General features: G+C 46.6%; 47 protein-coding genes, 1 pseudogene and 1 riboswitch (1 of these 49 cut by a window edge). Of the genes and pseudogenes, 37 read left to right on the forward strand and 11 right to left on the reverse strand.

Annotated features, from left to right (window positions below; all coding sequences use genetic code 11):
* The 3 genes from EBO34_RS00525 to EBO34_RS00535 form a co-directional block, all read left to right on the forward strand.
* Positions 1-128: the 3' portion of an ABC transporter substrate-binding protein gene (locus EBO34_RS00525; protein ID WP_122896019.1), read on the forward strand. Its footprint begins 1126 nt before the window's first position; only the last 128 of its 1254 coding nucleotides appear in the window; its start codon lies beyond the left edge, outside the window; its stop codon occupies positions 126-128.
* A gap of 90 nt (positions 129-218) precedes the next feature.
* Positions 219-1121 (forward strand): carbohydrate ABC transporter permease, encoded by a 903-nt coding sequence (locus EBO34_RS00530; protein ID WP_122896020.1) that lies wholly within the window; start codon positions 219-221, stop codon positions 1119-1121.
* Between the two features lie 212 nt (positions 1122-1333).
* On the forward strand, positions 1334-2161 hold the full coding sequence (locus EBO34_RS00535) for a carbohydrate ABC transporter permease (protein ID WP_122896021.1): 828 nt from the start codon (positions 1334-1336) through the stop codon (positions 2159-2161).
* A 351-nt stretch (positions 2162-2512) separates the two neighbouring features.
* Here the strand turns inward: EBO34_RS00535 and EBO34_RS00540 are convergent, their stop codons facing one another.
* On the reverse strand, positions 2513-2911 hold the full coding sequence (locus tag EBO34_RS00540; RefSeq protein ID WP_122896022.1) for a response regulator transcription factor: 399 nt from the start codon (positions 2909-2911) through the stop codon (positions 2513-2515).
* A gap of 480 nt (positions 2912-3391) precedes the next feature.
* On the opposite strand from EBO34_RS00540, the gene EBO34_RS00550 reads away from it, so the two are divergent.
* From EBO34_RS00550 to EBO34_RS00580, 7 genes are all read left to right on the forward strand, one after another.
* On the forward strand, positions 3392-4477 hold the full coding sequence (locus EBO34_RS00550; RefSeq protein ID WP_122896024.1) for a BMP family lipoprotein: 1086 nt from the start codon (positions 3392-3394) through the stop codon (positions 4475-4477).
* 139 nt (positions 4478-4616) lie between these two features.
* Positions 4617-6140 (forward strand): ABC transporter ATP-binding protein, encoded by a 1524-nt coding sequence (locus tag EBO34_RS00555; RefSeq protein ID WP_122896025.1) that lies wholly within the window; start codon positions 4617-4619, stop codon positions 6138-6140.
* Positions 6140-7207 carry an ABC transporter permease gene (locus EBO34_RS00560; RefSeq protein ID WP_419466050.1) on the forward strand — a complete coding sequence of 356 codons (1068 nt, stop codon included), beginning with the start codon at positions 6140-6142 and terminating at the stop codon, positions 7205-7207. Before EBO34_RS00555 ends, EBO34_RS00560 begins: the two co-directional genes overlap by 1 nt.
* The gene (locus EBO34_RS00565) at positions 7208-8170 is read left to right on the forward strand and encodes an ABC transporter permease (protein ID WP_122896026.1); all 963 of its coding nucleotides are present in this window, start codon (positions 7208-7210) and stop codon (positions 8168-8170) included.
* 197 nt (positions 8171-8367) lie between these two features.
* Entirely contained in the window at positions 8368-8832 is a 465-nt protein-coding gene (locus EBO34_RS00570) for a chemotaxis protein CheX (protein WP_122898412.1), read from the forward strand.
* Positions 8833-9060: 228 nt separating this feature from the next.
* The gene (locus EBO34_RS00575; RefSeq protein ID WP_122896027.1) at positions 9061-10596 is read left to right on the forward strand and encodes a bifunctional GNAT family N-acetyltransferase/carbon-nitrogen hydrolase family protein; all 1536 of its coding nucleotides are present in this window, start codon (positions 9061-9063) and stop codon (positions 10594-10596) included.
* Between the two features lie 151 nt (positions 10597-10747).
* Positions 10748-11245, forward strand: a complete 498-nt coding sequence (locus EBO34_RS00580) for a hypothetical protein (protein ID WP_122896028.1) — start codon at positions 10748-10750, stop codon at positions 11243-11245.
* Between the two features lie 150 nt (positions 11246-11395).
* On the opposite strand, the gene EBO34_RS00585 is transcribed toward EBO34_RS00580, so the two are convergent.
* Positions 11396-12319, reverse strand: coding sequence for an AraC family transcriptional regulator (locus EBO34_RS00585; RefSeq protein WP_122896029.1), 924 nt, complete (start codon positions 12317-12319; stop codon positions 11396-11398).
* A 300-nt stretch (positions 12320-12619) separates the two neighbouring features.
* On the opposite strand from EBO34_RS00585, the gene EBO34_RS00590 reads away from it, so the two are divergent.
* From EBO34_RS00590 to EBO34_RS00685, 18 genes are all read left to right on the forward strand, one after another.
* A complete protein-coding gene (locus EBO34_RS00590) occupies positions 12620-14209 on the forward strand; it encodes a solute:sodium symporter family transporter (RefSeq protein ID WP_122896030.1) in 1590 nt (529 codons plus the stop codon).
* Positions 14210-14594: 385 nt separating this feature from the next.
* A complete protein-coding gene (locus EBO34_RS00595; protein WP_122896031.1) occupies positions 14595-16817 on the forward strand; it encodes an alpha-galactosidase in 2223 nt (740 codons plus the stop codon).
* Between the two features lie 16 nt (positions 16818-16833).
* Positions 16834-18906, forward strand: a complete 2073-nt coding sequence (locus tag EBO34_RS00600) for a beta-galactosidase (RefSeq protein ID WP_122896032.1) — start codon at positions 16834-16836, stop codon at positions 18904-18906.
* A 524-nt stretch (positions 18907-19430) separates the two neighbouring features.
* Complete coding sequence (locus EBO34_RS00605) at positions 19431-20621, forward strand: galactokinase (protein WP_122896033.1); 1191 nt, start codon at positions 19431-19433, stop codon at positions 20619-20621.
* Positions 20621-21613, forward strand: coding sequence for a UDP-glucose 4-epimerase GalE (gene galE / locus EBO34_RS00610; protein ID WP_122896034.1), 993 nt, complete (start codon positions 20621-20623; stop codon positions 21611-21613). Before EBO34_RS00605 ends, galE begins: the two co-directional genes overlap by 1 nt.
* A gap of 33 nt (positions 21614-21646) precedes the next feature.
* On the forward strand, positions 21647-23179 hold the full coding sequence (gene galT, locus EBO34_RS00615; protein WP_122896035.1) for a UDP-glucose--hexose-1-phosphate uridylyltransferase: 1533 nt from the start codon (positions 21647-21649) through the stop codon (positions 23177-23179).
* Positions 23180-23657: 478 nt separating this feature from the next.
* Positions 23658-24875 carry an ROK family transcriptional regulator gene (locus tag EBO34_RS00620; RefSeq protein WP_122896036.1) on the forward strand — a complete coding sequence of 406 codons (1218 nt, stop codon included), beginning with the start codon at positions 23658-23660 and terminating at the stop codon, positions 24873-24875.
* 149 nt (positions 24876-25024) lie between these two features.
* Positions 25025-26350 (forward strand): ABC transporter substrate-binding protein, encoded by a 1326-nt coding sequence (locus EBO34_RS00625; RefSeq protein ID WP_249413961.1) that lies wholly within the window; start codon positions 25025-25027, stop codon positions 26348-26350.
* Between the two features lie 130 nt (positions 26351-26480).
* The gene (locus EBO34_RS00630) at positions 26481-27578 is read left to right on the forward strand and encodes a M24 family metallopeptidase (RefSeq protein WP_122896037.1); all 1098 of its coding nucleotides are present in this window, start codon (positions 26481-26483) and stop codon (positions 27576-27578) included.
* A gap of 27 nt (positions 27579-27605) precedes the next feature.
* Positions 27606-28499, forward strand: coding sequence for a carbohydrate ABC transporter permease (locus EBO34_RS00635; protein ID WP_122896038.1), 894 nt, complete (start codon positions 27606-27608; stop codon positions 28497-28499).
* Complete coding sequence (locus tag EBO34_RS00640) at positions 28499-29335, forward strand: carbohydrate ABC transporter permease (RefSeq protein ID WP_429699409.1); 837 nt, start codon at positions 28499-28501, stop codon at positions 29333-29335. The genes EBO34_RS00635 and EBO34_RS00640 overlap by 1 nt, the downstream gene beginning before the upstream one ends.
* A 558-nt stretch (positions 29336-29893) precedes the next feature.
* Positions 29894-31903, forward strand: a complete 2010-nt coding sequence (locus tag EBO34_RS00655; protein WP_122896042.1) for a beta-galactosidase — start codon at positions 29894-29896, stop codon at positions 31901-31903.
* 211 nt (positions 31904-32114) lie between these two features.
* Entirely contained in the window at positions 32115-32675 is a 561-nt protein-coding gene (locus EBO34_RS00660; protein ID WP_122896043.1) for a glycerol-3-phosphate responsive antiterminator, read from the forward strand.
* Between the two features lie 18 nt (positions 32676-32693).
* Positions 32694-34190 carry a glycerol kinase GlpK gene (gene glpK, locus EBO34_RS00665; RefSeq protein ID WP_122896044.1) on the forward strand — a complete coding sequence of 499 codons (1497 nt, stop codon included), beginning with the start codon at positions 32694-32696 and terminating at the stop codon, positions 34188-34190.
* A gap of 225 nt (positions 34191-34415) precedes the next feature.
* Positions 34416-36089, forward strand: a complete 1674-nt coding sequence (locus EBO34_RS00670; RefSeq protein ID WP_122896045.1) for a glycerol-3-phosphate dehydrogenase/oxidase — start codon at positions 34416-34418, stop codon at positions 36087-36089.
* A gap of 186 nt (positions 36090-36275) precedes the next feature.
* Positions 36276-38012 carry a phospho-sugar mutase gene (locus EBO34_RS00675; protein ID WP_122896046.1) on the forward strand — a complete coding sequence of 579 codons (1737 nt, stop codon included), beginning with the start codon at positions 36276-36278 and terminating at the stop codon, positions 38010-38012.
* Positions 38013-38154: 142 nt separating this feature from the next.
* The gene (locus EBO34_RS00680; protein WP_122896047.1) at positions 38155-38346 is read left to right on the forward strand and encodes an aspartyl-phosphate phosphatase Spo0E family protein; all 192 of its coding nucleotides are present in this window, start codon (positions 38155-38157) and stop codon (positions 38344-38346) included.
* Between the two features lie 84 nt (positions 38347-38430).
* Positions 38431-39018, forward strand: a complete 588-nt coding sequence (locus EBO34_RS00685; RefSeq protein WP_122896048.1) for a pentapeptide repeat-containing protein — start codon at positions 38431-38433, stop codon at positions 39016-39018.
* Positions 39019-39062: 44 nt separating this feature from the next.
* Here the strand turns inward: EBO34_RS00685 and EBO34_RS00690 are convergent, their stop codons facing one another.
* The 4 genes from EBO34_RS00690 to EBO34_RS00705 form a co-directional block, all read right to left on the reverse strand.
* The gene (locus tag EBO34_RS00690) at positions 39063-39761 is read right to left on the reverse strand and encodes a P-II family nitrogen regulator (RefSeq protein ID WP_122896049.1); all 699 of its coding nucleotides are present in this window, start codon (positions 39759-39761) and stop codon (positions 39063-39065) included.
* A complete protein-coding gene (locus EBO34_RS00695) occupies positions 39758-40489 on the reverse strand; it encodes a DUF1538 domain-containing protein (RefSeq protein ID WP_122896050.1) in 732 nt (243 codons plus the stop codon). The genes EBO34_RS00690 and EBO34_RS00695 overlap by 4 nt, the downstream gene beginning before the upstream one ends.
* A complete protein-coding gene (locus EBO34_RS00700; RefSeq protein ID WP_122896051.1) occupies positions 40486-41181 on the reverse strand; it encodes a DUF1538 domain-containing protein in 696 nt (231 codons plus the stop codon). The genes EBO34_RS00695 and EBO34_RS00700 overlap by 4 nt, the downstream gene beginning before the upstream one ends.
* 641 nt (positions 41182-41822) lie before the next feature.
* Positions 41823-43367 (reverse strand): peptide chain release factor 3, encoded by a 1545-nt coding sequence (locus EBO34_RS00705; RefSeq protein WP_122896052.1) that lies wholly within the window; start codon positions 43365-43367, stop codon positions 41823-41825.
* Between the two features lie 149 nt (positions 43368-43516).
* Here EBO34_RS00705 and EBO34_RS00710 point away from each other — a divergent pair, with 149 nt between their 5' ends.
* The gene (locus tag EBO34_RS00710) at positions 43517-43774 is read left to right on the forward strand and encodes a hypothetical protein (RefSeq protein WP_122896053.1); all 258 of its coding nucleotides are present in this window, start codon (positions 43517-43519) and stop codon (positions 43772-43774) included.
* A gap of 23 nt (positions 43775-43797) precedes the next feature.
* Positions 43798-44049, forward strand: coding sequence for a hypothetical protein (locus EBO34_RS00715; RefSeq protein WP_122896054.1), 252 nt, complete (start codon positions 43798-43800; stop codon positions 44047-44049).
* A 98-nt stretch (positions 44050-44147) separates the two neighbouring features.
* Here the strand turns inward: EBO34_RS00715 and EBO34_RS00720 are convergent, their stop codons facing one another.
* The 3 genes from EBO34_RS00720 to EBO34_RS00730 all read right to left on the reverse strand — a co-directional run bounded on the left by EBO34_RS00720 (position 44148) and on the right by EBO34_RS00730 (position 47209).
* The gene (locus tag EBO34_RS00720) at positions 44148-45419 is read right to left on the reverse strand and encodes an ammonium transporter (RefSeq protein WP_122896055.1); all 1272 of its coding nucleotides are present in this window, start codon (positions 45417-45419) and stop codon (positions 44148-44150) included.
* Between the two features lie 476 nt (positions 45420-45895).
* A complete protein-coding gene (gene pfkA / locus EBO34_RS00725) occupies positions 45896-46840 on the reverse strand; it encodes a 6-phosphofructokinase (protein ID WP_122898416.1) in 945 nt (314 codons plus the stop codon).
* A gap of 111 nt (positions 46841-46951) precedes the next feature.
* Positions 46952-47209, reverse strand: a complete 258-nt coding sequence (locus EBO34_RS00730; RefSeq protein WP_122896056.1) for a hypothetical protein — start codon at positions 47207-47209, stop codon at positions 46952-46954.
* Between the two features lie 398 nt (positions 47210-47607).
* Here EBO34_RS00730 and EBO34_RS00735 point away from each other — a divergent pair, with 398 nt between their 5' ends.
* Positions 47608-48687 carry a M42 family metallopeptidase gene (locus tag EBO34_RS00735; RefSeq protein WP_122896057.1) on the forward strand — a complete coding sequence of 360 codons (1080 nt, stop codon included), beginning with the start codon at positions 47608-47610 and terminating at the stop codon, positions 48685-48687.
* Between the two features lie 102 nt (positions 48688-48789).
* Here EBO34_RS00735 and mgtE read toward each other — a convergent pair whose 3' ends face one another.
* Positions 48790-50151, reverse strand: a complete 1362-nt coding sequence (gene mgtE, locus EBO34_RS00740) for a magnesium transporter (protein ID WP_122896058.1) — start codon at positions 50149-50151, stop codon at positions 48790-48792.
* A 233-nt stretch (positions 50152-50384) separates the two neighbouring features.
* A riboswitch (M-box (ykoK) riboswitch) is annotated at positions 50385-50552 on the reverse strand.
* Between the two features lie 142 nt (positions 50553-50694).
* On the opposite strand from mgtE, the gene EBO34_RS00745 reads away from it, so the two are divergent.
* The 5 genes from EBO34_RS00745 (at position 50695) to EBO34_RS00765 (ending at position 55036) form a co-directional block, all read left to right on the forward strand.
* Positions 50695-53169, forward strand: coding sequence for a penicillin acylase family protein (locus EBO34_RS00745; RefSeq protein WP_183163649.1), 2475 nt, complete (start codon positions 50695-50697; stop codon positions 53167-53169).
* Positions 53170-53303: 134 nt separating this feature from the next.
* Complete coding sequence (locus EBO34_RS00750) at positions 53304-53534, forward strand: hypothetical protein (protein ID WP_122896060.1); 231 nt, start codon at positions 53304-53306, stop codon at positions 53532-53534.
* Positions 53535-53607: 73 nt separating this feature from the next.
* The gene (locus EBO34_RS00755; protein ID WP_122896061.1) at positions 53608-54012 is read left to right on the forward strand and encodes a fluoride efflux transporter FluC; all 405 of its coding nucleotides are present in this window, start codon (positions 53608-53610) and stop codon (positions 54010-54012) included.
* Positions 54005-54385 carry a fluoride efflux transporter CrcB gene (gene crcB, locus EBO34_RS00760; protein ID WP_122896062.1) on the forward strand — a complete coding sequence of 127 codons (381 nt, stop codon included), beginning with the start codon at positions 54005-54007 and terminating at the stop codon, positions 54383-54385. Before EBO34_RS00755 ends, crcB begins: the two co-directional genes overlap by 8 nt.
* A gap of 180 nt (positions 54386-54565) precedes the next feature.
* Positions 54566-55036 (forward strand): hypothetical protein, encoded by a 471-nt coding sequence (locus EBO34_RS00765; RefSeq protein WP_122896063.1) that lies wholly within the window; start codon positions 54566-54568, stop codon positions 55034-55036.
* A gap of 38 nt (positions 55037-55074) precedes the next feature.
* Here EBO34_RS00765 and EBO34_RS00770 read toward each other — a convergent pair whose 3' ends face one another.
* Positions 55075-56613: a hypothetical protein gene (locus tag EBO34_RS00770; protein ID WP_122896064.1), complete on the reverse strand. Its 1539-nt coding sequence runs from the start codon at positions 56611-56613 to the stop codon at positions 55075-55077.
* A 233-nt stretch (positions 56614-56846) separates the two neighbouring features.
* On the opposite strand from EBO34_RS00770, the pseudogene EBO34_RS00775 reads away from it, so the two are divergent.
* A pseudogene (locus EBO34_RS00775) lies at positions 56847-57656 on the forward strand (SpoVR family protein); the annotation flags it as partial.
* Between the last annotated feature and the right edge of the window lie 15 nt (positions 57657-57671).

Below are 57671 nucleotides of genomic sequence, written 5' to 3' on the forward strand. Positions count from 1 at the left end.
ACACGAACCTGCCGATCATCAATTCAAACTTTGAAAACCAGTTCTCCAGTGCGTTTTTAGGTAACCGCAGTCTTCAGGAAGCACTGGAAGAAGCAGAGCGTGTAGCAAACAACGAAATTCAGGACTAACAGATGAGGGTCTGTCATCCGGGAGTCTTTATACTCCCGGGGACATCCCTTTTCCTATATACACGCCTATTGAAGGAGGTTACGAAAACCATGGCTAAACGGAAATACACAAAAAGCCAGCTTAGAGAGGCCGGTCAAGGTTACGTATTTTTATCTCCGACCATTCTCACGCTTCTTGTGTTTCTGATCGGACCGATTATCTTTGCATTATTTCTGGCTTTTACGAGAGTGCAGCTCCTTGGGGATACAAGTTTTACTTTCGTAGGATTTGATAACTTTACGAGAATGGTCGATGACACAAGAGCGCTGATCGCCCTTCGAAATACAGCCTTTTACGTAGTCGTCGTTGTACCTGTCCAAACGATCCTGGCTCTCGTTTTGGCAGCAACTCTTAATGCAGGACTAAAAGGGGAAAAGTTCTTTAGAATTATCTATTTCCTTCCAACACTTACATCTTCCGCGGTACTCGTAATGATTTTCATGTGGATGTATCGTCCGGACGGGTTTATTAACTCCATTCTTGGAGGCGTCGGGCTCCCGACATACAACTGGATCAATGATCCCAACATTGCCCTTATTTCGATTATGATTATGAACATTTGGGCCACAGCCCCGTTCTTTATGGTTATCTACTTAGCTGCACTGCAGGACATTCCTGATTCCCTTTACGAAGCGGCTGATCTTGATGGTGCCAATGCCGTTCAGAAGTTCTGGCATGTCACGGTTCCCCTGCTCCGTCCGGTTACAGGCTTTGCGGTCATTATGGGGATTATTGGAACGTTCCAGCTCTTTGACCAGTCGTACATGTTCTCAGGGGGATCCGGCGGACCGGATAACTCCACATTAACGGTCGTTCTGTTGATTTATCAGTATGCCTTCGCCGCCTACGATCAGATGGGCTATGCCGCTTCCCTTGCTGTCGCCCTTGCGATTGTCATTTTAGCAGCGACGCTCATTCAGCGTAAGCTTCAAAAAGACGAAGAAGTCTACTAGATAAAGGAAGGCACTGAAAAAGTCGGGCTTTAACTTTTTCTATGCCTTGCTAAGCAATGAGCGGAACGGTTGCATGTTTTAAGAGCCAGTTACGTGTGGGTTTCTCGTAACAGGCGCGCAACCGAGTGGAGCCATTGCCATTCTAATAAAGACACTGAAAAAGTTGAGCTTTTACTTTTTCAGTGGTTTCAAAAGGAGAGGAGGATACGACCATGAAAAGTCAAATGAACATTGCAAAACTGCTGCTTTATGCGATCCTCACAAGCTATGCCATCGTAACGCTGATTCCGTTCATCTGGGCATTGAGTGCATCGTTTAAACCCTTAAATGAAATTCTCGCCGGGGGACTGAACTTCATCCCCCAGGAATTTACGTTCAATAACTATATTACGATTTTTACAGAACAGGCTCTTTTTCCCCGCTGGTTGTTTAACAGTGTGTTTGTTGCCGTAATCGGAACGGCTTTGAATCTCGTATTCAACTCCATGGCAGGGTACGCTCTTGCCAGGCTTACCTTTCCGGGTAAAAAGACGCTCTTTATTACGATCCTGGCTGTACTGATGATTCCGGCACAGGTAACGATGATTCCAAACTTCCTGATTTTAAAAGAGCTTGGCTGGCTGAACAGCTACCAGGGCTTGATTATCCCCGGTATGGTCAATGCGACGTTTATCTTCATGATGAGACAGTTCTTCGTGAACTTCCCCCGGGAAGTAGAAGAGGCAGCAGCGATTGACGGCCTGGGACGTTTCGGAACGTTTTTCAGAATCGTCATGCCAATGGCTAAACCGGCTCTTGCAGCCCAGGCGATCTTCGTCTTTATGTCGTTCTGGAACAACTTCATGGCGCCGCTCATCATCATGACTGACGCGTCCATGTACACACTTCCGGTCGGTCTGAACGCATTCCAGTCCGACTACGCCACCTACTGGAACTACATCATGGCCGCATCCATGGTATTCACATTACCTGTACTTGTAATTTACATTTTCTTTAACCGTTTCTTCCTGAGAGGATTGTCTTTCAGAGGGGACAAATAGAAAGATGGAAAAGAGAGGGGCGGTCCTCTCTTTTTTTCGTTTTTGTTAGGAGGGGGAGGGGGCTAAGTGTAAAAAAGTCTGCCCTAAGTGTAGAAAGAAGAGGAGTAAGTGTAGAAAAAGCTCTTCTAACTGTAAAAAAGGAAGAGCTAACCGTTAAATAACCTCTAAGCGTAAAATGAGAAGATTTAACTGTAAAATAAACCAATCTAACCGTAAAAACCCCACCCAAAACCCAACCTGTCAGCAGAAAAGTATTACCGCATTGAAGAAATCTTTCTCCTTTCCGGCAAAACCGCCTGCAGATCCAGCTGAAAAACCGCCACACGGATGCGATCCGGATGGCGGTTTTTCTTACACTTTATTTTGTACACCTTTCAATTCGTATACAGCACGCTCTACGAGGTCGCGAATGACAAAATCGCTGATTGGTTTTTGGATGGTGGCGAATGCACCGAGCATAATGGTCTTTTTTAAGTGGCTGTTTGTTCCGGCGGAGGAGGCCATTATGATTTTAACATTTGAATCAACACGTACAATTTCCTTCAGGGCCTGAACACCATCTTTTACCGGCATGATAATATCCATAATGATTAAGTCAGGACGGTGACTGCGGTGCTTTTCCAAGGCTTCTGCACCATTGGTCGCTTCGTAAATATCTGAAGCGCCAAGGAGTTCAACGGTTTCCCTCAAATGGTTTCTAACCATTTGTGAATCGTCACAGATGAGGATTGAAAACTGTTCTTCTGCCATTCTTGTACCTCCTGTTAAATCAGCTGACGGGAAGGATGAAAAATAAAACTGATTCTGTCATTCTGGTTAAAAACAGTTTAACACATATGTCAGAAAATATAGACATTTCGGTGAAATTTATTGAAAATAAGACGTTTTTATGGCAGATTACGGATAAAGCCTTCCTTTGCTTTACTATTAAATGGGAAGATAAAAAAATGTAAAAAAATATGTCCTTTTTGTAATAAAACTATTTATTACATTGAATAAAGATGATATATTAAATTCGATTCATGTAACTTATTACGGTTTAATGTAGTATCACATCTAGTTGTCAGACATCGAACGTTTTTTTATCAGTCAATGAAACCGCTTTACAAGAAGGTGAGACTCGGACTGTGTCATACTATTGAAGCCGGTTTCACGGTGGATGATGATTGGACATGCTGCATAAGTTGCATTTTCACAATTTTTTCAACATTAATCGAGGGGGATTAACAAATGAAAAAGAAGTTTTCATTTCTTTTAACAACTGTTCTCGCAGCGGGGACATTGCTTGCAGCCTGCGGAGGCGGGGGTAACGGAGACGAAGAACAAGGTGCCGATGGTGCTGAAGGGGATGTATTTTCAGCGAAGATGGTAACAGATACAGGCGGGGTTGACGACCGTTCATTTAACGAATCAGCATGGGCCGGTCTTCAGGCATTTGAAGATGATTTTGATGTAGAAGTTGACTATCTTCAATCAGGAGATGCGAGTGACTACGCGCCAAACTTAAACCGTCTGGCTCGTGAAGGCACTGACCTTACTTTCGCAATCGGGTTCCTTATGGAAGATGATATCCGGTCAGTAGCAGAGCAAAATGCAGATCAGCAGTTTGCGATTGTTGATACAGTTGTAGCTAACGATGACGGCGATACTTACGAGAACATTGCCAACATCACATTTGCCGAGCATCAGGGATCTTTCCTTGTAGGTGTTGTGGCCGGTCTTCAAACAGAGACTGACCAGGTTGGCTTTATCGGCGGGGTAGAAAGCCCGCTTATTTCAAAGTTTGAAAATGGATTTAAAGCAGGCGTCCTTGCAGTAAATCCGGATGCTGAGATTACTGTTCAGTATGCACAGGACTTTAATGATGCTTCAAGAGGACAAGGAATTGCCGACACCATGTACGGTGGTGGAGTTGACATCATTTACCACGCTGCCGGCGGTACAGGTAACGGGGTATTTACTGAAGCAATTGACCGTGCCCGTAACGGAGAAAACGTATGGGTAATCGGGGTTGACCAGGATCAGCACGCGCAGGGTGACTATGACGGCGGAAACGTAACGCTTACTTCTATGATTAAGCGCGTAGACGAAGCGGTTTACCAGGTTTCTGAACAGACAATGAACGGTGAATACCCAGGTGGGGAAATCATTGAATTCGGTCTTGAAGACAACGGGGTAGGAATTGCTGAAACACAGGATAACGTATCTGAAGAAGCTCTTCAGGCAGTTGAAGAGTATAAGCAGATGATTCTTGACGGTGAAATCGACGTTCCTCATAATGACGATGAATTCGAAGAGTACGAAAGCAGCCTTTAATAAGTAAAACAGAAGGTGTCCCATAGACAAGATACCCGGATCCTCCGATTTTTTGTGAAGCGGAGGTGTCCAGCTTGCCGATATGGGACACCTTTTTCTAACAATACGCCGGTTTTCACGGTGGGGAGAGGGTTAGCGGATGGAACATGTAATTGAAATGAACAACATTCGTAAAGAGTTTCCCGGTATCGTTGCGAATGACAACATCACATTGCAGGTCAAACAAGGCGAAATTCATGCGCTTCTGGGTGAAAACGGAGCAGGTAAATCTACGTTGATGAACGTCTTGTTCGGCTTGTACCAGCCTGAAAAAGGTGAAATTAAAGTACGGGGCGAAAAAGTAGCCATTACAAACCCGAATGTAGCAAATGATTTGGGAATCGGAATGGTTCACCAGCACTTTATGCTCGTCCAGAAGTTTACAGTAACAGAAAACATTATCCTTGGCAGTGAACCTACAAAAGGAATGAATATCAATATCCGCAAAGCGGAAAAAGACGTAGCAGCTATTTCCGAGCAGTACGGGCTTAGAGTAGACCCGAGGGCTAAAATTGAAGACATTTCAGTAGGAATGCAGCAACGTGTGGAGATCTTGAAAACACTCTACCGCGGAGCTGACATTCTGATCTTTGACGAGCCTACGGCTGCCCTTACGCCTCAGGAAATCAAAGAGCTGATTCAGATCATGAAAAACCTGATCAAAGAAGGAAAGTCCATCATCCTAATTACTCATAAACTGAAAGAAATTATGAGTGTCTGTGACCGCTGTACGGTTATCCGCCGGGGAAAAGGCATTGGTACAGTAAATGTTTCCGACACGGATGAAAACAAGCTTGCGGCGATGATGGTCGGCCGGGAAGTAAGCTTCTCTGTTGAAAAGGAGCCAGCACAGCCTAAAGAGCCGGTTCTTTCCATTAAAGGTCTGGCAGTAGAAGATTCGAGAGGGGTTAAGGCAGTAAACAACCTTAATCTTGAAGTACGCTCCGGGGAAATCCTCGGTGTTGCCGGGGTTGATGGAAACGGTCAGACAGAACTGATTGAAGCCATTGCCGGGCTCCGTAAAGTATCTGCAGGAACGATTTCATTAAGCGGTAAGGACATTACCGGGTTAAAACCGAGAAAAGTAACGGAATCCGGTGTGGGACATATCCCACAGGACCGTCATAAGCATGGGCTTGTTCTGGACTTTACAATCGGAGAAAACATTCTTCTTCAGACGTATTACCAGAAACCCTATTCGTCCAACACCGTTCTCAATTATACAAAAATGTATGAAAAAGCGCGGAGCCTGATTGAAGAGTATGATGTGCGCACGCCGAATGAGCGGACCCCTGCAAGAGCCTTGTCAGGCGGTAATCAGCAAAAAGCGATTATCGCAAGAGAAGTGGATCGTTCACCGGACCTTCTGATTGCCGCACAGCCGACACGTGGTCTGGATGTTGGTGCGATTGAGTTTATTCATAAAAAGCTCATTGAAGAACGGGATATGGGTAAAGCAGTCCTTCTCGTGTCACTCGAGCTTGATGAAGTACTGAATGTAAGTGACCGTATTGCGGTTATTTACGAAGGGCAGATCGTTGACATCGTGGATGCTGACAAAACGAATGAACGTGAACTCGGTCTTCTTATGGCCGGAGGAAAGCGAAAGGAAGGTGAGTCCTGATGATGAAACGAATCTTAGTTGGAGCAAGAGGGAAGTCATTCGGGCTCATCGTTCCTCTTATCGCCATCGCATTTGGTTTTCTTGCAGGCGGACTGATTATGCTTGTGAGTGGTAATAATCCGATTCTCGGATACGCGGCTCTCTTTCAGGGCGTGTTCGGGGATATGTATTACTTCGGTGAAACACTCCGGATGATGACGCCGCTCATATTGTCCGGACTCGCCGTGGCTTTTGCCTTCCGTACCGGTTTGTTGAACATCGGTGTTGAAGGACAGCTCATCGTCGGGTGGCTGGCGGCGGTTGTAGTAGGGATTTACGTTGACGGACCGATGGCTTTTGTACTTGCTATTGCAGCTGGTGCTGTAGCCGGGGGGCTTTGGGGATTTGTCCCGGGTTTTTTGAAAGCCAGATATGAGGTTCACGAAGTTATCGTCACGATTATGATGAACTACATTGCCCTTCATGTGAGCAATCATTTTATCCGTAATTATTTACTTGCAAGCGGGCAACGTACGGAGTTTGTAAACCAGTCAGCGTCCATATCCTCCCCGTTTCTTGAGAGTCTGACGGACTTCTCGAGACTTCACTGGGGATTTGCCATAGCAATTGGAGCCTGTGTTGTCATGTGGTTTATCCTTTGGAAAACAAACAAAGGATATGAGCTTCGTGCGGTAGGTTACAACAAAAATGCCTCTTCATACGCAGGTATGAATGTTAAAACAAACATTGTTCTTTCCATGGTCATCTCAGGCGGGTTTGCCGGTGTCGGTGGAGCGATGGAAGGGCTTGGAACGTATGGTTACGCTCAGATTCTCTCAGGATTTACGAATCTCGGATTTGACGGAATCGCTGTTGCACTTCTTGGTGCAAGCACATCTGTCGGGATCTTCCTTGCTGCATTTTTGTTCGGGGGACTGAAAATTGGTGCCTCAAACATGCAGTCAGCTGCAGGAGTTGCTCCCGAGCTTGTTGAGATTGTTATCGCCCTGATTATTTTCTTTGTAGCCTCCAGCTACTTAATTCGCTGGATTCTTGGCCGTCTTCAGCAAAATAAGGAGGAGAAATAAATGGATATCCTTCAGATTTTATATACGATAATTCCAGCGGCTTTAATTGCGGCCACTCCTCTGATTTTTACTGCTCTCGGCGGCTTGTTCAGTGAACGGTCCGGTGTTGTAAACATCGGTCTTGAAGGTCTGATGGTCATTGGAGCTTTCAGTGGTATTCTTGCAACACTCTGGTTTGAGTCTATGGGGCTTGGTTATGCATCACCGTGGATTGCTCTCCTCGTTGCTATGCTGTGCGGCGCCCTGTTTTCTCTTTTCCATGCCGTTGCATCCATCACCCTCCGTGCGGACCAGATTGTAAGTGGTGTTGCCCTTAACTTTCTGGCTGTAGGTCTTGCTGTTTTCACCGTCCGTGAAATCTTTGACCGTGGTCAGACAGATTACATCAGTGCCCGTATCTTCCGGACGAATGTACCGTTTTTAAGCGACATTCCGATTATCGGACCTATGTTTTTCAGCCGTGTTTATGCAACAACGTATATTGCCATTATCCTGGCTGTTGTTGTATGGTATGTGGTGTTCAAAACACCGTTTGGTCTTCGTCTTCGCTCGGTCGGGGAACACCCGATGGCAGCCGACACAATGGGGATTAAGGTAAACCGCATGCGTTACATCGCCGTGATGCTCAGTGGAGCCTTTGCAGGTGTCGGAGGAGCTGTATTTGCCATTACGACATCGGCTAACTTCGCCGGGAATACGATCGTAGGTCAGGGTTTCATGGCACTGGCAGCGTTGATCTTCGGTAAGTGGCATCCTTTTGGTGCTCTTGGAGCTGCTATTTTCTTCGGGCTTGCCCAGGCGTTAAGCCTGACCGGCCAGCAGATTCCTGCACTTTCACAGGTGCCTCAGGTGTATCTGCTGATTGCACCGTACGTGTTAACCATTCTGGCGCTGGCAGGCTTTGTTGGAAAAGCTCATCCGCCAAATGCGATTGGTAAACCTTATGAAAAGGGAAGCCGCTAACCGTATAGATAGGGACTATCACCCGCTGGGTCTTTTGATCCTGCGGGTGTTTTTGTATTCCAAAATCCGACAAGGTCTTTTATACTGAATATATAGTACCAGCAGGGGGTATTATGTCCTGAGATCACCAACTACAGAGAGTGGACATTTACACAGTGGTCATAAATGCAAGGGGAAACATGAAAGGAAGAAAACTCATGAAAGTTAATCATGTGAATGCCGTATGCAGGGCAGCAAAAGGAATTTTATCAAGCCATTTTGGACTGGACGTTGAATATAAAACCCCCGTGGCGGGGGCAAATGCGATTCCGTCTAATGACGTATCCGTTGTCCTTGGTGTGAATGGTGAAGTGAACGGCCAGATTGTCTGTGCAATAAATGAACAAACAGCTAAAAATATCGTCGGTATGATGATGGGCGGCATGACAATCGAAAAACTGGATGATATGTACTGGAGTGCAATCCAGGAGTTTGGAAACTGGGTGGCAGGATCGACAGCTACAGAGTTATCAAAGGAAAACTGTCTTATTGATGTAACACCGCCAATGGTAAACGACGGACAGTCGAATTACCGATCCTCGGAACAGTTTATTACTGTTCCTCTTGCAAGCTCACTAGGACTGATCGACATCCATATTTCCCTGTACCAAAAAGCCAGCTGATAACAAAGAAAGACGTCCGCCCCATTAGGCAGACGTCTTTCTTTTAGAGTCTGGTTTTGTGAACCTCTTAACTCAGGGTCTGACCCTCTGTTAATGGGTTCACATACTTGGGGGGCATTATTACCCAGGAAATGACACAGACTGACGTTATCCATTGCTTTTCGTCTGCATTCGTAATAAATTTAAGAAGACAGGCATGAGACTTGGTTTAGAGAAAGGAAGATTTGGATGTCAACTTTGGATATGTCGAAGTTTGAGAAGAAAATCATTATCAGAAACATTAAAGCGAAAGACATAGATAAAATCATTCAGCTGTCGAAAACGTGTTTCCCAAATATGGAAGCGTGGAAGCGTGAGCAGCTGAGAAGCCACATTGAACTTTTCCCGGAGGGGCAGTTTTGTGTGGAGTACGACGGTCAGATTATCGGCTCCTGCTCGAGCCTCATCATTAACTTTGATGAGTACGACGATCAGCACACGTGGGATGAGATCACAGACGAAGGATACATCACAAACCACGACCCGGAAGGCTACAACCTTTACGGAATCGAAATTATGGTTGACCCGAACTTCCGCCGCATGAAAATCGGACGCAGACTTTACGAGGCTCGTAAGGATCTGGCCCGAAAACTGAACCTGAAAAGTATCATCATCGGAGGGAGGATTCCAAACTACAACAAACACTCAGACGATATGTCTCCTAGAGAATACGTAGAAGAAGTGATTCACCACAACGTATACGATCCGGTACTTACTTTTCAGGTAATGAACGGTTTCAGCCTGAAGCGGGTAAACCGCAATTACCTGAAAGACGACAAGGCTTCCATGAAGTACGCCACTTTGATGGAGTGGAACAACGTCGACTACCAGCCGACGACGAAACGCCACTTTAAAACGGCGTTCCCGGTCAGGATCTGTGTCATACAGTACATGATGAAAAAGATCAATTCGTTCGAGGAGTTCGCCCAGCAGTGTGAGTATTACGCTGATGTAGGGGCGAGCTACAGTTCCGACTTTGTTGTATTTCCGGAGATTTTCACCACCCAGCTTCTTTCATTCATCGATGAGAAGAGCCCGAGCCGCGCAATCAGACGCCTGACAGAGTTTACAGAAGACTACATCCAGGTGTTCACTGATCTTGCTGTAAAATACAACGTAAACATCATCGGAGGCTCCCACTTTGTTGAAGAAGACGGGGACATCTACAACATTGCCTATCTGTTCAGACGTGACGGAACGATTGAAAAGCAGTACAAAATCCACATCACACCAAACGAACGTAAATTCTGGGGAATCCGCGGTGGTGACAAAATTGAAGTGTTTGACACAGACTGCGGGAAGATCGCCATTCAAATCTGTTATGACATCGAGTTCCCGGAGCTTGGCCGTATCGCAACAGAAAAAGGAGCAAACATCATCTTTACCCCGTTCTGTACAGACGAGCGTCAGGGGTATCTACGAGTAAGGTACTGTGCCCAGGCCCGTGCGGTTGAAAACCAGGTATATACGGTTATCAGTGGTACTGTCGGTAACCTGACTCACGTAGAGAACATGGACATTCAGTATGCTCAGTCCGGCATCTTCACACCGTCTGATTTCGGCTTCGCCCGGGACGGTATCGTCGGGGAGTGTCACCCGAATATTGAGACCGTCGTTGTAGGAGACGTGGACACAGAGCTGATCCGGCGGTCCCGTAAATCAGGAAACGTGACTCAGTGGAAAGACCGCAGAAAAGATTTATACGAAATCAAATCAGACTGCTGATGTGAAAAAATCCCTTCCCGAAATTATCGGGGAGGGATTTTTGTATGGTTATTTTCCCTGGACAAGTTTCATAAAAATAAGAGTAAACCGTCCATTGCTGTTTATTTATCCGAAAGTTGGACCATGATGAAAAAAGAAAGGGGAGACAATCATGAACGAGCAAACCACACCAAAACGCGATAAGCTGCCTTCATGGAAAACGCCCGCTGCCATTGCGATGATCTTTCTGTGGGTCACGACGGCTTTTTTTCTCTGGCTTCCGAGTCAACTGGATAAAGAAGAGCAGATTGCTGAGCCGGACTGGTCGGTTCAGGTTTATACAAGGGAAAACCCTCTTAGGGAAGGCGGAGATGTTACTCTGCAGGTTTTTGTGTTTGATAAAGAAACGAAAGACCCTGTAAGAGGTGCAGACATCGACGCCAGCTTTGATTTCAGGGACGATCCGATCATTCTTCACTACGTTGAAAACGGTCTTTATGAAAATGTAAGCCGGATCTCTGAAAATGAAGTATTAAGCGGTACTGTCACAATAAGAATGCAGGGGGCGGAACAAACCCGTACCTTTGAATTCCCCGTGGAGCCTTTTGCCGATGAGTGGGAGAATATATCTGCTTTTTATATGGAAAAAACAGAGGCGGTTTCTCAGTGAGGTTGATTGAGGAAGCGCTTTTTTACTTTCTCTGGGAGCGTATCTGAAATTCTTAACATTCACCCGTGAATTCCCAACAATCATCCCCTGATCCTTAACACAAATCCGAAATAACCCCACGCCTCCACTCCGACTGTGAGCCCCTAACCCCTACCGCTTTAAAACACTTCTCTCATACTCTTTCAGCAGTTCGTCAAACTGATAGGAGTCCATGCGCTTTCGAAACTCTCTAGGCGAGATTCCTGTGAGCTTCTTAAATACTTTGTTCATATAATTCGCGTTGGCGTAACCGGTTTTCCGGGCAATCTCCTCAAACGTATAGTTCGTATGCAAAACCAGATCCGCAGCTTTGTACATTCTCACAAATGTCACGTACTGAAGAGGGGTATACCCGGTAGTCTGTTTAAAAAGACGGCTGAAATGATAAGGTGACAGTCCGGCTTCCCAGGCCAGCGTATCAATCGTCAGCTCCTTGGCAAAGTGAGACTTTACATGATTAATGGCTTTCGCAACGCCCGGATGCCAGCGGGCAGACGGCTGGTCCATGGCACTTGTAAATTCCAGAAGGCTCATGGTCATTTGATAGGCTAAAGAACTGCCGATGTAAGGCGTGTCGATCCGTTTTTCATTTGCCTGTGCGTATATAGAGAGAAGGGTTTGGATCGGTCGTGATTCAGGATGGAAGCGCAGAATCGATCCGTTCGTATCCGTCAGCTTCCCCCAGCAATATTTTGCTGCATCTCCATATAGAGTGATGTAAATAAACTCCCATTCACTGCTTTCTTCGGGCAGGTAGTATTCATAGTCTCCAGGTGTGGTAACCATAAAGGCCGTGCCGGAATCGAGGGTGTAAATCTCATCCTCAATTTTAATTTTTCCGTATCCCCGCACTGTATATTGAAAGATATATTTGTCCGTATCTTTACGTTTTAATCCGTTCCATTTGTACAACTGGGAAGAATGGGTGTCCCAGCCGATTGACCAGAGCTGTATATTTTTGCTTACCTCGGACTCCTGAAACCGGTAGGCATAGGAGCCTTCATTCCGAAATTCGAAATCTTCCAAATGTCCCATAAGCCTGTCACTCCTTTATCGTCAATGAATATGAAATATTTTACTAATAGCAGGATTTCACAGGTTGATTTATTCCTGCAGTCTGCTACAACAGCCTACTAATACGAATAAAATAAGGATATACATAACTTTCCTGTAATTTAATAAAGCAATATATTACCTCTATTATTTCACAAAAACTATTGAAACCGCTACCAGAAATCGTTTACAATATGGAGAACCAAGACGATTAAAATGTAAATGAAAAAAACGGCAGTGCTCTTAAATAAACCACGATCAGCACACAAAGGAGAGTCTGCCATGAATTGGATTATTATATTATCATTCTTGTTTTTCACAGGAATGGTCGCAGTTATTTCATATCAAAAAACAAAAAAGGAGAAACTGGATACATCTGACGGATACTTTCTCGGAGGCCGTAGCTTAACTGCCTGGGTTATTGCCGGATCGTTAATGCTTACAAACCTGTCCACCGAGCAGCTCATCGGCCTGAACGCAGAAGGTTACGAGTTTAATATGAGCTCTATGGGGTGGGAAGTAGGCTCCGCGATTGCTCTTGTCATCGTAGCGTTCTTTTTCCTGCCGCGTTACTTAAAGGGCGGAATTACAACGATTCCCGACTTTCTTGAAAAACGGTATGACGCCGGGGTTAAACAGTTCGTTACAATCCTTTTCTTATTCGGGTATATTTTTAACCTGCTTCCGCCGATTCTTTACTCAGGGGCAGTGGCCCTCAGCGGAATGTTTAACGTACCCGAGATGCTCGGAGTAAGTCCGACCGTTGCTCTTTGGATTACGGTTTGGGTTATTGGCTGTATCGGCTCTCTCTACGCGATTTTCGGTGGATTGAAAGCGGTTGCCGTATCTGACACGATCAACGGGATCGGTCTTTTAATCGGGGGACTGATGGTTCCGATTCTCGGTCTCATGGTTCTTGGAGGAGGCAATCCTTTTTCAGGATTCAACGTTATCGTTGAGAACACCCCTGAAAAACTGAACGCAGTCGGAAGCAACACCGACCCTGTACCGTTTGGAACGATGTTTACAGGGATGCTCCTTGTTAACCTGTTCTACTGGGGTACAGCCCAGCACATTATGCAGCGTGCCATTGCGGCGAAAAACCTGAAAGAAGGTCAGAAGGGTCTGATTATTGCAGCATTCCTGAAATTACTCGGACCGGTATTCCTTATCCTGCCCGGTATTATCGCATTCAACCTGCTGGGTGATAACCTGAATGCCATGGATGCCTATCCGGCACTTGTAAATCACATTCTGCCGACACCATTGGTCGGGTTGTTTGCTGCTATTCTGTTTGGTGCGGTACTGTCTTCATTCAACTCAGTACTTAACTCGTCCGTTACGCTGTTTGTCTTAAACATCTACAAGCCTTACTTCAAGCCAAAAGCGCCGGATCATGTCCTTATTAAGCACGGTAAAGTCTTCGGTCTTTTCCTTGCACTGTTTGCCATGATGGTTGCACCACTCATTGCCATGGTGCCACAAGGATTCTTCCAGTACTTGCAAATGGTTAACGGGTTCTATAACGTGCCGATTCTCACGATCATTATCGTCGGTTATTTAACAAAGAAAGTACCGGCGTTTGCTGCAAAAGTATCACTGGTTGTGTTTATCTCCACGTACGGTTTCACTCAGCTTGTGTGGGACGGAGGGCTTCACTTCCTTCACATCCTTGCGATTCTGTTTGTTGTCTGTGTGACACTGATGCTGGTGATCGGCCGTATTTACCCTCGTGAGAAGGAGTTTGTACTTCAAGAGGAAAGTGCAGTAGACATGACGCCTTGGCGCATTGTGTACCCTATGGGTGCGGTAGCAACAGCTGCTATGATTCTTGTGTATCTCTTATTCTCCGTTGCGGGTATTGCCTCTTAGATGAAAGAAGAGCCGGGAAAACTTATGAACAGCGTTTTAATAACGCTCAGATGAGTCTGACCGGCTCTTTTTATGCAGATTTGCTTTTAAAAGGATAATATTGAAACTGTAGGAATACCAGAGGGGTCGGCTGTAAAAGAGCCTATTTTGTAAAGGTTTTTTCCTTTACGGAAAAAGGTAATGAAGCCGGAGTACCTGAGACTCCACTCCTGTGGCAGTGGGGGGCCAGGCAAGACCCCGCAGGGCAATAGCCGGAGGAGGCTTGCCGGCACCGCCACGGAAAGCGAAAGGCATGCAGGCTTCATATTCAGGATCCGTACTCTAAAGGAAGTGAAATAAACCTCCATTCCACTTGTAAGTAAAACTATCAAAAAGGAGCAACACTATGCCAATTCTAGTAAACACTCAACCTCTTGAATTTCATCTGCAGACTGAAAATGTGAGTTATATCTTGACCGTAATGGAAAATAACCAGCTCGGGCATTTGTATTATGGGAAAAAAGTGACGCACCGATCCAGCTTTCAGCACCTTCTCCGTACAGGGGAAAGAGGAGCTACAGCTTACGTAAATGAAGGGGATCTCAGCTTCTCTCTTGAACTTGCACAGCAGGAATTTCCGTCGTACGGGACGACGGATTTCCGGGAGCCGGCAGTTCAAACGATGCAGGAAAACGGAAGCCGTATCTCAAACTTCACGTTTGATTCCTATGAAATCAGCAAAGGAAAGCCTGCTCTTGAAGGGCTTCCGGCCACATATACCGAAGCTGAGGAAGAAGCGTTCACTTTAACGGTTATCCTCACTGACAAGGTAACCGGTGCAGAACTTACGCTTCTGTATACTATTTTTGAAAAAACGGGAGCAATTGCCCGAAGTGCACGCATTGGAAACAAAGGGGCGGAGACTCTTCGCCTTAAACGGCTGATGAGTGCCTCTGTTGATTTACCCGATGCTGAATATGAGATGGTCCAGCTTTCGGGAGCGTGGAGCCGTGAACGTCATATGGAAAACCGCAAGCTTGTACCGGGAATTCAAAGTGTATCGAGCACGAGAGGCACGAGCAGCAGTCAGCAAAATCCGTTCCTTGCCTTAAAGCGCCCTGATGCTACAGAACACGACGGAGACGTATACGGTTTTTCTTTTGTCTACAGCGGGAACTTCCTTGCCCAAGTAGAAGTGGACCACTACGATGTGGCCCGCACGATGATCGGTATTCATCCGTTTGATTTTGAATGGAAACTGGAATCCGGAGAAGCCTTCCAGACCCCGGAAGCTGTTCTCGTTTACTCCGACCAGGGATTAAACGGCATGAGTGCGATTTATCATGAACTTTACCGCAGCCGCCTTGCCCGCGGAGAGTGGCGTGACAAGGAGCGCCCGGTGTTAATCAACAACTGGGAAGCAACATACTTCAATTTTGACGAGGAAAAGATCGTTGAAATTGCAAGCTCCGCACATAATTTAGGCGTAGAGCTCTTCGTTCTTGATGACGGATGGTTTGGGAAAAGAGACGATGACACCACCTCCCTCGGTGACTGGATTGTGGACAAGCGTAAACTGCCGAATGGAATGAAGACGCTCGGCGAAAGAATCACAGACCTTGGCATGCAGTTTGGTCTCTGGTTCGAGCCTGAGATGATTTCAAAGGAAAGTGACCTTTATAAAGCCCGTCCGGACTGGCTTGTTCAAGTCCCCGGCCGGAAACTTTCTCACGGACGCCATCAGTTCGTCCTTGATTTTTCAAATGAGGAAGTAGTCGATCATATTTTCAATCAGATGGCAGCGGTTCTTGAAGACGCACCGATTTCATATGTGAAATGGGACATGAACCGAAACATTACGGAGGCCGGTTCAACAAGTCTTCCCGGCGACCGCCAGCAGGAAGTGTACCACCGCTACATTCTTGGGGTTTATGACCTTTACAACAAACTGACTACTCGTTTTCCCCACATCCTGTTTGAATCGTGTGCATCAGGCGGGGCGCGCTTCGATCCAGGCATGCTTTACTATGCCCCGCAGGCGTGGACTAGTGATGACACAGATGCTGTAGAGCGGCTGAAGATTCAGTACGGCAGTTCCCTTGTCTATCCCCTCAGTTCCATTGGAGCACACGTATCCGCTGTTCCAAACCATCAGGTAAAACGCATTACTTCTCTTAAAATGCGTGGGGATGTGGCGTTCTTCGGCATGTTCGGCTATGAGCTGGACGTGACAAAGATGAGTGAGGCGGAGCGCGAGGAGGTAAAAAAACAGATCCGTTTTTACAAAGAAAATCGTGCTCTTATTCAGAACGGACTGTTTTACCGCCTGATCAGCCCGTTTGGCTCAAACGAAACAGCCTGGAGCGTGGTGGATAAAGATCAGACAAAAGCGATCGCCGGGTTTTATCAGGTTCTCGCAGAGCCAAACCCGGGATTCAAAAAGCTCAAGCTGACGGGTCTCAATCCTGAAAAGGAATACCGGGTGAGCGGCAAAGCACGGACTTATTTCGGAGACGAGTTAATGAACTCCGGCCTTCTCTTACAGGAGCCGTACATCGGTACCGATGCAGGAGGCCTTGAAGAGAGCGGCGATTTTACATCCCAGGTTTATGTAATCGAAAAAATATAGAGTGGAGGCCGAGTAGATGACGAAATTTCCGCCGATCAGCGAAAGAGTGCCATACATGCTCCATGGTGCAGACTATAACCCGGAGCAGTGGCTGGCTTATCCGGACATCCTTGAAAAAGACATTCAGTTAATGAAAGAAGCGAAATGCAACGTCATGAGTGTGGGCATCTTTTCGTGGGTCTCCCTTGAACCGGAGGAGGGTCATTTTACCTTTGAATGGATGGATCAGGTACTCGACAGGCTTCACGAAAACGGCATCAGCGTGTTTCTTGCCACACCATCAGGAGCAAGACCTGCCTGGATGTCAAAAAAATATCCGGAAGTTCTTCGTGTAGAAGCGAACCGTGTCCGAAATCTCCACGGATTTCGCCATAACCATTGTTACACGTCTCCTGTTTACCGGGAAAAAGTACAAATGATGAACGAAAAACTTGCCGAGCGTTACGCCGATCACCCGGCAGTGATCGGCTGGCATATTTCAAATGAGTACGGCGGCGAGTGTCACTGCGACCTTTGTCAGGACAATTTCCGTGACTGGCTGAAAGAGAAATACGAAACCCTCGATAAGCTCAATCACGCCTGGTGGACCACGTTTTGGAGCCACACGTATACGGACTGGGATCAGATCGAATCACCGGCTCCCCACGGTGAACTGATGGTCCACGGCCAAAACCTGGACTGGAAACGGTTTGTGACCGACCGGACAATAGACTTTTGCCGTCACGAAATCAGCCCTTTGAAGGAAAAAGATCCGAGTATTCCTGTCACAACGAACTTTATGGGAATCTACGAAGGCCTTGATTACTGGAAGTTTGCCGGACATCTGGACGTGATTTCCTGGGACGCCTATCCGACGTGGCATGATACGCAGGATGAAAGCATGAACGCGGCGAGTGTCGGTTTTACACATGATTTGAATCGGTCTTTGAAGCAAGGACAGCCTTTTATGCTTATGGAAAGCACCCCGAGCATGACCAACTGGCAGGACGTAAGCAAGCTCAAAAAGCCTGGGATGCATCACCTTTCCTCCTTGCAGGCAGTCGCTCACGGTTCAGATACGGTACAGTACTTTCAGTGGCGGAAAAGCAGAGGATCGAGTGAGAAACTGCACGGCGCTGTACTTGATCATTACGGCAGAAGCGATAACCGCGTGTTTCAGGACGTCAAAGGCGTCGGGGAAACACTGGAAAAACTAAGCCAGGTAACCGGTACAAGTGTCCAGCCGGAAGTAGCCATCATTTTTGACTGGGAAAACCGCTGGGCCATTAACGATTCCCAAGGCCCCCGCAACATCGGTATCCACTACGAGCGCACCGTCCAGGAGCACTATCTCCCGTTCTGGGAGCGGGGCATTCCGGTGGATGTCGTGAGTATGGATGCGGACTTTAGCAAATACAAAGTCGTTGTGGCACCGATGCTTTACATGGTACGGGCCGGCGTCGGGGAAAAAATCGACCGGTTTGTGGGTGATGGCGGCACCTTTGTAACCACGTATTTGTCGGGCATTGCCGATGAAACAGACCTTGCTTTTCTAGGCGGTTTTCCCGGTCCGTTAAGAGAGACCCTCGGTATTCGCTCGGAAGAAATTGATGGTCTTCATGACGGTCAGACGAACGGAGTCGCGATTACGGAAAACAGTCTCGGCTTGCAAGGGGAGTTTGAATCCCGGGAGCTGTGTGACCTGATCCACTTGGAAGGTGCCCGTTCTCTTGCTGAGTATACCGGCGATTTTTATGAAGGAAGACCTGCGCTCACTGTTAACCACCACGGCAAAGGGAAGGCTTATTATATCGCGTCGCGAAACGACAACCAATTTCACGATCAATTCACAGAGTGCCTTGTGCGGGACGCAGGGATTGAAAGAGTGGTAGATGTTGAATTGCCAGCAGGGGTTACCGCTCAGGTAAGAACCGACGGGCAGACCGATTACGTGTTTTTGATGAACTTTACCGGCGGTGAAAAAGAGATCGACCTGAACGGCAGAGGACTGACGAGTCTCGTCGGCGATGAGTCGGGAAATTTTGCACCTTTCGAAGGTAAAGTGTATACAAGAGAAGCGAAACACGAGCATTTTTCGACGTTTCGTTAAACAGCAGATGTCCCCGGGATCACCGCAGTCGTTCCGGGGTGTTTTTTGTGGAGGGGGGGGGTGGTCATTGGAGGATATGATGAATCTTCGTGGAGATATGATGAATCCCGGTGGAGATATCATGAATTGCAGCCCACAGCAGCCATTTTCATCACCAGGATGACTTCGGGGAGCGAAAAATAGAGGTACGATTTCTGACTTTGGCTTCTCATTCCTGAAAATAAAACTTACTTCCTTAATCCACAAGGGAATTTCTTAATTTACCTCTAAGATTCCTGGAAACAACCCGCAACTCCTCAATCCCTGCAGCATCAAAACCCCGTTATCACCCCTATTCCAACATCACCTGAAAACTTTTTTAATTAAATTTATTAATTAATGTTTTCAACCGCCACCTTCTTCAGTATAATAGAGGACGAGGAAAACAGTACAATTGCCGTTTTAATTGAAATCGTTTACAAATCGTCTTGGTCGTTGTATTTGTAAACAGCATGATTAAAAGCTACAGGAAGGTGACGGCGCAAATGGAACAAAAACTTTATAACGCAATGAAAAACGCATATGGTCACAGTGAAAGTGACATACGGCTATTCTTCGCCCCAGGGCGGGTAAACTTAATTGGAGAACATATCGACTATAATGGCGGATATGTGTTTCCTTGCTCCCTGAGCATCGGCACATACATGGCCGTTACAAAAAGATCCGACAATAACATCCGCATGACCTCTCTTAATTTTCCGGAGCAGGGGACGATTGAGTTCAGCCTTGACGAACTCGTCTATAAAAAAGAAGACGATTGGGCCAACTATCCTAAAGGCGTTCTTCATGAATTTGCCAAACTCGGCAAAACGTCTGCACATGGATTCGACGCTGTCTTTTTCGGTAACATTCCGAATGGAGCGGGGCTTTCATCATCCGCATCCGTTGAGCTCGTTACGGCAGTCATGTGGGATGCCATAAACGGATTTGGTCTTCCAATGGTCGAGATGGTGAAAATCGGCCAGCGGGCGGAAAATGATTTTATCGGTGTGAGCTGCGGAATTATGGATCAGTTTGCCATTGGAATGGGTAAAGAAAAGCAGGCGATTCTTCTCGACTGCAACACGCTGGACTATTCATACAGTCCAATCGATCTCGGTGAATACACTCTCGTAATTGCAAACACCAATAAACGCCGCGGACTTGCGGATTCAAAATATAACGAGCGTCGCAGAGAATGTGACGAAGCACTGGAAGCGATTCAAACCAAAAAGCGAATCGACTTTCTGTGTGATCTCACTTCACAGGAGTTTGAGGAAGTAAAAGACGCGATTAAAAACCCGGTTGCACAAAAGCGTGCCCGTCACGCAGTCTCTGAAAACGAGCGTACGAAAACAGCAGCCGAACTTCTTAAGCAGAGAGATCTTAAAGGCTTTGGCGAACTTATGAATGCTTCTCACATTTCTCTTCGGAATGACTATGAAGTTTCAGGGAAGGAACTGGATGCTCTTGTGAAAGCGGCATGGACTGAACAGTCGGTGATCGGTGCGAGAATGACAGGAGCCGGCTTTGGCGGATGTACCGTAAACATCATCAAAAAAGAGCAGCTTGATGAAACACTGGACCGCATGAAACAGGCGTACAGTGAAGCGACCGGCCTGCAAGCTGAATTTTACATTGCAGAAGTGGGGCCGGGAGCAAAAGAAATCACAAAGGTAAAGGAAGGTGAGCGCTGATGGCAGTTCTCGTATGTGGAGGAGCGGGCTATATCGGCAGTCACGCAGTAGAAGATCTTATCCGTCAGGGTGAAAAAGTTGTTGTTGCAGACAATCTTCAAACCGGCCATATTGATGCAGTAAGCAAAGAATCAGCCCTTTATGTTGGGGATTTAAGAGATGAGCGGTTCCTGAGCCGTGTGTTTGAGGAAAACGACATAGAGTCGGTCATTCATTTTGCAGCCGATTCGCTCGTAGGGGTAAGCATGGATGAGCCTCTTCAGTACTATGATAACAACGTAAACGGAGCTATGAGCCTGTTAAAAGCGATGAGAAAATACGGTACGAAACGCATTGTTTTTTCATCCACGGCAGCAACATACGGGGAGCCGGAACGGATGCCGATCGAAGAAAGCGATCCGACAGAACCGACAAATCCATATGGTGAAACAAAGCTTGCCATCGAAAAGATGCTCAAGTGGAGCGAAAAAGCTTACGGCATTGAGCACGTTGTTCTCCGTTATTTTAACGTTGCAGGGGCTCATATGGAGCAGGATATCGGGGAAGATCACGAGCCCGAGACTCACCTCATTCCGATCGTACTTCAGGTCGCCCTCGGCCATCGTGAAAAGATTATGATGTTTGGTGATGATTACGCGACACCCGACGGCACATGCGTCCGTGACTACATTCACGTAAATGACTTAATATCTGCTCACCTTCTTGCGTTAAAACGTCTTCGCGAAAACAAAGGAAGCGGAACATATAACCTTGGAAACGGCAGCGGCTTCAGCGTAAAAGAAGTGATTGAAACCGCACGGGAAGTAACAGGAAAAGAAATTCCCGCAGAAGTTGCCCCAAGACGGGCGGGAGATCCGGCAAAGCTGGTAGCATCTTCCCAAAAAGCGATGAACGAGCTTGGATGGAAACCACGTTATGCAGATATGAAAACGATCATCGAAAGTGCATGGAAATGGCACCAGGCCCACCCCGGCGGCTATAACGATGAATAGATTAAATAGAACCTTTGCAAAGGAGAGTTCAACATGAGCAATCAACCCATTGAGCGTTCCATCGAGCGGCTTATCCAGTATGGTTTGCAAAAAGAGTTAATCACCACCTTTGATGTTGCCTACACCAGAAATCAACTCCTGAGTGTGCTAAATATAGATGATATCGATGAAACACAGCTGAAAGCCCCAGCCGAAAATCTTGATCATCCCCAGCCTGTACTCGACGAGCTATGCGACTGGGCTTTGGAAAAAGGGCTTATTGAAAACGATACGGTCACAGAGCGGGACCTGTTCGATACAAAACTGATGGGATGCTTAACGGCCCGTCCTTCCGAAGTGATCCGCTGGTTCTCTAACATTGCTGAGAGTAAGAGCATCGAAGCAGCGACTCGGTCGTTTTACGACTACAGCCAGGACGTTCACTATATCCGCAAGGACCGGATCGCAAAGAATCAGAGCTGGCTTACGGAAACCGAGTACGGCAATATGGAAATTACCATTAATTTATCCAAGCCTGAAAAAGATCCGAAAGAGATTGCAAAAGCCAAGCAGATAAAAGGGGCTGATTACCCTAAATGCCTGCTATGTAAGGAAAACGTCGGATATGCCGGACGTTTGAACCACCCTGCCCGGCAAAACCTCCGTACCATTCCGGTAAAATTGAACGATGAAGGATGGCAGATTCAATTTTCGCCGTACGTGTACTATAATGAACATGCGATTGTCTTGAACGACAATCATACACCGATGAAAATATCGAAGGATACGTTCAAACGCCTGCTTTCCTTCGTGGATCAGTACCCTCACTATTTTATCGGATCGAACGCCGATCTCCCTATTGTTGGAGGGTCAATTTTGAGTCACGATCACTTCCAGGGCGGCCATCACGAATTTCCAATGGCTGTTGCGGAAACGGAAGACGTTTATCCGTTAAAGGACTTTAACGATGTTACAGCCGGAATCGTAAAGTGGCCAATGAGCGTTGCCCGTCTGCAGGGCTCAAGAGCATCGGATGTTGTGGAAGCAGCAGACTATATTCTTGCAAAGTGGAAAGAGTACAGTGATGAAAGTGTCGGAGTTTTGGCTTACAGTGGAGAGACACCGCACCATACCATCACACCGATCGCCAGAATGAGAGACGGAAAATACGAACTTGACCTTGTTCTACGTAATAACAGAACGAGTGAGGAACACCCGATGGGGATTTTCCATCCCCACGCTGAAGTCCATCATATTAAAAAAGAAAATATCGGCTTAATTGAAGTGATGGGACTTGCCGTCCTTCCGGGAAGACTTCAGCAGGAGCTTGAAGAGCTGAAAGAAGCCATGCTTTCATCGAAGCCGGATGATGCGATTGAGAAGAACGAAAACATTGTAAAACATAAAGACTGGGCATTGACGATTCTTGACCAAAAGTCAGAGTTTAATGAGGAAAATGCCATGGATGTCCTGAGAGAAGAAGTTGGCGTTATTTTCAGCCGCATTCTTGAACATTCCGGTGTGTTTAAGCGAGATGACGAAGGAAAGGAAGCGTTCCGCCGTTTTATAAACGATATTCAATCATAAAAAATGTGAGGTTACCTGAAAGCGCCTTTGTGCTTTCAGGTCCTCCTTGTTTATAAGAAGGCTGTTTTTGCGAAGGTTGTTGCTTTTGTAAAATAAGATGACGAAGCCTTCATGCCCGTTCCCCTTCCCCGTGGAAAGTGAAGGGCATGAAGGCCTCATCGATACATTCCATTTAATTGAGAGTTGTTTAAAAGCAAAAGACTATACGAAAAAAGCCCGCAGGAAAGTATTGTGCATGCATCTTTTTTAACATAGAATGAAAAGGCTTTCAGCTGTGAGCAGGAGAAAGGCTGGGTTAGCAAGGATGGTTGCTTTGCCTGAAAAAAGAACAGAAGCAAGGACACTTCGTGTGAGGCTCACCGGCACCCCCGCGGAAAGCGAGGGGCACGCAGGCTTCAGTACATTTACTGTTACTAAAAGCAGCGATAAAAATAAATTTTATTAACTGAAAAAAAGCGTAAAGAAAGGAGGCCACCAGATGGTAGCGAGCATGACAGGCAGCTTTCAGCTCATGAAATCATTAAACCGTTCCCTGATCCTTAATATGATCCGCGTCTACGGTCCGATCTCACGGGCAGAAATTGCCAAAAAAGCAAGTTTGACCCCGCCGACCGTCACGAATATTGTTAACGAACTTTTAAAAGACGAACTGGTACTCGAGGGGAAAATGGGTGTGTCAAAAGGAGGAAGAAAACCAATCCTTCTGACCATCAATATAGAGAGTCATTTCATTTTTGGCGTTGATGTAGGTGCTCAGGAAGTCCGGATTGCCCTTACAAATCTAAATGCAGACGTGATTTGCCTTAAACGTTCTAAAATGTCCAAAGGCTTTACGAAAGAAGAGCTTCTGGCCATGATTAAGCAAAACATCCAGGAAGTCCTTGATAAAGAGCCTGTTCCTGAAAACAAAATTCTGGGAATTGGTATTGGGATGCATGGTATCGTTGATCACGAAAAAGGAATCGCCGTGTACGCACCTAACTTTGGTCTGTCTGATATCCGCCTTAAAGAAGAACTTGAAAAAACATTTCCTTTCCCTGTAAAAGTGGAGAATGACGCCCGTGCCCTTGCTCTCGGAGAGCTTTGGTTTGGACATGGACAAGAGAAGCAGAACCTCGTCTGTGTGAACGTCGGAGTCGGTATTGGTGCCGGGATTATCCTGAATGGACGTCTTTACCACGGGGAACACGGCATTGCAGGGGAAATCGGTCACACCATTATTGACCTGAACGGCCGCAGATGCTCGTGCGGCAATTACGGATGTCTTCAGACGGTAGCTGGAAGTAACAGGATCAGAGACCGTGTCATCGAAGAAATCTCCCTTGGTCGTAAAACGATCATTATCGACCTTGTTGAAGGGAATGCAGAATGGATCACAGGGGAAGTTGTCCATGAGGCAGCGAAACAAGGTGACGCCCTGGCGATTGAAGTTCTTCAGCAGACAGGTCGTTATCTCGGGATTGGATTAACTAATTTAATTAACTTTGTGAATCCAGAGAAAGTAATTATTGGCGGAGGTGTCTCCAGAGCCGGGGAATTTATTCTCGATCCCGTAAGAGAAATCGTAAAAAGCCGTGCCCTCACAGAGAGCGCCAGATCAACGGAAATAGAAGCGTCGAAGCTCGGAGAGAAAGGAACGATCACCGGAGCTGCAACCCTTATTCTGGCAGAATTATTTGACTATCAAATTTCTTAAAAAAGCTTTCAATTTAGAAAAGGTTATGGTATCTTCAAATTAGTTAATAATTTAATTTAAAAAAGTTAGACGCGATTCGATTATAAAAAAGAGTTTCGCTCTTTTTTATCCGGGTTTTGAAAGCGTATACAAGAAAAGGGGGAAAACGAATGTTTAAAAAGAACGTAATGACTGCTTTTGCAGGCGTGTTGCTGGTTGGTGGCCTTGCTGCCTGCGGCGGTGGAGATGATGAAGCAGACGGTGCAGATAACGGAGGCGGGGAAGACGGTGATGTATCCGGTGAAATTACAGTCTGGGGCTGGAACGTCGCTGCAAGCTCAATGGAACTTGCCATTGAAGGGTTTAATGAGGAGTATCCGGATGTAGAAGTGAATGTTGAGGATATCGGCCGTATTGATTTATACGACCGTCTGACAGTGGGACTTGCTGCCGGAGGATCCGGTCTTCCTGATGTAACGCTGATTGAGACAGACCGCATAGATAACTATGTATCTGAGTTTCCGGATGGATTCTTAAATCTATCAGAATACGGATTTGACGAGTATGAGAGCGAGTTTGGTGAATCCAAGATCCAGTCAACACAAAACAGTGATGGTAACTTTATTGCAGCACCATGGGATATCGGTCCGGCAGCTGTTTTCTATCGTGTAGATCTTTTTGAAGAAGCAGGCGTTGACGCTGACAGCATTGAAACGTGGGATGATTTCATTGAAGCAGGTACAGTGATCAAAGACGCTACCGGTTCTCACATGGTACCAATCGACATCTCCCAGGATGACGCATTGTACCGCATGATGCTTAACCAACAGGGAGCTTACTACTTTGATGATGAAGGTAACATTGACCTCACTTCAGAAGAATCAGTACAGGCAATGGAAAAAATCCAGGAGCTTCATGAAAACGAACTTGTGGCTAACGTTGATGGCTGGGACGGTACCGTTACAGCGACAGTAAACGGTAACGTTGCAACTGTTCCATTCGGTGTATGGTATGCTGGTACAATTATGGACCAGGCGCCTGAGCTTGAAGGTGACTGGGATGTATTCGAACTTCCGGCATTTGAAGAAGGCGGCAACCGTGCAGCAAACCTCGGTGGATCTGACCTTTCTATCATTTCCGGAACAGACAACCCAGATGCTGCTTACGCTTTTGTAGAATACTTCACAACGAATGTTGAGCCGCAGATGGCAGCACTTGAAGAATACGGTATCTTCCCATCCTTGCTTTCAGCATACGATAAAGGATACTTTGATGAAGAGTCTGCGTTCTTTAACAACAGTCCTGTGTTCCGTACGTTTGCGAATATGGTTGAAGATATTCCGGGTGCGAACTACACAAGCGACTATGCAAGAGCATTCCGTTATGCATCTGATGCACAGGCGAGCAGTCTGCTTCAAGGCCAGTCTCCAAGCGAGACACTTCAGCAGGCAGCTGACCAGCTGGCAAACGAAACTGGACGGGACGTTAATGAGTAATCGAGTCTAAAAAACTGAAAGAAGAGCTGAAAGATAGCTCTTCTTTCTTTCCATCAAGTTAGTAAATTAAATTAATAAAGCAAAAATATGACAAAATGAATGACACAATTTAAGAAAAGAGGAGTCTCCTATGGCAATTGAACAGCTTCAGAAATGGCTCGCAGAAAACAACTATGAAGCCCTTCTTCTATCTAAACGAAATAATTTCTCATGGATCACCGGCGGACAGCGAAACTACATCGTACAATCAACAGACCAGGGAGTAGCCAGCTTGCTCATTACGCTGGACCGTGTCCATCTGATTACGAATAACATGGAGGTCAAACGGATTGAGGAAGAGGAACTGGCCCACGTGACATTCCAATATGAGGTTCACACGTGCGACTGGTTTGAAGACGAAGGCGAAATCATCAGGCAATTAACAGAAGGAAAAAAAGTTGCATCTGATTCCTATTTTGATGACTTTCGGGTTGTTGATGAACAACTCGCCGCAATGAGGTCAACGCTGACTGCCAAAGACGAAGAACGGTACCGGACCCTTTGCTACGAAACAGCTCTTGCAGTTGAACGGGCTGCCAGAGGAGCAGAACCGGGAATGACAGAATACGAGGTTGCCAGTATCGTGGCTCATGAAGTGACCCGGTTTGGGGGCACAACACAGGTTGTACTTGTCGCCTCAGACGAACGGATTTATGAATACCGTCACCCGATCCCTACAGATAAAGTATTCCGTAAGCACGCCATGGTTGTGGCCTGTGTGGAGCGTGGGGGACTGGTAGCAAACGCCACAAGGTTTGTTTACGTTGGTGAGCCTCCAAATGAGCTCCTTGAGAACCGGACTCGCCTCGCAAAGATTGACGCGACGATGATTCACCATACAAGACCAGGAGCAATTGTCGGTAACATTATAAAAAAAGGAATCGAGGAGTATGCAAACGCCGGTTTTCCAGATGACTGGAAGTTCCTTCACCAGGGCGGGCCGACGGGCTATGATTCACGTGAGTATCTTGCCACTCCGAAGTCACAAGCCAAGGTTAGAGTCAATCAGCCGTTCACATGGAACCCGGCACTGCCGGGAATTAAATCAGAAGATACCATCCTTGTAAAAGAGAACGAAAATCACATCCTGACGAAAACGAATGAATGGCCGTATCTCGATGTGGAAGTGGCCGGGGTTATCTACAGCCGCCCTGACCTGTTGATTAAACAAGCAGCAAAGCAAGCGTAATTAATTTACCTGGAAAGGGGTACCTCTATGGAACAGTCGGTTAAACCGAAAAAGAAGCGCAAATTTATTACACCGAAGACAGCGCCTTATATCTTTATTGCACCAGCTGTCCTTCTGTTCGTCATCTTTACGCTGTATCCGGTTATATCTTCACTCATTCTAAGTTTTCAGCGTACAACTGGCGGCGTCACGGAATTTGCGGGACTTGCCAACTATATCCGTTTGTTTAACGACCCGTTGTTTTATAAAGCATTGTCAAATACATTCATCATCTTAATTATTCAAGTACCTATCATGCTTACACTCGCTGTTATTCTGGCTGTATTCATGAACTCTGCTTTACTCAAAATGCGTGGATTCTTCCGGGTAGCCTTCTTTATGCCCGCAATTACTGCACTAGTCGCCTATGCCATTATCTTTATGATTTTACTTGATGAAAACTACGGAATTGTGAACTATATGCTGAACCTTTTAGGGTTTGATTCTATTGCATGGCTGAACGATCCGTTCTGGGCCAAGGTTTCCCTGATTATTGCCGTAACCTGGCGCTGGACAGGCTATAACATGGTTATCTTCCTTGCGGGACTGCAGAACATTTCAAGCTCTCTATACGAGGCTGCAAGTATTGACGGCGCGGGGAAAATTCGTCAGTTCTTTTCCATCACACTGCCGCAGCTGAAGCCGATCTTTCTGTTTACTTTCGTTCTTTCAACAATCGGAACGCTCCAGCTTTTCGATGAGCCGTTCATTTTAACAGGCGGGGGGCCGAACAACTCAACGCTTACAATTTCTCTTTACCTTTACATGAACGGGTTCCGTTACTTTGACTTTAACTATGCTTCAGCCATTGCCTATGTACTCGTAATTATTATTGCGATTCTGTCCTGGCTGCAGATGAAAGTGGTAGGTGATAAAGAATGATGAAAAAGAAAAAAATTCGCGAACTGCTTAAAAAAATTGGTCTTTACTCATTCTTGCTCATCGGTGTTATCATCTCCATGTTTCCGTTTTACTGGATGTTCATCGGTGCAACAAACCCCTCAGGGCGCATTTTCAGTATCCCGCCCAACCTGACACCGGGGGATCACTTCTTTGAAAATCTGCGAAACTTAAATGACACAGTTGGCATCTGGCGGGTTATGTTTAACTCCCTTTCGATTACGCTGTTATTTACCCTGTTCAGTGTGATGATTTGTTCGGCAGCGGGCTATGCCTTTGCCAAATACCGGTTTAAAGGACGCAACGCGATTTTCTTCACGCTGCTCCTTGCGATCATGATCCCGTATCACGTAACATTAATTCCGCTTTTTAAACTGATGGCGGACCTTGAGTGGTTAAATACGTATCGCGCGGTTATTCTGCCGCACTTGTCGTATCCGTTTGCGATCTTTTTGATGAGACAGAATATGAAAGCCATTCCGGACTCTCTCCTTGAAGCAGCCCGGGTGGACGGCGCTGGCGAGTTCAGGATTTTCTTCAGGGTCGTATTGCCGACGATGAGGCCGGCACTTGCGGCTGTCGCAATTTTCTTGTTCATGTTCCAGTGGAACAACTTCCTGTGGCCGCTCGTTGTGATGAACTCCAGTGACATGTACACGCTGCCGGTTGCTTTATCCAGCCTTGTAGGAATGTCACGTATTGATTACGGCCAGATTATGCTTGGAACGACGTTATCTACATTACCGATCATGATTTTCTTCCTGATGCTGCAAAAGCAGTTCATTTCAGGAATTCTGGGCGGATCGGTGAAAGAATAGTATAGAAAGAGATAGAAAATGCAGCGGAAATGCCCTTCGCTTTCCACGGAGGTGCCGGCGAGCCTCCTCACTTCTCTCCTTGCCCCCACTTCCGCAGGAGTCTCGGTCATTTCCGCTGCATCATCTTTGGAAAAAAGCCGGAGTGCTGAGACTGCGATGGGGGCGAGGCAAGACACCGCAGAGCTTGGGGGAGCGCTGGAAAAGTCAAAGTCCGATAAGAACGTTACCACTTTAAGGTTCTTATGGCAGCACAAAATAGGTTATGATTTTTTGATTTGCTAAAGGCATTGTCGTGTTTTAAAAGGTGTGTTGATTAGAGCGAATGCGCGACACTCCTGCGGGAAAAGCGAGTTCCGGGGAGACCCCGGAAGCGCAGAGCGCTGAGGATCGAGCCGCCCGCGGAAAGTGCAATGAGCGGAAATCAACACCTAACTTTTCCGAACTAATGGACTTTTTCAGGGGCCTTGCTTCACGCGGAAAGCGTATGGCAAGCGGGCTTTATCAAATTGTACCATGATAAAAAACAACAAAGAATACGAATAAAGGTAGGTAAACAACATGTATATCGGTGTAGATTATTATCCAGAACAATGGCCAAAGACGCGCTGGTCTGAAGATGTGCGTATGATGAAAGAGTTAGGCATTAATGTTGTGCGTATTGCCGAATTCGGCTGGAGTCTGATGGAGCCGGAGGAAGGAACGTATGACTTTTCTTTATACGACGAAGCAATCGAACTTTTTGCCAAAAACGGTATTGATGTAGTCCTTGGTACACCAACGGCTACACCGCCGGCCTGGATGGTCCGGCGCTATCCTGACATTCTTCCGGTGGATGAAAACGGCATAACCATCTCCTTTGGTGCCCGCCGTCACTATACCGTAAACAGCACGACGTACCAGGAGTTTTCGAAAAAAATCGTTAATGAAATGGCAAAGCGCTACGGTCAGCACCCGGCAGTGATCGGATGGCAGACAGACAACGAATACGGTCATGAGAAATCAGACCGAAGTTACGGAGACGAGGATCGTGCCCGTTTTCAGGACTGGCTGAAAGAGCAGTACGGCACTCTTGAAAAATTAAATGAAACGTGGGGAACGGTGTTCTGGAGTCAGACATACACGGAGTGGGAGCAGATTCCTGTACCACGTAAAGTGTACCAGGAGCACAACCCGAGTCTTCTACTCGACTTTGATCGCTTTTGTGCTGAAGCGTATAACCGCTACAACCGTCTTCAGGTGGACGAGCTGAAAAAGCACATTGATGAGCGTCAGTTTATTACACACAACTTTGTTTACACAGGCCTGGCCTTGAATCAAAAAGAAATGGCGAAAGATCTCGATTTTATCTCCTTTGACAACTATCCGGTATGGGGCGGCCTTCCTGAGCCGATCACACCTGGAAACATTGCCCGCCAGCATGACCTGTGCCGCGGAACGAAGAGCGGAAAAGGCTACTGGGTGATGGAAGAGTTGTCCGGTGCGCAAGGGTGGAGCCGGATCGGCTACCTGCCGCGTCCGGGTCACCTTCAGCTTTGGACGTACCAGGCGATCAGCCGCGGTGCCGAAGCGATTGTCTATTTTCGCTGGCGTGCAGCACGTTTTGGAACAGAGGAGTTCTGTCACGGAATTCTTGATCACGACGGAAAGCCGAAGCGTAAGTTCGATGAAGTAAAGAAAGTGATTGAGAATATGAAAGTGTTCGGTGACGACTGGATTGCAGCGGACTACAAAGCAGACGTAGCCGTTTACCATGACCCTGAAAACGACTGGGCATGGCAGATCCAGCCTCAAAGTGAAATGTTTAACTATGTGAACGAGTTCCTTCGTTTCTATGAGCCTGCGTATGCAGTAAATGCAATAACGGACATCATCAGCGAAGTGGAAGAGCTCAATTCGTATAAAGTGGTCGTTGTACCGGTGTACTTCTTAACGAAGCCCGGGTTTACAGATAAGCTGAAGGCTTACGCCAATGCGGGCGGAACCGTTATTCTAACGTACCGTTCCGGTGTGAAAGACGAGCACAATGTAGTGACGGACCAGACACTGCCGGGCGATCTTGCTGAAATCGCGGGTATCGAAGTAAACGAATACGAGTCACTTCAAAGCGGTCAGGTTAACCAAGTTGAAGGTGTGCAAGGGGCGATCGAAGGCATCATGTCTGATGCGACCGTCTGGTGCGACTTGGTCGATCCGGTCACGGCAGAAGTATTGGCGGAGTACCGAAACACGTTCTACTCAGGACAGGCTGCCATTACGCGAAACCGCACAGGCAAAGGAACGGTGTATTATGTTGGAAGCGCCGTGGAGCCGGCGATGCTCCGTCCCCTATACAAAGAAGTTCTTGCTGACGCCGGAGTGGCGACAGTTGAGACGCCGGAGAATGTGGAAGTCCTTTTCCGCGGGGAGAGCGGCAGTGAGTTTATGAGCGTCCTGAACCACGACACGGATGCTGCCCATTCGTTTGAACTGCCAGAAGGAAAGTGGCAGGATCCTGTAACAGGTGAAGTGTATGAAGGAACGTTTGAGATCGGATCACTGGGAAGCATTGTTCTTAAGAAACAACAATAGATAAGTTGTCAGGGGGAGCGGGGGCTCTCTCTGACTTTTTTCCGTCCGGATGATAGGGGCCGGACGGGCTGTTTTCAGGAAAAAGATTTCGATTGAGGGATTGTGTCGGTGGGTTAAGGAATCCGGCCGCCGCCCCCTTCCATCCAACACACCTATCTTTTACACGCTCCAATAAAAAAGGTACTATGTTAAAAGATAGGAGTGAAACGCAATGAACGATTCCAAGCAGACAGTGCTGCCGGCGATCCGCCAGCTGAAAGACTTTGACTGGCTCTTAAGGAGCCCTTATGAAACCATTATTCTTCTTGAAAGCCATATCGGCCAGCTGCGGAGCATTGTGACCACAGCGAAAAGGGCCAACAAGAAAATGTTTATTCACGCAGATCTGGTCCACGGCCTGAAAAGCGATGATTACGGTGCAGACTTTCTCTGTCAGGACATTAAAGTGGACGGACTGATCTCGACGAGGAAAAATATGGTTTTAAAAGCGAAGAAGCAAGGAATTTCAGCCATTCAAAGGCTGTTTCTGCTCGACTCCCTCGCACTTGAAGCAAGCTACAAAAAAATCGAGCTCACAAAGCCCGACTACATTGAAGTCCTTCCCGGTGTCGTCCCTCATCTGATCGAGGAGATTACGGCCCGGACACAGACACCGGTAATTGCAGGCGGACTGATCAGGACGAAAGAGGACGCAGAAACAGCCCTCAAGGCAGGAGCCGCATCAGTAACTACATCAAATAAAGAACTATGGAAGCACTATATAGAGAAGTAAGCATTAGGAGGAGAAACGATGGAGCAAACGTACATTCTTTCATTAGACCAGGGAACAACGAGCTCAAGAGCAATACTTTTTGATAAGGAAGGTTCGGTAGTGGACATGGCTCAGACTGAATTCAAGCAGATCTATCCCGAGCCGGGCTGGGTGGAGCATAACGCCAACGAAATCTGGTCGTCCATTTTAGCTGTCATTGCAGAGCTTCTGAGCCGCACAGGGATTTCAGCGAAACAGATTGCAGGCATCGGCATTACGAACCAGCGGGAAACGACCGTTGTCTGGGAAAAAGAAACAGGCAGACCGATTCATAACGCGGTGGTCTGGCAATCAAGACAGACAGCAGAGATCTGTGAAAAACTTAAAAAAGCAGGTCACGAAACAACGATCCGGGAAAAAACAGGGCTCCTGGTGGATCCGTACTTTTCCGGTACAAAAGTGAAGTGGATCCTTGACCACGTGGACGGAGCGAGAGAGCGTGCTGAAAAAGGGGAGCTCCTTTTCGGTACGATTGATACATGGCTCATCTGGAAGCTGTCCGGCAGCAAGGCCCATGTGACCGATTATTCCAATGCCTCCCGTACACTTATGTACAACATTCACGAGCTGAAATGGGATGACGAACTTCTATCCATTCTTGATGTACCAAAAGCGATGCTTCCTGAAGTGAAGCCATCTTCTGAAGTTTACGGTACAACGATTGATTATCATTTCTTCGGAGAGAAAGTGCCGATTGCGGGTGCAGCAGGGGACCAGCAGGCCGCATTGTTCGGACAGGCATGCTTTGAAAAAGGAATGGCTAAAAATACTTATGGAACCGGCTGTTTTATGCTCATGAATACGGGAGAAGAAGCAGTAAAATCGGATCACGGCCTTCTTACGACGATCGCATGGGGACTGGACGGTAAAGTCGAGTACGCCCTGGAAGGAAGTATTTTCGTCGCCGGCTCTGCGATACAGTGGCTCCGTGATGGCCTTCGCATGATTAAAAGTGCCGGCGACACTGAAAAATATGCAGAAAAAGTGGCATCTACAGACGGCGTATACCTTGTACCTGCTTTCGTCGGCCTTGGAACACCGTATTGGGACTCTGATGCCCGGGGAGCGATCTTCGGTCTTACCCGCGGAACGGAAAAGGAACACTTTATCCGTGCAACACTCGAGTCACTTGCCTATCAGGCAAAGGACGTCGTGCACGCTATGGAACAAGATTCAAAGATTGATGTAAAGACCCTTCGCGTGGACGGAGGTGCTGTGGCAAATAACCTCTTAATGCAGTTTCAGAGCGACATTATTGATGCCCCGGTTGAACGGCCGGTTGTTCAGGAAACGACAGCCCTCGGAGCGGCCTATCTGGCAGGACTGGCTACCGGATTCTGGTCCAGCAGGGAAGAGATTGCTGCGCAGTGGGATGTTGATAAGACATTTGAAGCACAGATGCCGGCCGATCAGCGCGATAATTTGTATAAAGGGTGGAAGAAGGCAATCGAAGCAACGGTGGCTTACAAAGTATAAATCCAAATCGTCCGCTCTTTACCCTTTCAAAAACCCGGCAATTGTAGTATACTGCAGATAAGTTCATAACAGGTCGGAGATTAGGAGAAAGACCACAACACTCCAATTCCCTGGGCGTAATATACGCTTTTAAGGGGAAAAGGAGATGTTGTGGTCTTTTCTTTTTGCCGGACCTGAAAGATAAATCAAAAATAATGTTTCCTATAAAAGAAAGGATGTTTGTAAATGGTCAAGCCATTTTCAGCAATTCAAAGAAATACGTACCTTGAAGAAATGGAAAATAACGAACTCGATCTGCTAGTAATCGGGGGCGGAATTACAGGAGCGGGGATTGCTCTGGATGCTTCTGTGCGGGGTCTTTCAACGGGCCTCATTGAAATGCAGGATTTTGCAGCGGGAACCTCCAGCCGTTCTACGAAACTTGTACACGGGGGACTGCGCTATTTAAAACAGTTTGAGATCAAGCTCGTGGCTGAAGTAGGAAAAGAGCGTGCCATTGTGTACGAAAACGCCCCTCACGTAACATCTCCGGAGTGGATGCTTCTGCCGATTATGAAAGGCGGCACGTTTGGAAAGCTGTCCACATCTGTCGGCCTGAAAGCCTACGACAAGCTTGCAGGAGTAAAACGAAATGAACGCCGAAACATGCTCAATAAAAAAGCGACACTTGAGAAAGCGCCTCTTCTTCGCAAAGAAGGTCTTAAAGGAAGCGGAGTCTATGTTGAGTACAAAACGGATGATGCCCGCCTTACACTGGAGATTATGAAAGAAGCCGTTCACCGTGGTACAAAAGCCACCAACTACACGAAAGCTGAAACTCTTCTTTATAAGGACGGCCGTGTTATTGGGGCGAAAGTAAAAGACCTCGTTACAGGCAAAACATTCGACATTAAAGCAAAGCGCGTTGTAAATGCTGCAGGACCATGGGTTGACGATCTCCGGGAAATTGACGGATCAAAAAAAGGTAAGTTCCTTTACTTAACAAAAGGGGTACACCTTGTGATTGACCAGTCCCGTCTACCGTTAAAGCATGCTGTTTATTTTGATACGGAAGATGATGGAAGAATGGTGTTTGCGATTCCCCGTGACGGGAAAACATATGTAGGGACCACGGACACGTATTACGATGGACGAATTGCGAGTCCCCGTATGACTCAGGAAGATCTGGATTACATTCTTAAGGCTACAAATTATGTATTTCCAAGCCTCAAACTTGAAGAAAAAGATGTAGAGTCCAGTTGGGCTGGTCTGCGTCCGCTTATCCACGAAGAAGGAAAATCAGCTTCTGAGATTTCAAGAAAAGACGAAACGTTTATTTCTGACTCCGGTCTGATTTCCATTGCCGGTGGAAAGCTCACCGGCTATCGTAAAATGGCAGAGCGTATTGTAGACATGGTAGCGAAAGACCTTGGTGTAAAAGGCAAATGCACAACCGACAAAATTGTTCTTTCAGGCGGTGCCGTCGGCGGATCAAATGGCCTTGCAGCATTCCAAAAAGAGCAGGTAAAGGCCGGGATGAACCTGGGTCTTGAGAAAAAAGAAGCAGAAAAACTTGTTAAGCTGTACGGTTCAAACGTGAAGCGTATTTACGAGATTATTGAAACAACAGGTGAAGAAGCAAAGCACTTTCATATGCCGAAGAGCTTGTATGCAAGTCTTGTATACGGACTGGAAGAAGAGATGACAGTTTCACCGCTTGACTTCTTTAACCGCCGAACCGGATCATTGTTCTTTGACATTCACTGGGTTAAGGAATGGAAGGAGCAGGTTGTTAATTACCTGTCTTACCGCCTCCACTGGACCCGTGAACAGAGAGAGCAGTATATTGAAGAGCTGGAGCGTGAAATGGCCTATGCCATGAATCCTGAAGAGAAAGTCCAGGAAAAAACACACGCATAACAAAACGAGTCTTGGTTTTTCTTTCAACCACTCGTATAATAAAAGAAACCAGAAAAGCCCTATCATCTTCTTGTCTGATAGGGCTTTTCCTGCAAGTGCAAAGGAAAGGCCCATGCCTTTTTGGAGCTTCTCTGCTTTATGAGCAAATTTACATACGACAAATACTGCACTATGAGGAGGAACTAAATGAGCTGGAAGACACAGTTTGAAAAATGGATGGGGTATGACAGCCTTCGTGAAGATTTAAAAGAGGAACTTTTAAAGCAAGCGGAGGATGAAACATATCTTGAAGACAGCTTTTACAAAAATCTTGAGTTTGGTACAGGTGGAATGCGGGGTGAAATCGGACCGGGTACGAACCGGATGAACGTTTATACAATCCGCAAAGCTGCTCAGGGGCTGGCAGATTACATGAAAGCTGCCGGAGAAGAAGCGATGTCCAGAGGCGTTGTTATTGCCCATGACAACCGCCGGATGAGTCATGAATTTGCCATCGAAGCAGCCTGCACACTCGGGGCAAACGGAGTTAAGGCATACGTCTTTAAGGAATTGCGTCCGACTCCCCAGCTGTCCTTTGCGGTGCGTGAGCTTAACACACACACAGGTATTATGATTACGGCGAGCCACAACCCTCCGGAATACAACGGGTTTAAAGTTTACGGCGATGATGGCGCGCAGCTCGTACCAAAAGATGCAGACCGTCTGATTGAAATGGTAAACGCTGTGGAAAATGAACTTACAATTGAAACAGCCGATAAAGAAACCTTGATTGAGAAGGGGCTTTTCCAATATGTTCTTGAAGACCTGGACAAATCATACGGAGAGGCGCTCGAGAGTGTTGTCGTAGATAAAAGCCTTGTCGAAGAAATGGGGAGCGATCTCAGTATTGTGTTCACTCCGTTACACGGCGCTGCCCAGACACCGATGATGGACGCTTTTAACCGTGTCGGCTTCAGAAATGTCCACGTCGTTGAAGAACAGGCTGTAGCGGATACGGAATTTTCGGCAGTAACGTCTCCAAACCCGGAAGAACACCGGGCGTTTGACCATGCTATGATTCTCGGGGACAAGCGGGATGCAGACATTCTAATTGCCACTGATCCAGACGGTGACCGAGTAGGTGTTGCAGCCAAGGATTCAAATGGCCAGTATAAAGTGCTTACAGGTAATCAGACAGGTGCTCTTATGCTTGAATACCTTCTATCCGGGAAAAAAGCTGCAGGAACGCTTCCTGAAAACGGTGTGGTAATTAAAACAATTGTAACGTCTGAAATGGGACGCCGGATTGCCGGATCCTACGGTGTGGAAACGCTGGACGTACTGACCGGATTTAAGTTTATCGGTGAAAAGATCCGCGAGTATGAAAAGACAAAAGAGAATACGTATCTTTTCGGTTATGAAGAAAGTTATGGCTACTTAATTGAACCATTTGCCCGTGACAAAGATGCCATCCAGGCCGTTCTTCTGGCGTCAGAAGTTGCGGCTTACTATAAAAAACAGGGTAAGACTCTTTTTGAAGGTCTGACAGAATTATATGAGAAGTATGGATACTACCTTGAGGATCTTGAATCATTCGTCTTCAAAGGAAAAAGCGGAGCTGAAACAATGGCCCGTATGATGGAATCATTCCGAAGTGAACCGATGAAAGAACAGGCTGGCCAGAAAGTGAAATGGCAGGAAGACTACTCAACCGGCACACGCACGAACATGCTGGACGGCTCTTCTGAAAACATTGATCTTCCTTCCTCCAATGTCATTAAAGTGGTACTGGAAGACGGTTCCTGGTACTGCCTTCGTCCATCAGGCACCGAGCCGAAAATTAAAGCCTACTTCGGAGTGAAAAAGACCTCACTCAGTGAAGCGGAAAACCAGCTTGAACAGCTGAAGGACGCTGTTTTACAAAAAGTAAATGAAATGTCATAGAACCAACCGGGAAGAAGCATGTTGTTTTTCATTCAGCATGCTTTTTTCTTTTCTTTTCAAGATGGTTTATTTATAATAGTAATTAACATTATTTGTGATTTTTGTCAGAATAATTAACCGAATCAGATGAGGTAGTGAGTATATGGTATTGTTGCACGACCTGAAACGTTATGTGGAAGACAAGCGTCAGCTTATGATGCTGTCGGCTAAAAAAAACAGTTTAACCTCCGAGGAAACCGTCAGGTACAGTCAGGAACTGGACGAACTTTTAAATCTGTACCAGCAATACACGAACAGCACAAAGAAAAGCGCAGGTGATGCGGGCTTTAGTTAAAAAGCTGTGCATCTCTGTGCTTTTTTATCTTACCGGTATTAAAATCCTACGGTTATAAAAAGAGAAAAGTGAGTTGACATAAACATGAAAGATCAGATCTTTACAACCGAAACGTTCAGCAGCTTGCCAGAACAGATCGAGCGGTGTACCTTTACTGACTGTCAGTTTAGAGGTGCGGATCTCCAGGATGTAAAAACATCCGGCTGTGTGTTCGAAAACTGTGATTTTACCGGGGCAAGACTGAATGATTCCACTCATCATACCTCGGCTTTTCTAAATTGTGATTTTCAGATGGCAAATCTGTGGACGGTGAACTTCTCGTACTGCAAAATGACGGGGTCTTCTTTTACGGAAGCCATCCTTACAGGAATGACTATTGAAGAGGGAGACTGGTCCTACGTCAATTTAAGGCTTCAGAGTCTCGGAAAGCAGTCGTTCAAAAATGTCCGTCTGCTGGAAGCTGATTTCTATGAAGCTGATTTATCAGGCGCGGTTTTTACCGGTGCGGATCTGACACGGGCAAAACTGATGAAAGCCCTACTTAAAAAGACAGACCTTCGCGAAGCCGTGGTGGATGGCATTAACTTTAAGGATCTGACACTCCAGGAGACGAAGCTTGATTGGCACCAGGCGATACGTGTAGCAGAAAGCCACGGAGCGAAAGTCGATTAAGAGGTTGATCCAAAAGGTCGTTTTTACCTCTTGGATCAACCTTCCTATTCTTCATCCTGCAGAAGATGGTGTATGCCTACCGTCTCCTCTACAGGCAAAACAAAACAAATGCCTTTCCCCGGTTGATTCAGCTCGGTTCCTTCTTCGATTTTCGATAGAACTTCTTTTGTCTTATCACGTTTAATGAGGGTTAAAACAATGTCTTTTTCCGGCTCGATGCTAAGGGAAAGAAGCTTGGCCTTTTCATGGATGCCACTGCCCCGGCCGTTCAGGATCGTTCCGCCTTCAGCTCCCCCTTCAATGGAAGAGTCTACTACTTTGCCCGCATCTCCTTTATTTACGATCGTCACGATCAGGTTGAATCCCTTATTGTCGTCGGTCATTTCAGCCAGATCCTCCTTTTCTCTCTCTTCATAGTCCATATGATTAATGCCCATTGTTTTTTTTATATCGATAATACAGCCAAGCCCTTGTCCCTTTTTATCGAGTTTAACAGTATCAATAATGTTTCCTAATACATCCGGCAGGATTTCATCCCGGACCAGTGTAAAAATCAGATCCTTCTCATAAATCTGGTCGAGACCGAACGACTTTCCTTTTTCATGAATGCCTCTGCCATTGGCGAGAAGAACGGTTCCCCCTTCAGCTCCGGCAGCTTTGGATGCTTTCATTACTTTTTTTGACCTGCCCCGCTTTACAATGGTGAGTATGAGCTTATGATCGTGCTTTTTCGATGGTGTCATGAAGATGTACTCTCCTTCCATTTGTAAATTAATCCGAGTATGAGTACAGACAGAATAGGTGTAATTGCAACGAGGGCAATCATACCAAACCCATCCATCAATGGATCCCGGCCTTCTGTTACTTCTGCAATCCCTACTGCAATCGCCATAATAAAGGTGACCGTCATCGGACCGGTAGCGACACCGCCTGCGTCAAAAGCTATGGAAATGAACCGGTCCTTTGAAAAGAAAATGAGGATGAGAGCAAGGGCGTACCCTGGAACGATTAAATACCAGAGCGGGATGCCAAGAACAATCCTGAACATGGATAACGCGATCGAGCAGGCAACCCCGATAGACAGGGTGATAAGCATGACGTTTTTTGAGATGGACCCCGATGTTACCTTTTCCACTTCATAGTTTAAGATACGAATCGCAGGTTCTGCAAATGTTGCTGTAAACCCAAACAAAAATCCGAGAACCGGGAGGAGAATAAGGGTGTTTTCCCTTTCTCCAAGAAGCTCTCCAATCACTTCGCCGGCAGGGAAGAAGCCTACTTCAACACCCTGTAAAAAGAGCGAGAGCCCCATAAATGTAAGCACAATTCCGATTAAAACGTTTTTAATTCTTTCCTTGTCCATTTTGAGAAAGAAAAGCTGGAAGACAAGGAAAAATATCAACAAGGGGATAACCGCCATCGTTACTTCCAAAAACACGTGGTCAAATCCTTCAAACAGTTCCCTGATCATCCGTAAATCACCCCCAGAATCATGACGGCAATGATCGGTCCGATTGAGGCAAGAGCCACAAGGCCGAATCCTTCACTTGAAGACCCTTTCCCACCGCGGATAACGGAGGCGACCCCGACGCCCAGGGCAAGGATAAATGGAACGGTCATCGGTCCGGTTGTCACACCGCCGGCATCAAAGGAAATGGGAATAAAGTTGTCCGGGGTGAACAAGGCAAGTGCAAAAACAAGGGTGTATCCCCCGACAAGGAGGTATTTGAGTGGGATTTCAAAGATGGTTCTTGCCATCGCAAGTGCCACAAAGATCCCAACCCCGAGAGCGACCGTATACACGAGGGTTGTATTTGTAATTTCACCGCCTGAAACCTGGTCCACTTGAAGAGCGAGGACACGCACGTCAGGCTCGGCGATCGTCACAGCAACCCCGAGAATAAACCCGACAGTAATAACAAGCCATGGTTTTTTCGACTTGGGCAGGTTGGAGCCAATAAGTTCACCAATCGGCAGGAGTCCGATATGTACCCCGAGTAAAAAAAGAAAGAGTCCGAGTCCAACCATAACGACACCGAACAAAAATCGAATGAAGACGTCTGTGGGCATCCCGATAACCGTAAACTGCAGTAAAATGATAAGGGCTGCCATTGGCAGGATTGCGAGACTGACTTCTTTGAACTGGTCTAATACATTCTTCATAGCATCTCCCCAACATTTCTGGATTTATAGTGTAAAGGGATAAAACGAAGCAGAGCGAATGAGGATTAATCTTTGTATAGCTCTTCACTTACTAATACCCTTCAGTCCCTTTTATTACGCTTAAAAATATGCGTGCGAAAACTTAACTGAATTTTCTATTTAATTGTACAATCCTTGGTTACTTTTTGAAATATCGGTGTATACTGTTAAAAAGAAATTGAAAGCGGTGGGGAAAGTGGCCATTATTTACATCTGTAAGCAGTGTAATGGTGCCGGTCATGTGGAGAGGAAGCTTTGGTTTTTGTCGAGGAAGAGCAACTGCCGCTTTTGTGAAGGAAAAGGAAAGAGAAGATATAATAAGCCGGTTTAAATGGAGAGTCTGTTTTTGGGAAAGAGGGCTTTTTTGTTGTGGTTTTTGGTTGGTGAATGTGCTTAACCGTTAATAGGAGAGGTAAAGCATTTAATCAGGGAACAGAAGCCGTTAATGGATGCAACCAAGCCGCGAATAGAGCGCATAAACCCGTTAATGCCAGTGGAGCCGTTAAACAGCGAGGACTAGCCCCGAAGACGCGACTATACCTGCCTCACCTAAGCAAAAAACCCCCTATCCAGAATGGACAGGGGGTTATAACTGTTTTTTACTACTCAAGCAGCTCCCAGCCGGTTGAGAGCTTCAGGTCAGGGTATTTATCCTGGAAGAAGCGAAGGGAAAATTCGTTTTCAAACAGGAGAACCGAACGGTCATGCTGGTCTTTTACAAGCATCTTACGGCTGTCGGTCATGTTGTCGGTAATTTCACCTTTCGTTACCCAACGGGCGAGCTCGTGAGTCATGTGGATGAACTCGATATCCACGTTGTACTCATTTTTCATGCGGTACTCAAACACCTGAAACTGAAGTTCACCGACGGCACCGATAATGTAATCGTCAAAATACGGTGTGCGGTAAAGCTGAATCGTTCCTTCCTGGACAAGCTGTTTCATGCCTTTGTGATACTGCTTGTGCTTCAATGCGTTTTTTGCCATTATTTTCGCGAATTTCTCAGGCGGGAACTGAGGCATTTCTTCATACTGGAATGCCTCACTGCCGGTGACAATCGTGTCGCCTACCTCAAAGTTACCGGAGTCGTAAAGACCGATGATGTCTCCCGGAAGAGCGTCATTGACGGTTTCACGGTCCGAAGCAAAGAAGGAGTGGGACTGTGAGAGCTTCATTTTTTTGCCCGTACGTGAAAGCATGACTTCCATCCCACGCTGGAATCTGCCGGAACAAATCCGCAGGAATGCGATTCGGTCACGGTGGTTCGGGTTCATGTTTGCTTGGATCTTAAAGATAAATCCACTGAACGTGTCTCCGTCTGTACTGATCAGTTCCCCCCCCGCTTTTCTCGGCTGGGGCGGTGCAGCAAGATTGACGAATTCATCGAGGAACGACTGCACCCCGAAGCTGGAAAGGGCACTTCCGAAGAAGACCGGGGTAAGCTCACCATTACGGACTTTGTCCATCGTGAAGTCGTTACCTGCTTCGTCCAAAAGCATAACATCTTCTTCAAGCTTTTCTTTCTCATAGTCCTCAAGCATTGTCTGCTCGTCGTAGTCCACAATGACACGTTCGTGCTGATCATTGTAAATTTCAATTTTGTTCTTCTCACGGCTGTAAATGCCTTTGAGGGTTTTACCCATTCCGATTGGCCAGTTCATCGGATACGTTTCCATCTCAAGAACTTCTTCAATTTCAGCTAAAAGATCAAGAGGGTCTTTTCCTTCACGGTCAAGCTTATTGATGAACGTGAGGATTGGAATTCCCCGCATTTTACATACTTTAAAGAGCTTCAGGGTCTGGGCTTCGATCCCTTTTACGCTGTCGATCACCATTACGGCAGTGTCCACGGCAGTAAGTGTACGGTACGTATCTTCACTGAAGTCCTGGTGTCCTGGTGTATCGAGAATATTGATTTGTACGTCGTCATAAATGAGCTGCATCACACTGGACGTAACGGAGATTCCACGTTGTTTTTCGATCTCCATCCAGTCGGAAGTCGCAAACTTTCCGCTCTTTTTTCCTTTAACCGTTCCTGCGTCACGGATCCCTCCGCCGAGGAATAACAGCTTCTCGGTCAATGTGGTTTTCCCGGCGTCCGGGTGGGAGATGATGGCAAATGTTTTTCTTGGTAATTCGGCAGTCATGTACATAACCCTTTCTACATTCAAGCGTTCATATTTACATTCATCTCCCCATTATATACAACTTACGGGCAGGAATCACTCTAAAAATGCATGGTTCTTAAACAGAGCGGGAAAATAACACATAAGAGAGAGAGAGGGAGGGAGAAACAATGAAGGATGAACGTTTGTTTTATTATCTTATGTCCGCCATTTTTGCGATCGTCATCGCCTCAAGCGGAGTGTATGTATTTCAGCAGGCGGCCGAACAGGAATTTTCGTTCCCGAACCATCTGCTGCTTATCGGCCTTGCCTTTGGGATTTGGGCCATTCTCCGCTGGAAAAGAAAATCGTATCCCTTTGCCTTTATTTTAACGCTGCTCTCGGCATACGCCCTGCTGATGGTAGTATTCACCATGCTGGCAATGTAAAACAAACAACAGGAGTACACATCATGACTAAACAACGCTGGATCTGGCTGATCGCAATCCTCCTCATATTTATGGGAGGACTGCTCCTTTACAACACGATTCAATCACCTGCACTTCTCTTATCCTTGCCCTATCACCTGCTCATTATAGCTATTATGTTTGGGGTTTGGGCATCGTTTGAGTGGAGAAAAAATCATAAGAAACTGGCTTACTTATTTATTGCCCTTGCCGTTTATTCCCTTACGGCATTTGCATTTACGACGATGGTTCTTTGAACCTGATTGGGATTATAAAAAGAGGACCGCCCTGGCTGATGAGGGCGGTCCTTTCAAGGAGAAGCAATTCTATTAGATCACCGGCAAAAGCCGGGAGATCACGCTTGAGATTTCGCTTCTTCAGGAGCAAAGTTCTCTGGATAGCCATAGCTTCCGTGTTCACTCATATCAAGACCGAGGAGTTCTTTCTCGCGGGATACTCGAAGCCCTCCAACCATCGGGCGGATGAGTAACAGGAATCCGTAAGAAGCGATAAAGGCGAATGCTCCGCAAGCCATAACGCCGATTGCCTGAACGCCGAGCTGAGTAAACCCGCCGCCGTAAAGAAGGCCGGCACTTCCGCCGTTCATGGCAGAAAGCTGTGGAGTGGCAAAGAAGCCAGTGGACAATGTACCCCATACCCCGGCTACACCGTGTACGGAAAGAGCGTAAATCGGATCGTCGATACCTTTTTTCTCAAAGAACTTCATACTGAAGTGGACGATAATTCCACCTACAAAACCAATGAGTACGGCTGCCCATGGAGCAACGAAGGCACAAGAGGCGGTAATAGCAACGAGGCCCGCAAGTGCTCCGTTCAGCATCGTCGGAATGTCCGCTTTTCCACGGTCAACCCATGTAATAAAGAGAGCAGCAATGGCACCTGCAGCTGCAGCAAGCTGCGTATTAAGAGCTACATAGCCGAAAAATCCGTCAGCGACTTCAAGTGTACTGCCAGCGTTAAAGCCAAACCAGCCAACCCATAGAATCAAGACACCAAGGACAGTGTAAACCTGATTGTGACCGCTCAGTGGATTGGAAGAGCCATTTGCATTAAATTTCCCAATTCGAGGTTTTAATAAAATCGTTGCGGCCAATGCAGCCATCGCACCGGTCAAGTGAACAACGGTTGAACCGGCAAAATCCTGTTTATCAAGCCCCGCTAACCAGCCGCTTCCCCAAATCCAGTGTGCAACGACAGGATAAATGAATGCGGCAAACACGACGGCGAAGATGATATAAACAGAAATCTTCGCTCTTTCTGCAAAGCCACCTAAAGCAATAGCGAGGGCGATTCCGGCAAAAGCAAGCTGGAACATAAAGTCAACCGAGCCCATCAATCCGTCAAATACTCCAGTAAAATCACCAAAGAAAAAGTCAGATAAACCAATAAAGGCATTTCCTTCACCGTAAATAAAACCATAGCCTACTGCCCAAAAAGTAAGTGAGGCAATTCCAAACGCGAAAATTGATTTACCAGCCGTATGCCCCGCGTTTTTCATTCTTGTCGATCCGGCCTCAAGGAGAATAAATCCTCCCTGCATCAAAATAACAAGCACTGTTGCAAAAATAACCCATACGTTGTTCATCAGAAAAATACTGTCTTCCATAGAGTTCTTTCCCCTTTCAGTGTTGCTGTTTTTTTTATAGTGTAGTCAGTCCTGAGCGGTGTGACTATAAACCGGTCAGATTATGTGACACACTTTTTAGAAAATTAAGATAAAAAAGAAGTTGGTAGAATGATGACGAAAGTAAGGGGGAGAAGGGAGATGGAAGGATGGAAACATACCCAAGTGGTCAGGCCTGAAAAAGGGGAGTATCGAAGAAAATGGTCGATAAAATGTAAAAGTGTCGGATATGTGTGCGGGGGAAGGTCCAGTGAGAGGGGATACTGGTTGTGAGGGAATAATGCTACGAGTTGTAGGATTTAAGACATCACGATGAGAGGTTTGTTCATCGAGTTACCTCATTTATTCATCGACCTTCACCGATTGTTCATCAACTTCCCCTTATCAAATAACGACATTTTCTACTCCAAAGCCGTTCCTGTTAAAAAACGCCTCTCCAGATGGAGAGACGCCTCTCTTTAAATAGACAATTCGATTGCCAGGTTATAAAGCTTTTTAATATCTTCGTTTTCTTTGTCCTCGAGTACATAGTCGAAATCGTGGGAGGAAATGCTGTTCTTTTCAAGCCCGAGTGCTTTACCGGATTCTCCGTTCATCAGCATTTCAACCGCACGTGCCCCGAGCCGGGAGCCGAGGAGACGGTCGAAGGCGCTAGGGGAACCGCCGCGCTGGACGTGTCCTAAAATGGTTACCCGGGTATCAAAGTTTGTTTTTTCTTTGATATACTGACCGATTTCTTCGGCCTTTCCGGCACCTTCTGCTGTGATGATGATTGAATGTTTTTTACCACGCTCAAACCCGTCCTGGATCCGCTGAATCATTTCGTCGCGGCTTGATTCGACTTCCGGCAGCAGGACACTCTCGGCACCGGCGCCGAGGCCGCACCATGCAGCAATGTCACCCGCATCCCGGCCCATTACTTCCACGACATATGTACGTTCATGGGAAGTTGCTGTGTCACGGATTTTATCGATGGCATCAATAACCGTGTTAATGGCTGTATCAAAGCCGAGTGTATAATCGGTTCCCCGGATGTCATTATCAATTGTCCCCGGCAGCCCGATCGTTTTGATACCGTGATTGTGAAGAACCTGTGCCCCGCGGTAAGATCCGTCCCCGCCAATGACGACAAGTCCTTCTATCTCGTGCTTTCTAAGCACATCCAATGCCTGGGACTGTCCTTGTTCTGTTTTAAATCGTTCGCTTCTGGCTGAATAAAGAACGGTGCCCCCGCGGTGAATAATGCTTCCTACATCCTTTAAAGCGAGTTTCTTCAGGTCATCTTCCATTAAGCCTTCAAATCCCCGGTAAATACCGTACACATCAAGATTATGATAAATCGCCTTTTTTACAACCGCCCGGACCCCGGCATTCATTCCGGGAGAGTCGCCTCCACTGGTCATGACTGCAATTTTCACGTTATCACCCTCTCAAAATAAAACAAGCAACCAGGAAAAAGAGCTGCTTGTTTTCTTCTATAAATATATGATAGCGCTTTCCTTTCCTGAACGCTACTATTCTATATCAAAAATGACGAGTTCTTTACCCGACTCCAGTAAGTAGTCTTCATAGACTTCTTCAAGAAGGGTGACGTTAGAAGAGGTGACTTTACGTTTGAGATAAACAAAATCTCCGTTGATGTAAAATTCCGAACCGTCCGTCCCGGAGATGGTAAGAGCAGGTGTCCGGTCAGTCTCATTAAAAGGGGTTGCACTTACATACATGTAGTCCACCTGTGAGGTGAAGAGAATAACGATGTACAACATATCCATACAAATGATTCCTTTCGTAGCGTGGTGGCCGGTCTAAAATAATGTATGTTGCCAAAGGAATGCTTGTATAAACGAAATCATTATATTCAAAATTATTTTATTTTGATTTTGTGTCCATTTTATGAAAATAGGCGAAATGAGGTGAGAGTAAGCCACAAAATCATGAAGGACGTAAAAGCACCGGTTGGTTAAATAAATGGATGAAAGTCGTCTCGTTTGATGGAGGGGGCTTTTTTTGTGGACTGGGCTGCGGTTTGGGAATTCTCCCCTAACTCGCTGTTATTCACCACTAACGTACTTTTTTTCACCCCTAACACCATTTAATTCTCCCCTAATCCTAAATCCGGCATGCAACCAAAATTCCTGTACATACTAAAACAGGAAAGAGGTGACCATGAATGGCAGATAACAAAACATATGAATTAATGCGTCAATTAACGAGTGCAGAAGGCGTACCCGGATTTGAGGACCGGGCTTACGATGTGATGAAAAAACACATAGAACCTCTGAGTGATGAAATTGTGATTGATAACTTCGGAGGAATTACGGGTCGGATCGGTAAGAGCGGACCAAAAGTTCTTCTAGCAGGGCACCTGGATGAAGTGGGCTTTATCGTGAGCAGCATTACAAAGTCCGGTTTTATTAAGTTCAAAGCTCTCGGGGGCTGGTGGGGACACGTGATGCTCTCCCAGCGTGTAAAAGTACTAACATCGAAAGGGGACCTCACAGGTGTGATCGGCTCCAAAGCCCCTCACGTTCTTGCACCTGAAGAGCGGAAGAAGGTGCTGGAGATTGACAAGATGTTTATCGACATCGGTGCCTCAAGTGATGAAGAAGCAAGGGATTTCGGGGTTGAAGTTGGCGATGCGATTTGTCCTGTGGGAGAATTTGAAGTTCTTCCTAACCCCAAGATGCTTTTAGCGAGAAACTGGGATAACCGGGCAGGTTGTTATGTAGCACTGAAAGTACTTGAAAAACTACAGGGAACCTCACTTGGGAACACCCTTTATTCAGGCGCAACGGTTCAGGAAGAAGTGGGTCTTCGAGGAGCACAAACCCTTGTTCAGACGATTCAGCCTGACATCGCATTTGCGACAGATGTAGGGGTTGCAGGGGATACACCGGGAATGAACCAGGAGGCGGCAAATCTTGAGCTTGGAAAAGGGCCCATCATCGGTTTCCTTGATCGCTCCATGATTCCTCACCGAAAGCTTCGGGATTTTGCTGTGTACATTGCCAAGGAAAACAACATTCCGTTCCAGCGTGAGCTCATGAGCGGTGGGGCGACCGACGGCGGGAAGTTTCATCTCGAAGGACTCGGAATCCCGACACTGGTTGTGAGCGTGCCATCCAGGTATATCCACAGCCATGTGTCAATCGTCCATCAAGACGATCTCGATAATGCTGTTAAACTACTCGTTAAAATGATCAGTGCGCTCGATGAACAAACCGTCCAAAGAATCAAAGGTCTTGAATAATGTGAAAAGCTCACAAGGTGCCAGGCACTCTGTGAGCTTTTTCACTTGGGGTCAGGCACTGTGTGAATTTCTAAACACAGTGCCTGGCACCTGAATATTCGTTTACAGATACTGCAGCATCGCCGTCGCGATGGAGAAATAGATCATCAGACCGAGCACGTCGTTAACCGTTGTAATAAACGGACCGGATGCGATCGCCGGATCCAGCTTCATTTTATTGATAATAACGGGAACGACTGCACCGACAATCGTGGCGATACTAAGGGTGAAAAATAAGGAAACAGCAACAATAATGGCAATCATCACATCACCATACACGATAGGGATGAGAATCATTAATACAATGGCACAGATCAGACCGAGGAAAATTCCTGTTCCAAACTCCCTTTTAATGGTGTTGAACATCCCTTTTTTCTCGAAGGATCCTGTTGCAAGAGAACGGACCATAACAGCCAGGGATTGTGTGCCTGTATTTCCTGCCGAGTCCATCAAAAGAGGGATAAAGACAGCAAGCAGCACGATCTGTTCAAGGGTTTCTTCGAACTGTCCGATTACTCCTGCTGTAATCAAGCCGAAAAACATCAGCATGATGATCCAAGGGGAACGCTTTTTAGCGGCAGTAAAGGAAGACAGATTTACGTCAGTCGCACCGCGTGATGCAGCTAACTCACCGATATCTTCTGTGGCTTCTTCTTCAATAACGTCGATAATATCATCGACTGTAATAATACCTACAAGTGTATTTGTTGACGTGACAACCGGTACAGCGAGGAAGTCGTATTTTTTAATTAAGTTCGCAACGTCTTCCTGGTCATCATCTGTCTTCACAGAAACCACACGGGTACTCATTACATTTTCCACTTTTTCATTCGGATCGCTGATAATGAGATCACGAAGGGAAACAACACCTGCAAGCTCATGATTGCCGTTTACAACGTACAAATAGTAGATCGTCTCTGCGTCAGGGCCTTCCTGGCGAAGGAGTTCGATCACATCTCTTACGGTGGACTGAGCAGTGATGTTGATGAACTCCTTGGTCATAATCGCACCGGCAGTTTCCTCTTCATAGCTTAATAGTTCACGAATGTCTTTGGCATCCTCCGACTCAAGCCCGTCAAGCACTCTCTTAACCGTTGCTTCAGGGACTTCACCGAGGAAATCGGCGGCATCATCGGCGGACATTTCAGCAAATACACTTTGTGTATAAATCGTATCTAGTTCTTCAATTGTGTTTTTTTGTTCTTCAAGCTCCAGCTCCTGAAAAATCTCGGAGAATTCTTCCGGTGAAAGGTACTCGTATACTTTTTTTCGCTGTATTTCAGTAAGCTCAAGGAAAAAGTCGAGCTGATCCTGCGGGTGCAGTTCAAGGAATAAATGACGGAATTCCTGGATGTCTTCTACATTTAGCGCGTCAAGAATGCTTTTTGCATACTGCTCGCGGTTTTGTTCAGTCAGTTTTACCATTTTGGTCAGCCTCCTTAAACAAGGTCAGCCACAAAGGTGTGAATGAACCCTGCTCTTATTATTAAATTTCCTGTTTCTCTTATGCTAAAACTTCCAATTAAACTTCGACTGGGACTCGGGTCCATTTCACACCACCTCCAATTTGGTCTGTTTCGTTTTTCGCATAGAACCTAAAAAAACACCTTCATTCCATACGAATGAAGGTGTTATATGCATGGCAAATAACCGCTGATGGCTTCCCTCCATTCGTAGAGCTTTAGCACTGTACGGCATAGGGAATACACCCAGCTACATTAGGAAACACCTTATGTCGATGATTCCAGTTGACCCATTGGCGTCTTTGGACATTTTTGGGCAGTAGCGTATCTCCTGTACAGGAGCCTCACCTAACGAGGAATGTTCAGTTTTTTTCAACTGTTTGCAATGATAAACGACAAGGTACCAAGTGTCAACAGTGTTGCTCACTTCTTTCAAAAAAGGAAAAAACCTCTGACAAAGCGAATCCTTTATAGTACAAAAAGGTTTGTATACAGGGGGATAAAGATGTCACAACAAGTGGTTATCGAAAGAGAGAAAAAGCCGTTTATAAAAAGGCGCTGGGTAAAGCTTCTGATGGTCCTTGCAGGGGTTTTAGTGTTTTTATCACTAATAGGAGCCGGAACAGGTTACTGGTATATCACAAAAAGCCTCCCCGTGTTGGAAGGGGAGAAGCAGATGGAAGGCCTCACAAATGAGGTCACAGTCGTCAGGGACGCACGTGGTGTGGCGAAAATTACGGCAGATAATCTGGAAGATCTTTTTTACATCCAAGGTTACGTTACTGCCCAGGACCGATTGTTTCAGATGGATATGACGAGGCGTCTTGCCGGCGGAAGGCTGTCTGAAGTGGTGGGCAGTGCTGCTCTTGACAGCGACCGCTTTTACCGTACATACGGGATGCACCGGTATACAAATGACATGATTGAGCTTTTTGACGAGGAGACAAAGCAGGTAGTGGACGCTTTTTCAGCCGGGGTCACTGCTTATATCATCGAAGCCTTTAAAGAGGGGAACGAACCGCTGGAGTTTAAAATTCTCGGCTACGAACCGGAACCGTGGACTGCTGAGGACAGTGCCATCGTCGTAAAATACATGGGCTATACTCTCACAGGAAATCACAGAAATGAACTGGAAAATTATCAGCTTGTCCAGGCGTTGGGAGAGGATGCGCAATATCTTTTTCCAGAGTATCACATTGCCGATCATTTCCCGACAATCTATGAACAAATTGATATAGAAGACTTGCCCTTTGACAGTGAATCACTCCAGTCATTAATAAGTTTTGCCCCATCGGAATTTAACGGGAGCAACAATTGGGCCATTGGCGGAGAGTTTACGGAATCCGGTTTCCCGATTGTCGCAAACGACCCGCACCTGGGGCTTGCGATCCCGAGTGTCTGGTATCAGACCCATCTTGAACTTGAAGGAGATTTCCACAGTGTAGGTGTGACGGTTCCGGGGGTACCCGGAGTCGTTCTCGGCCATAACGAAAATCTTGCCTGGGGCGTCACGTCCATGAGCGTCGACCAGGAAGATCTGTTCCTCGAACAGGCTCACCCGGAAGAGCCTCACCTCTATTTATACGACGGTGAATGGGAAGAAGCGGAGGTCATTGAAGAAGTGATCGAAATCGATGGAGAGGATCCTTACACTGAAACTGTTGAGGTTACGAGAAACGGACCCGTTATGACCAGTCTTTTTTCCGAGGAAAATGCAGAGGTGAGCTTTCACGCAGACTCGGACGCCCCGTATCAGGCCATCAGTTTACGGTGGACGGGAAGAGAAGCAGGGGAAGAGCTGAACGGCGTACTTAAGCTCAGCCGCTCAACGGATGTCTATGAATTTATGGAAGGACTGGATGGCTTTGTGACCCCTGCACTCAGCTGGGTGTTTGCTGACCGGAAAGGGAACATCGCTTACCGGGGGCAGGCCAGGCTTCCCGACAGGCAAAATTCAGTAGGTCTTCTGCCCGTTCCCGGCTGGGACCCTGATTACCAGTGGAACGGGTTTATTGAAACGGAAGAACTTCCGCAAATCATCAATCCCGAGAACGGGTATGTGATGACCGCAAACAACAAGCCGGTGGATGACGAGTATCAGTATGAAATCGGCCGCAGTTTTTACCCTTACAGGGCTGAGCGGATTGAGGGAATGATCGCGGACCGGATCAAGTCAGGCGAGGCGTTTACAGCAGATCAGAGTAAAGAGATGCAGGTGGACTTTTTGAACACCCAGGCAAGAGCCCTCGTGCCATTGCTCATGGATGAGGTGGAAAAAAGCGAAGGAGAGCTGAGTGAGCTGGAGAAAGAAGCACTCGCCCTTCTCGGGGACTGGGACTTTGTTGAAAGTACAGACTCCGCGGGAACGCTTTTGTGGCACCAGTGGTACAACCTGTTCAGTGAGCGGATGTTTGAAGACATTGTGAGCTTTCCGTATTCCAGTGCCCTCGTGATCCACAACACGATTGTAGAAGCTTCTGAGGATCCCGAAGGCAGGATGTTCGGATTTTTAGATGAACAGTGGCAGCGGGACTTCACGGAATTTTCCCGGGAAACGTTTGTAGAAGCTGCAGGCATGGCGGAGGCACTGCAAGGAAGTGACCCGGACAGCTGGGCATGGGGCGAGTGGCACCAGATGACCATCAGGCATCCTCTCAGCAGTGTGCAGCCGCTCAATTACTTGTTCGATCTCGGGTCGTGGGAGGTCGGAGGAAGCGGGGCCACACCAGGCGCTCATTCGTATGACGAAGAGACCGGCCGGGTCAATCACGGAGGCGGCTGGCGGTTTGTAGCAGATCTCGCTTTTGATGAGCCGGCACAGGACATTGTGATGCCTGGTCAGTCCGGGCAGGTTATGTCTCCCCATTACGATGACCAGATCGAGGCTTGGGTGGATGGTGAGTTACTGCCGATGCGGTATGACATGGGGCCTGAAGATGGGGTGAATGTGAAGACATTTGTGCCTGTTCGGGAGGAATAGTTTTATGAGAAGACCGGTCTTTCCTGAGGGGAGGCCGGTTTTTTGAGAGGGCGGGATTTGGAGCTGGGGGCTGGCGGAGATTTTTTGGGATTTGTGTTAAGAATTCAGGTATGAATGTGAAGATATCCGTCTCGATGTTAAGAATTTCAGATATTATTCCATTTGATTGGAAAACACCTATGGAGCCTGGATTGAAAACTCTCGTTATTTTCTATAAAGTAAGTAAAGAGCTTAAATTGACCGGGGTATCAGAGGTTTATGGAGAACTTTCTTGTGTTTATGCAGACTTTCGGGCCATTTATGGAGAACTTTCTTGTGTTTATGCAGACTTTCCCGGCATTTATGCAGAACTTTTGCTGGTTTAAAGAAAATTAGACATAAAACGTCAAATTTCGCACGGTTTTCAATACAACTCCTACCTAAAAAGGAGATCCACCCATGAAAATCAACTGGTTTTTAATTATCGCTATATTTATCGGCGGAGCACTCGGCACGACCGTCCGCTACTACATAAACGTCCAGACGTTATTTACCCTTTATCCACTCGGAACCTTAATTGAAAACATTCTCGGGAGCTTCCTCCTCGGTGTACTCACGCGGTACATTCTCCACAGAAAGCCCCATGAAATATGGAAGGCCGGGCTCGGTGTTGGCTTTTGCGGAAGCTTAACAACCATGTCTACCCTGGCAGCTGATGCGTTTATGCTTGCAGGTGAAAACACGCTTCTGACCGCCGGACTCTACGTTCTGCTTTCCTTGTTCGCAGGACTGCTTGTGGCTTTCCTCGGTTTTGTAATCACCGACCGGTTTGCGAAAAGGAAGGGGGAAAAAAGCCATGTTTAACTTACTGTTAGTCTCCATCGGCGGCGGACTGGGAGCGGTGAGCCGTTTTCTGTTGGGGGTAAAAATTCAGCAACGTTATCCGGACCCGCCGATTCCGGTCGCTATGCTGACCGTTAATCTATCAGGCTCACTGGGCCTCGGTGTTTTCTTTGGAGCGCTCTTTGGCGGCATACCGGTATTGGAGTACAACAATCCCTGGTTCCTCCTCCTTGGCGTAGGTTACTTCGGGGCATTCACCACGTTTTCTACATTCAGCGTTGAAGCTGCCACACTGCTTCATGACGCAGAATATAAAAAAGCCTTTGTTTATATCGGTCTGAGTATTGCAGGTTCAGTCGCAGCCTTTATCGCAGGCATCTACTGGTTTATTTAAAAAACAGTCTCCGGTTTTATCCCGCCAGGCCGTCTTTTTACACAGGCTCAGAAAAAAACTGCACCACCACGCAAAAAAAACGTAATATTCCCATTTTCCAGAGCATATACTGGTATTTTGAAAAAATTGCAGGAGTCCCTCCCCTCTCCCAAGAAAAGTAATAAAAAGGAGGGACTGCCGGTGAAACATAAAGTCGCTTTACTCGCTTTTTTAGTCTTAATTCTTGGAGTGTCTGTTTATTCAGCCGTTGAAGGGATGACAAAAGAAGGGGAAGTGTACACATCATTTACGTTTCAGGGAGAGTCCGAATCATGGAAAGTCGAAGCTTCATTTGTACGGGGGGAGGATGGGGTTACACACGCCCGGGACACTATCCGGTTTAATCATAAAGAAGGGCAGCCCCCCCGGAATTTTACTGTATCCGTTATGACTCCGGAGCGTGACTGGTATACAGGAACGGGGAGAGGAGTTCTCGTATTTAAAGGCGAGGCATTCCAGGAAGCCGGGATGGACCTTACCCCGTCAAACCGGAGAATTATGGCGGTCATTGACTGGGACGGGGAACATGAAATCGTGAACCTTGCCTATGTATCCGGTGGAGGACCGAACGAAACAGATGAAGGTCTCCAGGTAAATGCTGAAATCAATTAAAAAACGCCTGGCTCCATGAGAGAGCCAGGCATTTTTACTTAGATAAACAACGCCAGAATGATTCCGGCAAGACCGATCAGAGCCATCACATAGACAGGCTTAACCGGCATTTCGCCGCCATTTTCCATCGCCTTACCGAACATAAAGAACACAAGCGGGTGCACCAGGAACGGCATGGAGAAAATAAACGGAATGAGCGTTGCCGCTTCAGATCCGAACATGCCTTCCTGAATCGCAGCAAACAAACCAAAGTGTGAAATGGCAGAAGCCTGAGCCATCGCTCCGTAATCCATGGAAAGGGAGCTGATGCCAAGGAACGCAAGACCGCCGAATACGGCACAAAGCTGCCAGCCGAAGGAGAACTGCATCAAAGCGGTCACTTCTTTTCGGTCTTCACCGCCGGATTTTTGCAGGTTCTTCAATGAAAGAATCGTCAGGAATACCCCGATCGCCACAATCGCAAGGGCAGGACCCATCCACAGGCTGCCGCGCTCCGCACTTACTGCAAGAACTGAAAAGACAAACACGTGACCGAAGAACGGAATGTTAATCATAATCGGTGCGCGTGTTGCCGCTGTTTTACCAAAGTCGCCGGCCGTACATGCGCCTGTGAGCCCGGAGTGGGACAAGGCACCGGCCATACCCGGAGCAAGATTTCTCGCGTTGGCCGTTCTGGCAAAGAACATAAGAAGGGCAATACCCCCAAACATCCACAGAAGCTGTCCGAAGAATCCGTACACAAGAACAGCATTTACCCCAGGAATGGCAAAGGCGTCACTGATGCGGGAACCCCCGATCAGGAAGTTGGCTGCAAGTACGACCGGAATCCCTGCAAACAAGAGGGACCGGAGTGTCGGCCCGAACTTCCACTGGTAAAAAACAGCCCCGAGACCTGCTGCGATCATCATGGCAAAGAATATCTGCGGCAGGGCAATAAGCGGCGCCACCGTCTGAGCCACAACGTAAGAACCGAGCAGAATGCCAATAATCACAATGATTTCAATCACACCTTTACGTAAATAAAGATGCTTATTGGAAATCCGCGCTTTGTTATCGATAAGGATAATTGCCCCAACAAGGCCGATCCAGGCTACAAGCGGATAGTAGGACGCAAGCATATCTTCTGAACCTGTGCCGAGCATAAGGTGCATCAGGCCCTGAATACCGAATAACAGGAAGAAGGCACGGAGGATAAAGAACAGCTGCGTTCTGCCTGTACCCAGAATCACTTCTTCATCAGAAGGAACGACCATGTCATCCCCTTCCTCCAGTGATTTTTTCCCGAGAATCTTACGCAGCTCCTGTCCTCCGACAAAGAAGGAAACAGTCAGAGCAATGATGGTTGTTTTTGCCATCAAATCAATAAACGGGAAATTCTCAAGTCCGGGAGTGGATACTCCACTGGATTCAAGGAGGTACCCCATGGCAAGTCCGAAAATAACAATAATAAGTATTGGTGAATACCTCGTTCCGGCAACGACCGTTCTTGAAATCAGGACGATCGGAATAAGGAATAACAAGATAATCCAAAACTGATTCAACAGTTGAAGGTTCGTAATTTGATCAACAGTTTCCATATAAATCCCCTTTAAACGTGATAAAAAAATTTGTACACACAAGTTACTATGATACCTTAAAGTGAAATTGATCACAATGACAAATGGCTATTTTAATAAAATGTTCAATTTCCACTGTTTTTATCTGCCACAAAAGGGTTTTTCGGACAAGTTACTTCGAATCGTCATCATTTCATCATCCTTCCGCCCATCCCTTCATAAACATTACTAACAGGCTATGGGAGGGAATAAACATGACCAGTCATGATCGCGATAGAGAGTTAATGAGAGCCATTGATGAAATAACGGAAATTGCTGATGGATTCGGACTTGACTACTACCCGATGCGGTATGAAATCTGTCCTGCAGACATTATTTATACGTTCGGCGCCTATGGCATGCCGACGCGCTTTTCTCACTGGAGTTTCGGAAAACAGTTTCATAAAATGAAGTTGCAGTACGATCTGGGATTGAGTAAAATCTACGAGCTCGTCATCAACTCCGATCCGTGCTATGCCTTTTTACTCGATACAAATACGCTCATTCAAAACAAGCTGATTGTTGCCCACGTATTGGCGCACTGCGACTTCTTCAAAAATAACGTTCGTTTTTCCAATACGAGAAGAGATATGGTGGAAAGCATGACGTCCACAGCGGAGCGCGTTTCTCATTATGAAATGGTGCACGGGCGGGAGGAAGTAGAGAAGTTTCTCGATGCGGTTCTCGCTATCCAGGAACACATCGACCCGAGCCTTGTAAGGCCGAAGCTTTCATGGACAAAAGAAGACATCTGGCTTGATGAAGAAGATGATGATCAAAAAGCAAGTCCCTACGATGATTTATGGGTTCTTGAAAACGCGGATAAAGTAAAGCCTAACCGACGTGACCTGGTGAAAAAGAAGAAGAAGCTTCCGCCGCAGCCTGAAAAAGATATTCTTCTCTTCATTGAAGAATACAGCCGGGAGCTGGAAGAATGGCAGCGGGACATCCTCACGATGATGAGAGAAGAAATGCTGTACTTCTGGCCGCAGTTGGAAACAAAAATCATGAACGAAGGCTGGGCTTAGTTTCATCTAGGT

It is taken from the genome of Alteribacter keqinensis, from assembly GCF_003710255.1.
Taxonomy (GTDB): Bacteria; Bacillota; Bacilli; order Bacillales; family Salisediminibacteriaceae; genus Alteribacter; species Alteribacter keqinensis.

Coding starts and splice junctions, on each gene's coding strand:
- EBO34_RS00530 (WP_122896020.1), top strand. CDS start 219: ATGGCTAAACGGAAATACACAAAAAGCCAGCTTAGAGAGGCCGGTCAA.
- EBO34_RS00535 (WP_122896021.1), top strand. CDS start 1,334: ATGAAAAGTCAAATGAACATTGCAAAACTGCTGCTTTATGCGATCCTC.
- EBO34_RS00540 (WP_122896022.1), bottom strand. CDS start 2,911: ATGGCAGAAGAACAGTTTTCAATCCTCATCTGTGACGATTCACAAATG.
- EBO34_RS00550 (WP_122896024.1), top strand. CDS start 3,392: ATGAAAAAGAAGTTTTCATTTCTTTTAACAACTGTTCTCGCAGCGGGG.
- EBO34_RS00555 (WP_122896025.1), top strand. CDS start 4,617: ATGGAACATGTAATTGAAATGAACAACATTCGTAAAGAGTTTCCCGGT.
- EBO34_RS00560 (WP_419466050.1), top strand. CDS start 6,140: ATGATGAAACGAATCTTAGTTGGAGCAAGAGGGAAGTCATTCGGGCTC.
- EBO34_RS00565 (WP_122896026.1), top strand. CDS start 7,208: ATGGATATCCTTCAGATTTTATATACGATAATTCCAGCGGCTTTAATT.
- EBO34_RS00570 (WP_122898412.1), top strand. CDS start 8,368: ATGAAAGTTAATCATGTGAATGCCGTATGCAGGGCAGCAAAAGGAATT.
- EBO34_RS00575 (WP_122896027.1), top strand. CDS start 9,061: ATGTCAACTTTGGATATGTCGAAGTTTGAGAAGAAAATCATTATCAGA.
- EBO34_RS00580 (WP_122896028.1), top strand. CDS start 10,748: ATGAACGAGCAAACCACACCAAAACGCGATAAGCTGCCTTCATGGAAA.
- EBO34_RS00585 (WP_122896029.1), bottom strand. CDS start 12,319: ATGGGACATTTGGAAGATTTCGAATTTCGGAATGAAGGCTCCTATGCC.
- EBO34_RS00590 (WP_122896030.1), top strand. CDS start 12,620: ATGAATTGGATTATTATATTATCATTCTTGTTTTTCACAGGAATGGTC.
- EBO34_RS00595 (WP_122896031.1), top strand. CDS start 14,595: ATGCCAATTCTAGTAAACACTCAACCTCTTGAATTTCATCTGCAGACT.
- EBO34_RS00600 (WP_122896032.1), top strand. CDS start 16,834: ATGACGAAATTTCCGCCGATCAGCGAAAGAGTGCCATACATGCTCCAT.
- EBO34_RS00605 (WP_122896033.1), top strand. CDS start 19,431: ATGGAACAAAAACTTTATAACGCAATGAAAAACGCATATGGTCACAGT.
- galE (WP_122896034.1), top strand. CDS start 20,621: ATGGCAGTTCTCGTATGTGGAGGAGCGGGCTATATCGGCAGTCACGCA.
- galT (WP_122896035.1), top strand. CDS start 21,647: ATGAGCAATCAACCCATTGAGCGTTCCATCGAGCGGCTTATCCAGTAT.
- EBO34_RS00620 (WP_122896036.1), top strand. CDS start 23,658: ATGGTAGCGAGCATGACAGGCAGCTTTCAGCTCATGAAATCATTAAAC.
- EBO34_RS00625 (WP_249413961.1), top strand. CDS start 25,025: ATGTTTAAAAAGAACGTAATGACTGCTTTTGCAGGCGTGTTGCTGGTT.
- EBO34_RS00630 (WP_122896037.1), top strand. CDS start 26,481: ATGGCAATTGAACAGCTTCAGAAATGGCTCGCAGAAAACAACTATGAA.
- EBO34_RS00635 (WP_122896038.1), top strand. CDS start 27,606: ATGGAACAGTCGGTTAAACCGAAAAAGAAGCGCAAATTTATTACACCG.
- EBO34_RS00640 (WP_429699409.1), top strand. CDS start 28,499: ATGAAAAAGAAAAAAATTCGCGAACTGCTTAAAAAAATTGGTCTTTAC.
- EBO34_RS00655 (WP_122896042.1), top strand. CDS start 29,894: ATGTATATCGGTGTAGATTATTATCCAGAACAATGGCCAAAGACGCGC.
- EBO34_RS00660 (WP_122896043.1), top strand. CDS start 32,115: ATGAACGATTCCAAGCAGACAGTGCTGCCGGCGATCCGCCAGCTGAAA.
- glpK (WP_122896044.1), top strand. CDS start 32,694: ATGGAGCAAACGTACATTCTTTCATTAGACCAGGGAACAACGAGCTCA.
- EBO34_RS00670 (WP_122896045.1), top strand. CDS start 34,416: ATGGTCAAGCCATTTTCAGCAATTCAAAGAAATACGTACCTTGAAGAA.
- EBO34_RS00675 (WP_122896046.1), top strand. CDS start 36,276: ATGAGCTGGAAGACACAGTTTGAAAAATGGATGGGGTATGACAGCCTT.
- EBO34_RS00680 (WP_122896047.1), top strand. CDS start 38,155: ATGGTATTGTTGCACGACCTGAAACGTTATGTGGAAGACAAGCGTCAG.
- EBO34_RS00685 (WP_122896048.1), top strand. CDS start 38,431: ATGAAAGATCAGATCTTTACAACCGAAACGTTCAGCAGCTTGCCAGAA.
- EBO34_RS00690 (WP_122896049.1), bottom strand. CDS start 39,761: ATGACACCATCGAAAAAGCACGATCATAAGCTCATACTCACCATTGTA.
- EBO34_RS00695 (WP_122896050.1), bottom strand. CDS start 40,489: ATGATCAGGGAACTGTTTGAAGGATTTGACCACGTGTTTTTGGAAGTA.
- EBO34_RS00700 (WP_122896051.1), bottom strand. CDS start 41,181: ATGAAGAATGTATTAGACCAGTTCAAAGAAGTCAGTCTCGCAATCCTG.
- EBO34_RS00705 (WP_122896052.1), bottom strand. CDS start 43,367: ATGACTGCCGAATTACCAAGAAAAACATTTGCCATCATCTCCCACCCG.
- EBO34_RS00710 (WP_122896053.1), top strand. CDS start 43,517: ATGAAGGATGAACGTTTGTTTTATTATCTTATGTCCGCCATTTTTGCG.
- EBO34_RS00715 (WP_122896054.1), top strand. CDS start 43,798: ATGACTAAACAACGCTGGATCTGGCTGATCGCAATCCTCCTCATATTT.
- EBO34_RS00720 (WP_122896055.1), bottom strand. CDS start 45,419: ATGGAAGACAGTATTTTTCTGATGAACAACGTATGGGTTATTTTTGCA.
- pfkA (WP_122898416.1), bottom strand. CDS start 46,840: ATGACCAGTGGAGGCGACTCTCCCGGAATGAATGCCGGGGTCCGGGCG.
- EBO34_RS00730 (WP_122896056.1), bottom strand. CDS start 47,209: ATGGATATGTTGTACATCGTTATTCTCTTCACCTCACAGGTGGACTAC.
- EBO34_RS00735 (WP_122896057.1), top strand. CDS start 47,608: ATGGCAGATAACAAAACATATGAATTAATGCGTCAATTAACGAGTGCA.
- mgtE (WP_122896058.1), bottom strand. CDS start 50,151: ATGGTAAAACTGACTGAACAAAACCGCGAGCAGTATGCAAAAAGCATT.
- EBO34_RS00745 (WP_183163649.1), top strand. CDS start 50,695: ATGTCACAACAAGTGGTTATCGAAAGAGAGAAAAAGCCGTTTATAAAA.
- EBO34_RS00750 (WP_122896060.1), top strand. CDS start 53,304: ATGTTAAGAATTTCAGATATTATTCCATTTGATTGGAAAACACCTATG.
- EBO34_RS00755 (WP_122896061.1), top strand. CDS start 53,608: ATGAAAATCAACTGGTTTTTAATTATCGCTATATTTATCGGCGGAGCA.
- crcB (WP_122896062.1), top strand. CDS start 54,005: ATGTTTAACTTACTGTTAGTCTCCATCGGCGGCGGACTGGGAGCGGTG.
- EBO34_RS00770 (WP_122896064.1), bottom strand. CDS start 56,613: ATGGAAACTGTTGATCAAATTACGAACCTTCAACTGTTGAATCAGTTT.